The 56765-nt window shown below is 39.3% G+C and carries 69 protein-coding genes, 1 pseudogene and 2 other annotated features; of the genes and pseudogenes, 68 read left to right on the top strand and 2 right to left on the bottom strand.

All coding sequences use genetic code 11. The features are described from left to right. Positions 1-127: 127 nt before the first annotated feature. From ispF to AMS59_RS05575, 67 genes and pseudogenes are all read left to right on the top strand, one after another. The gene (gene ispF, locus AMS59_RS05900; protein WP_053482833.1) at positions 128-604 is read left to right on the top strand and encodes a 2-C-methyl-D-erythritol 2,4-cyclodiphosphate synthase; all 477 of its coding nucleotides are present in this window, start codon (positions 128-130) and stop codon (positions 602-604) included. Positions 605-695: 91 nt separating this feature from the next. Continuing rightward, a complete protein-coding gene (gltX, locus tag AMS59_RS05895) occupies positions 696-2156 on the top strand; it encodes a glutamate--tRNA ligase (RefSeq protein ID WP_053482832.1) in 1461 nt (486 codons plus the stop codon). 50 nt (positions 2157-2206) lie between these two features. Beyond that, positions 2207-2425: a binding site (T-box leader), on the top strand. 208 nt (positions 2426-2633) lie between these two features. Next, positions 2634-3272: a serine O-acetyltransferase EpsC gene (gene epsC / locus AMS59_RS05890; protein ID WP_082337411.1), complete on the top strand. Its 639-nt coding sequence runs from the start codon at positions 2634-2636 to the stop codon at positions 3270-3272. Then, positions 3269-4669, top strand: a complete 1401-nt coding sequence (gene cysS / locus AMS59_RS05885; protein WP_053482830.1) for a cysteine--tRNA ligase — start codon at positions 3269-3271, stop codon at positions 4667-4669. Before epsC ends, cysS begins: the two co-directional genes overlap by 4 nt. Beyond that, positions 4654-5094 carry a Mini-ribonuclease 3 gene (locus AMS59_RS05880; RefSeq protein WP_082337405.1) on the top strand — a complete coding sequence of 147 codons (441 nt, stop codon included), beginning with the start codon at positions 4654-4656 and terminating at the stop codon, positions 5092-5094. The genes cysS and AMS59_RS05880 overlap by 16 nt, the downstream gene beginning before the upstream one ends. Next, positions 5094-5846: a 23S rRNA (guanosine(2251)-2'-O)-methyltransferase RlmB gene (gene rlmB, locus AMS59_RS05875; protein WP_053482828.1), complete on the top strand. Its 753-nt coding sequence runs from the start codon at positions 5094-5096 to the stop codon at positions 5844-5846. Before AMS59_RS05880 ends, rlmB begins: the two co-directional genes overlap by 1 nt. 2 nt (positions 5847-5848) lie before the next feature. Next, on the top strand, positions 5849-6361 hold the full coding sequence (locus AMS59_RS05870) for an NYN domain-containing protein (RefSeq protein ID WP_053482959.1): 513 nt from the start codon (positions 5849-5851) through the stop codon (positions 6359-6361). A gap of 68 nt (positions 6362-6429) precedes the next feature. Then, entirely contained in the window at positions 6430-7077 is a 648-nt protein-coding gene (gene sigH / locus AMS59_RS05865; RefSeq protein ID WP_053482827.1) for an RNA polymerase sporulation sigma factor SigH, read from the top strand. 77 nt (positions 7078-7154) lie between these two features. Beyond that, positions 7155-7301 (top strand): 50S ribosomal protein L33, encoded by a 147-nt coding sequence (gene rpmG / locus AMS59_RS24085; protein ID WP_082337404.1) that lies wholly within the window; start codon positions 7155-7157, stop codon positions 7299-7301. Between the two features lie 48 nt (positions 7302-7349). Then, on the top strand, positions 7350-7535 hold the full coding sequence (gene secE / locus AMS59_RS05860; protein WP_053482826.1) for a preprotein translocase subunit SecE: 186 nt from the start codon (positions 7350-7352) through the stop codon (positions 7533-7535). Between the two features lie 505 nt (positions 7536-8040). Then, a complete protein-coding gene (gene nusG, locus AMS59_RS05855; protein ID WP_049662801.1) occupies positions 8041-8574 on the top strand; it encodes a transcription termination/antitermination protein NusG in 534 nt (177 codons plus the stop codon). A 225-nt stretch (positions 8575-8799) separates the two neighbouring features. After that, positions 8800-9225, top strand: a complete 426-nt coding sequence (rplK, locus tag AMS59_RS05850; protein ID WP_004233593.1) for a 50S ribosomal protein L11 — start codon at positions 8800-8802, stop codon at positions 9223-9225. Positions 9226-9344: 119 nt separating this feature from the next. Next, a complete protein-coding gene (gene rplA / locus AMS59_RS05845; RefSeq protein ID WP_053482825.1) occupies positions 9345-10043 on the top strand; it encodes a 50S ribosomal protein L1 in 699 nt (232 codons plus the stop codon). Between the two features lie 61 nt (positions 10044-10104). Next, positions 10105-10251, top strand: a sequence feature (ribosomal protein L10 leader region). Positions 10252-10283: 32 nt separating this feature from the next. Beyond that, positions 10284-10784: a 50S ribosomal protein L10 gene (gene rplJ, locus AMS59_RS05840; RefSeq protein WP_053482824.1), complete on the top strand. Its 501-nt coding sequence runs from the start codon at positions 10284-10286 to the stop codon at positions 10782-10784. Positions 10785-10856: 72 nt separating this feature from the next. After that, complete coding sequence (gene rplL / locus AMS59_RS05835; protein ID WP_053482823.1) at positions 10857-11216, top strand: 50S ribosomal protein L7/L12; 360 nt, start codon at positions 10857-10859, stop codon at positions 11214-11216. A gap of 76 nt (positions 11217-11292) precedes the next feature. Then, a complete protein-coding gene (locus AMS59_RS05830) occupies positions 11293-11895 on the top strand; it encodes a class I SAM-dependent methyltransferase (protein WP_053482822.1) in 603 nt (200 codons plus the stop codon). A 241-nt stretch (positions 11896-12136) separates the two neighbouring features. Next, complete coding sequence (gene rpoB / locus AMS59_RS05825; protein ID WP_199777674.1) at positions 12137-15712, top strand: DNA-directed RNA polymerase subunit beta; 3576 nt, start codon at positions 12137-12139, stop codon at positions 15710-15712. Between the two features lie 208 nt (positions 15713-15920). Continuing rightward, positions 15921-19607 carry a DNA-directed RNA polymerase subunit beta' gene (gene rpoC, locus AMS59_RS05820; RefSeq protein WP_053482820.1) on the top strand — a complete coding sequence of 1229 codons (3687 nt, stop codon included), beginning with the start codon at positions 15921-15923 and terminating at the stop codon, positions 19605-19607. A gap of 138 nt (positions 19608-19745) precedes the next feature. After that, positions 19746-19994, top strand: a complete 249-nt coding sequence (locus AMS59_RS05815) for a ribosomal L7Ae/L30e/S12e/Gadd45 family protein (RefSeq protein WP_053482819.1) — start codon at positions 19746-19748, stop codon at positions 19992-19994. Between the two features lie 98 nt (positions 19995-20092). Then, on the top strand, positions 20093-20512 hold the full coding sequence (rpsL, locus tag AMS59_RS05810) for a 30S ribosomal protein S12 (RefSeq protein ID WP_010860613.1): 420 nt from the start codon (positions 20093-20095) through the stop codon (positions 20510-20512). A 148-nt stretch (positions 20513-20660) separates the two neighbouring features. Next, complete coding sequence (gene rpsG, locus AMS59_RS05805; protein ID WP_036123710.1) at positions 20661-21131, top strand: 30S ribosomal protein S7; 471 nt, start codon at positions 20661-20663, stop codon at positions 21129-21131. A 42-nt stretch (positions 21132-21173) separates the two neighbouring features. Beyond that, a complete protein-coding gene (gene fusA, locus AMS59_RS05800) occupies positions 21174-23252 on the top strand; it encodes an elongation factor G (protein ID WP_053482818.1) in 2079 nt (692 codons plus the stop codon). A 139-nt stretch (positions 23253-23391) separates the two neighbouring features. Beyond that, a complete protein-coding gene (gene tuf, locus AMS59_RS05795; protein ID WP_053482817.1) occupies positions 23392-24579 on the top strand; it encodes an elongation factor Tu in 1188 nt (395 codons plus the stop codon). A gap of 203 nt (positions 24580-24782) precedes the next feature. Next, positions 24783-25466 carry a response regulator transcription factor gene (locus AMS59_RS05790; protein WP_053482958.1) on the top strand — a complete coding sequence of 228 codons (684 nt, stop codon included), beginning with the start codon at positions 24783-24785 and terminating at the stop codon, positions 25464-25466. Between the two features lie 6 nt (positions 25467-25472). Continuing rightward, positions 25473-26489, top strand: a complete 1017-nt coding sequence (locus AMS59_RS05785) for a HAMP domain-containing sensor histidine kinase (protein WP_053482957.1) — start codon at positions 25473-25475, stop codon at positions 26487-26489. A 96-nt stretch (positions 26490-26585) separates the two neighbouring features. Further along, the gene (locus AMS59_RS05780; protein ID WP_053482816.1) at positions 26586-27347 is read left to right on the top strand and encodes an ABC transporter ATP-binding protein; all 762 of its coding nucleotides are present in this window, start codon (positions 26586-26588) and stop codon (positions 27345-27347) included. Beyond that, positions 27337-29295: an FtsX-like permease family protein gene (locus AMS59_RS05775; protein WP_053482815.1), complete on the top strand. Its 1959-nt coding sequence runs from the start codon at positions 27337-27339 to the stop codon at positions 29293-29295. The genes AMS59_RS05780 and AMS59_RS05775 overlap by 11 nt, the downstream gene beginning before the upstream one ends. Positions 29296-29459: 164 nt before the next feature. After that, on the top strand, positions 29460-30776 hold the full coding sequence (locus tag AMS59_RS05770; RefSeq protein ID WP_053482814.1) for a Na+/H+ antiporter family protein: 1317 nt from the start codon (positions 29460-29462) through the stop codon (positions 30774-30776). Positions 30777-31147: 371 nt separating this feature from the next. After that, positions 31148-31456 carry a 30S ribosomal protein S10 gene (rpsJ, locus tag AMS59_RS05765; RefSeq protein ID WP_004233624.1) on the top strand — a complete coding sequence of 103 codons (309 nt, stop codon included), beginning with the start codon at positions 31148-31150 and terminating at the stop codon, positions 31454-31456. A gap of 45 nt (positions 31457-31501) precedes the next feature. After that, positions 31502-32131 carry a 50S ribosomal protein L3 gene (gene rplC, locus AMS59_RS05760; RefSeq protein WP_053482813.1) on the top strand — a complete coding sequence of 210 codons (630 nt, stop codon included), beginning with the start codon at positions 31502-31504 and terminating at the stop codon, positions 32129-32131. A gap of 26 nt (positions 32132-32157) precedes the next feature. Continuing rightward, on the top strand, positions 32158-32781 hold the full coding sequence (gene rplD, locus AMS59_RS05755; RefSeq protein ID WP_053482812.1) for a 50S ribosomal protein L4: 624 nt from the start codon (positions 32158-32160) through the stop codon (positions 32779-32781). Further along, positions 32781-33065, top strand: coding sequence for a 50S ribosomal protein L23 (gene rplW, locus AMS59_RS05750; RefSeq protein WP_053482811.1), 285 nt, complete (start codon positions 32781-32783; stop codon positions 33063-33065). Before rplD ends, rplW begins: the two co-directional genes overlap by 1 nt. A 47-nt stretch (positions 33066-33112) precedes the next feature. After that, positions 33113-33943 (top strand): 50S ribosomal protein L2, encoded by an 831-nt coding sequence (gene rplB / locus AMS59_RS05745; RefSeq protein ID WP_036124661.1) that lies wholly within the window; start codon positions 33113-33115, stop codon positions 33941-33943. Between the two features lie 60 nt (positions 33944-34003). Further along, positions 34004-34282, top strand: a complete 279-nt coding sequence (gene rpsS / locus AMS59_RS05740; protein ID WP_036151954.1) for a 30S ribosomal protein S19 — start codon at positions 34004-34006, stop codon at positions 34280-34282. 22 nt (positions 34283-34304) lie between these two features. Further along, positions 34305-34649, top strand: a complete 345-nt coding sequence (gene rplV / locus AMS59_RS05735; RefSeq protein ID WP_004233639.1) for a 50S ribosomal protein L22 — start codon at positions 34305-34307, stop codon at positions 34647-34649. 3 nt (positions 34650-34652) lie between these two features. After that, positions 34653-35306, top strand: coding sequence for a 30S ribosomal protein S3 (gene rpsC / locus AMS59_RS05730; RefSeq protein WP_049662850.1), 654 nt, complete (start codon positions 34653-34655; stop codon positions 35304-35306). Between the two features lies 1 nt (position 35307). Beyond that, entirely contained in the window at positions 35308-35742 is a 435-nt protein-coding gene (gene rplP, locus AMS59_RS05725; protein ID WP_010860599.1) for a 50S ribosomal protein L16, read from the top strand. Beyond that, positions 35732-35932, top strand: a complete 201-nt coding sequence (gene rpmC / locus AMS59_RS05720) for a 50S ribosomal protein L29 (protein WP_049662852.1) — start codon at positions 35732-35734, stop codon at positions 35930-35932. The genes rplP and rpmC overlap by 11 nt, the downstream gene beginning before the upstream one ends. 18 nt (positions 35933-35950) lie before the next feature. Continuing rightward, the gene (gene rpsQ, locus AMS59_RS05715; protein WP_053482810.1) at positions 35951-36214 is read left to right on the top strand and encodes a 30S ribosomal protein S17; all 264 of its coding nucleotides are present in this window, start codon (positions 35951-35953) and stop codon (positions 36212-36214) included. 43 nt (positions 36215-36257) lie between these two features. Beyond that, positions 36258-36626 (top strand): 50S ribosomal protein L14, encoded by a 369-nt coding sequence (gene rplN, locus AMS59_RS05710; RefSeq protein WP_004233650.1) that lies wholly within the window; start codon positions 36258-36260, stop codon positions 36624-36626. A gap of 35 nt (positions 36627-36661) precedes the next feature. Continuing rightward, the gene (gene rplX, locus AMS59_RS05705) at positions 36662-36970 is read left to right on the top strand and encodes a 50S ribosomal protein L24 (protein ID WP_053482809.1); all 309 of its coding nucleotides are present in this window, start codon (positions 36662-36664) and stop codon (positions 36968-36970) included. Between the two features lie 27 nt (positions 36971-36997). Next, entirely contained in the window at positions 36998-37537 is a 540-nt protein-coding gene (rplE, locus tag AMS59_RS05700) for a 50S ribosomal protein L5 (RefSeq protein WP_008181719.1), read from the top strand. Between the two features lie 21 nt (positions 37538-37558). Then, positions 37559-37744, top strand: a complete 186-nt coding sequence (locus tag AMS59_RS05695) for a type Z 30S ribosomal protein S14 (protein WP_004233656.1) — start codon at positions 37559-37561, stop codon at positions 37742-37744. A 29-nt stretch (positions 37745-37773) separates the two neighbouring features. Next, positions 37774-38172 (top strand): 30S ribosomal protein S8, encoded by a 399-nt coding sequence (rpsH, locus tag AMS59_RS05690; RefSeq protein ID WP_008181717.1) that lies wholly within the window; start codon positions 37774-37776, stop codon positions 38170-38172. Between the two features lie 30 nt (positions 38173-38202). Beyond that, on the top strand, positions 38203-38742 hold the full coding sequence (gene rplF / locus AMS59_RS05685; RefSeq protein WP_053482808.1) for a 50S ribosomal protein L6: 540 nt from the start codon (positions 38203-38205) through the stop codon (positions 38740-38742). Between the two features lie 32 nt (positions 38743-38774). Beyond that, positions 38775-39134 (top strand): 50S ribosomal protein L18, encoded by a 360-nt coding sequence (rplR, locus tag AMS59_RS05680; protein WP_082337402.1) that lies wholly within the window; start codon positions 38775-38777, stop codon positions 39132-39134. 21 nt (positions 39135-39155) lie between these two features. Next, positions 39156-39659, top strand: coding sequence for a 30S ribosomal protein S5 (gene rpsE / locus AMS59_RS05675; protein WP_053482806.1), 504 nt, complete (start codon positions 39156-39158; stop codon positions 39657-39659). Between the two features lie 13 nt (positions 39660-39672). Next, a complete protein-coding gene (gene rpmD / locus AMS59_RS05670) occupies positions 39673-39855 on the top strand; it encodes a 50S ribosomal protein L30 (protein ID WP_053482805.1) in 183 nt (60 codons plus the stop codon). A gap of 34 nt (positions 39856-39889) precedes the next feature. Further along, complete coding sequence (gene rplO, locus AMS59_RS05665) at positions 39890-40330, top strand: 50S ribosomal protein L15 (protein WP_010860592.1); 441 nt, start codon at positions 39890-39892, stop codon at positions 40328-40330. Next, positions 40330-41625, top strand: a complete 1296-nt coding sequence (gene secY, locus AMS59_RS05660) for a preprotein translocase subunit SecY (protein ID WP_053482804.1) — start codon at positions 40330-40332, stop codon at positions 41623-41625. Before rplO ends, secY begins: the two co-directional genes overlap by 1 nt. 70 nt (positions 41626-41695) lie before the next feature. Further along, on the top strand, positions 41696-42349 hold the full coding sequence (locus tag AMS59_RS05655) for an adenylate kinase (protein WP_053482803.1): 654 nt from the start codon (positions 41696-41698) through the stop codon (positions 42347-42349). A 248-nt stretch (positions 42350-42597) separates the two neighbouring features. After that, a pseudogene (locus AMS59_RS24880) lies at positions 42598-42675 on the top strand (type I methionyl aminopeptidase); the annotation flags it as partial. An 86-nt stretch (positions 42676-42761) separates the two neighbouring features. Further along, positions 42762-42980, top strand: coding sequence for a translation initiation factor IF-1 (gene infA / locus AMS59_RS05650; protein ID WP_004233690.1), 219 nt, complete (start codon positions 42762-42764; stop codon positions 42978-42980). Between the two features lie 37 nt (positions 42981-43017). Next, positions 43018-43131, top strand: coding sequence for a 50S ribosomal protein L36 (rpmJ, locus tag AMS59_RS05645; RefSeq protein WP_000868344.1), 114 nt, complete (start codon positions 43018-43020; stop codon positions 43129-43131). A gap of 24 nt (positions 43132-43155) precedes the next feature. Beyond that, on the top strand, positions 43156-43521 hold the full coding sequence (rpsM, locus tag AMS59_RS05640; RefSeq protein WP_053482802.1) for a 30S ribosomal protein S13: 366 nt from the start codon (positions 43156-43158) through the stop codon (positions 43519-43521). A gap of 25 nt (positions 43522-43546) precedes the next feature. Beyond that, the gene (gene rpsK / locus AMS59_RS05635) at positions 43547-43936 is read left to right on the top strand and encodes a 30S ribosomal protein S11 (protein WP_053482801.1); all 390 of its coding nucleotides are present in this window, start codon (positions 43547-43549) and stop codon (positions 43934-43936) included. Between the two features lie 139 nt (positions 43937-44075). Beyond that, entirely contained in the window at positions 44076-45020 is a 945-nt protein-coding gene (locus AMS59_RS05630; RefSeq protein ID WP_004233733.1) for a DNA-directed RNA polymerase subunit alpha, read from the top strand. Positions 45021-45076: 56 nt separating this feature from the next. After that, the gene (gene rplQ / locus AMS59_RS05625) at positions 45077-45457 is read left to right on the top strand and encodes a 50S ribosomal protein L17 (RefSeq protein WP_012296051.1); all 381 of its coding nucleotides are present in this window, start codon (positions 45077-45079) and stop codon (positions 45455-45457) included. A gap of 608 nt (positions 45458-46065) precedes the next feature. Beyond that, positions 46066-46911 (top strand): energy-coupling factor ABC transporter ATP-binding protein, encoded by an 846-nt coding sequence (locus AMS59_RS05620; protein WP_053482800.1) that lies wholly within the window; start codon positions 46066-46068, stop codon positions 46909-46911. Next, positions 46887-47759 (top strand): energy-coupling factor ABC transporter ATP-binding protein, encoded by an 873-nt coding sequence (locus tag AMS59_RS05615; RefSeq protein ID WP_053482799.1) that lies wholly within the window; start codon positions 46887-46889, stop codon positions 47757-47759. The genes AMS59_RS05620 and AMS59_RS05615 overlap by 25 nt, the downstream gene beginning before the upstream one ends. Next, the gene (locus AMS59_RS05610) at positions 47756-48553 is read left to right on the top strand and encodes an energy-coupling factor transporter transmembrane protein EcfT (RefSeq protein WP_053482798.1); all 798 of its coding nucleotides are present in this window, start codon (positions 47756-47758) and stop codon (positions 48551-48553) included. Before AMS59_RS05615 ends, AMS59_RS05610 begins: the two co-directional genes overlap by 4 nt. A gap of 14 nt (positions 48554-48567) precedes the next feature. After that, a complete protein-coding gene (gene truA / locus AMS59_RS05605) occupies positions 48568-49308 on the top strand; it encodes a tRNA pseudouridine(38-40) synthase TruA (RefSeq protein ID WP_053482797.1) in 741 nt (246 codons plus the stop codon). Positions 49309-49904: 596 nt separating this feature from the next. Beyond that, the gene (rplM, locus tag AMS59_RS05595; RefSeq protein WP_049662886.1) at positions 49905-50342 is read left to right on the top strand and encodes a 50S ribosomal protein L13; all 438 of its coding nucleotides are present in this window, start codon (positions 49905-49907) and stop codon (positions 50340-50342) included. Positions 50343-50367: 25 nt separating this feature from the next. After that, positions 50368-50760: a 30S ribosomal protein S9 gene (gene rpsI / locus AMS59_RS05590; protein WP_004233744.1), complete on the top strand. Its 393-nt coding sequence runs from the start codon at positions 50368-50370 to the stop codon at positions 50758-50760. 308 nt (positions 50761-51068) lie between these two features. Next, positions 51069-51941, top strand: a complete 873-nt coding sequence (locus AMS59_RS05585) for a DUF4822 domain-containing protein (RefSeq protein WP_234007699.1) — start codon at positions 51069-51071, stop codon at positions 51939-51941. A 180-nt stretch (positions 51942-52121) separates the two neighbouring features. Further along, positions 52122-52835, top strand: a complete 714-nt coding sequence (locus AMS59_RS05580; protein WP_053482794.1) for an N-acetylmuramoyl-L-alanine amidase — start codon at positions 52122-52124, stop codon at positions 52833-52835. 71 nt (positions 52836-52906) lie between these two features. Further along, entirely contained in the window at positions 52907-53962 is a 1056-nt protein-coding gene (locus AMS59_RS05575) for a P-loop NTPase (protein WP_053482793.1), read from the top strand. A gap of 56 nt (positions 53963-54018) precedes the next feature. Here the strand turns inward: AMS59_RS05575 and gerD are convergent, their stop codons facing one another. Beyond that, on the bottom strand, positions 54019-54618 hold the full coding sequence (gene gerD, locus AMS59_RS05570) for a spore germination lipoprotein GerD (RefSeq protein WP_053482792.1): 600 nt from the start codon (positions 54616-54618) through the stop codon (positions 54019-54021). Positions 54619-54771: 153 nt separating this feature from the next. Between gerD and AMS59_RS05565 the strand changes: the two genes are divergently transcribed. Continuing rightward, complete coding sequence (locus AMS59_RS05565) at positions 54772-55446, top strand: KinB-signaling pathway activation protein (protein WP_053482791.1); 675 nt, start codon at positions 54772-54774, stop codon at positions 55444-55446. Positions 55447-55672: 226 nt separating this feature from the next. On the opposite strand, the gene AMS59_RS05560 is transcribed toward AMS59_RS05565, so the two are convergent. Then, the gene (locus AMS59_RS05560) at positions 55673-56332 is read right to left on the bottom strand and encodes a hypothetical protein (protein WP_234007696.1); all 660 of its coding nucleotides are present in this window, start codon (positions 56330-56332) and stop codon (positions 55673-55675) included. Positions 56333-56765 lie beyond the last annotated feature (433 nt).

The raw sequence follows: 56765 nt of genomic DNA, 5'->3' as shown, positions 1-56765 counted from the left end.
GAAGGTGAATGAGGCTGCCTTATAAGCTGAATAGAAGCTTTTTAAGTCTGCATATTTTTGAGGTAAATGAGCTTCAGTTGGTGGACTTTATTATTTTATTTATCTTATTAGACAGTCTCAAAATCATATGTTTCGAGTGGGACAAGGATTTGATGTGCATGCATTTGAAGAAGGGCGTCCATTAATTATTGGTGGTATAACAATCCCTCATGAAAAAGGGTTAGTAGGGCATTCAGATGCAGATGTTTTATTACACACTGTAACAGATGCAGCGTTAGGGGCTATTGGCGAGGGAGATATCGGTCGTCATTTCCCAGATACAGATCCCGCGTTCAAGGATGCTGATTCAGCGAAGTTATTAGAGCATATTTGGAAGATTGTTGAGGATAAGGGCTATGTTTTAGGTAATGTGGATTGTACGATTATGGCACAACGTCCGAAAATGGCGCCATATATTGAACAAATGCAAAATCGAATTGCTGAATTGCTTCATGCAGAGCCTTCTCAAGTGAATGTTAAAGCAACAACAACGGAGCGTTTAGGTTTTACAGGTCGCGAGGAAGGGATTGCTGCGATGGCGACAATCCTATTGATGAAGAAATAAAAGCAGGCTCTCAGCGCTTTTATTTCCTGTAACAGAGTGGTAAAATGAACAAAGTCAATTTTTTGATCGAAAATTTAGGAGGCTTTTAATTATGGCGAAAGAAGTTCGTGTTCGTTACGCGCCATCCCCTACTGGTTTCTTACATATCGGTGGAGCGCGTACAGCGTTATTTAACTATTTATATGCAAAACATCATAACGGTAAATTCATCGTGCGTATTGAGGATACAGATATTGAGCGTAATGTAGAGGGCGGAGAAGCATCTCAGCTAGATAACTTAAAATGGTTAGGTATTGAGTATGATGAGTCGATCGATATTGGTGGACCATATGCACCTTATCGCCAAATGGAGCGTCTTGATATTTATAAAGAACACGCTGAAAAGCTATTAGAGCAAGGCTTAGCTTACAAATGCTTCTGTTCTTCTGAGAAATTAGAAGCGTCTCGTGAAGAACAAAAAGCACGAGGTGTTGCAGCTCCAACTTATGATGGTACTTGTCGCCATTTATCAGCAGAGGAAGTTGCGGCTAAAGAAGCTGCTGGTGAACAATATACAATTCGTATGCGTGTACCAGAAAATGTAACATATGAATTTGAAGATTTAGTACGTGGACAAGTAACATTTGAGTCAAAAGATATTGGTGACTGGGTTCTTGTTAAAGCAAACGGTATCCCAACGTATAACTATGCGGTAGTGCTAGATGATCACTTTATGGAAATTTCGCATGTATTCCGTGGTGAAGAGCATTTATCGAATACACCGAAACAAATGATGATTTTTGATGCATTTGGCTGGGAATATCCACGCTTTGGTCATATGACATTAATCATTAATGAAAACCGTAAAAAATTATCAAAACGTGATGAATCAATTATTCAATTCGTCACACAATATAAAGATTTAGGCTACCTACCTGAAGCGATGTTCAACTTCTTCGCTTTACTTGGCTGGTCGCCTGAAGGGGAAGAAGAGATTTTCTCAAAAGAAGAATTTATTAAACTCTTTGATGAAAAACGTCTTTCAAAATCACCATCTATGTTCGATAAGCAAAAGCTTACTTGGATGAATAACCAATACATTAAAAAATTATCTTCAGAAGAAGTAGTGGCATTATCTTTACCACACTTACAAAAAGCTGGTTTATTACCAGAAGAGTTAACGGAAGAAGAACGTGCATGGGCTACAGATTTAATCGCACTTTATCATGATCAAATGAGCTTTGGTGCTGAAATTGTAGAACTATCTCGCCTATTCTTTAACGATCATATTGAATATGATGAAGAAGCAAAAGCAGTTTTAGCTGGTGAGCAAGTACCTGAGGTAATGGCTGCATTTAAAGTACAGCTTGAAGGTTTAGAGGAATTTACGCCTGATACTGTCAAAGCGGCTATTAAAGCTGTTCAAAAAGAAACAGGTCACAAAGGTAAAAATCTATTTATGCCAATTCGTGTTGTAACGACGGGTGAAACGCACGGTCCAGAACTTCCGAACGCGATTTGCTTAATTGGTAAACAGAAAACAATTGATCGTGTAGAAAAATTTGCGCAATAAGTAGAAATTGATTGACAATTTGTTAGTTCGTTGTAAAATGGATTTACATTGAGAAAGCGTTGATAAGGAGAAGTAAGTGGCGCATGCTCTATAGAGAGGACCATCACCGGCTGAAAGTGGTCTGAGCCTAGGCAAAACTGAAATGCACCTTTGAGCATAAAGCTGAACAAATAGTAGGCTTTATCGATTCGTTCCCGTTACAGAACGTCCAGAGTGGAAGGCATTCGCCTTCAATCAGAGTGGAACCGCGCAAATTTAGCGTCTCTGTCATTCCTTTTTGGGATGATAGGGGCGCTTTTTTATTTTCTGGACATGTGACTTGAAGCGATGGATGCGCTAAGTTCTGCTCGACTAACTCTGTGGTGAAATCAACGTCAGCTAGAGTTTAAAGGCCAGGGATGCAGTTGATTTGTGTGGGGTTTTCAAAGGGTCAAGGCAGATCAAAATGAAAAGGGGGAGCTTTTTGTGTTTAAAAGAATGAAGGAAGATGTAGAAACAATTTTTGAGAATGATCCAGCAGCACGCAGTGTACTCGAAGTGATACTAACATACTCAGGTCTGCACGCTACTTGGGCACATCGAGTTGCCCATTGGTTCTTTAAAAAGCGTTTTTATTTTATAGCCCGTACCATTTCACAAATTAGTCGCTTCTTTACTGGAATTGAAATTCATCCTGGAGCGAAAATCGGTCGACGTTTCTTTATTGACCACGGGATGGGCGTTGTCATTGGTGAAACATGTGAGATTGGTGATAATGTAACGTTGTATCAAGGTGTAACTTTAGGTGGGACAGGAAAAGAAAAGGGAAAACGCCATCCGACTTTAGAGGATAATGTACTAGTTGCAACAGGTGCAAAAGTTTTAGGTTCTATTACAATTGGTGAAAATAGTAAAATTGGTGCAGGCTCAGTTGTTTTAAAAGAAGTGCCACCAAATGCTACAGTTGTCGGTATTCCTGGTAAAATAGTGATTAAGGATGGAGTCCGTTTAGAGAAAAAACTAGACCATCAAAATATTCCTGACCCTGTAGAAGAACGTTGTCAAGCTTTCGAGAAGCAGATTGCAGCATTGCATCAGGAAATCGAACGCTTACAAAAGGAGAGAGAAGCACAATGAGTATTCAAATTTTCAACTCATTAACACGACAAAAGGAAACTTTCGTACCGCTGGAAGAAGGCAAAGTAAAAATGTACGTTTGTGGCCCGACAGTTTATAACTATATTCATATCGGGAATTCACGACCTGTAATTGTTTACGATACAGTGCGTCGTTATTTTCAATACAAAGGCTATGATGTGAAATTTGTTTCAAATTTCACAGATGTGGACGACAAAATTATTAAGGCTGCAAACGAACTTGGAGAAGAAGTCCATGAATTAACGGAGCGCTTTATTGCCGCATATTTTGAAGATGTTACAGCGTTAGGCTGCAAGAAAGCAGATGTGCATCCACGCGTCACAGAGCATATGGATGATATCATTCAATTTATTCAAGTTTTAATCGATAAAGGCTATGCTTATGAGTCAGCTGGTGATGTTTATTATCGAACTCGTAAATTTAATGGTTATGGTAAATTATCTCATCAATCGGTGGATGATTTAAAAATTGGTGCTCGTATAGAAGCAGGCGAGAAAAAAGATGATGCGTTAGATTTCGCTCTATGGAAAGCTGTGAAGCCAGGCGAAATTTACTGGGAAAGTCCTTGGGGCAAAGGACGTCCAGGTTGGCATATTGAATGCTCAGTAATGGCGCGTGAGCATCTAGGAGATACTATTGATATTCATGCTGGTGGGCAAGATTTAACATTCCCGCATCATGAAAATGAAATTGCACAATCTGAGGCTCATAATGATAAAACATTTGCGCGTTATTGGATGCACAATGGGTATATTAATATTGATAATGAAAAAATGTCCAAATCCCTCGGTAATTTTATACTCGTTAATGATATTCGTAAACAAATTGACCCACAAGTTCTACGCTTCTTTATGCTTTCTGTGCATTATCGTCATCCGATTAACTTTGCAAAGGATTTAGTAGATGCAGCCGCAAATGGGTTAGAACGAATTCGTACTGCCTACAACAATGTGAAACATCGTTTAACAGCAACGGCGAGCTTAGGCGATCACTCAGAAGAATGGCTTGAAAAAATTGCTGAACAAAAAGCTCAATTTGAAGAAGCAATGGATGATGACTTTAATACAGCTAATGCTATTTCTGTATTATTTGAATTAGCACGTATCGCCAATATTTATTTAAATGAAACGAATACTGATGAAAAAGTATTATTGAGTTTTACTGAAACTTTTGAGGTGTTAGGTGACGTCTTAGGTATTGAATTCGCAAAAGAAGAAGAGTTATTAGACGAAGAAATTGAAGCACTTTTGCAGGAGCGTGTAGAAGCTCGTAAAAATCGTGATTTTGCTCGTTCAGATGAAATTCGTGACCATTTGCAAGCGCAAGGTATCATTTTAGAAGATACGCGACAAGGAACTAGATGGAAACGAGGGTAAGTAACTTGGATAAACTCCGCAACGAAGATGTTAAGCAATTGAATGCATTAGCGTTAGCCTATATGGGAGACGCAGTATTAGAACAAAAGATACGAGAGCATTTGCTACGTGCCGGCCGTGTCAAACCTAATACACTTCATAGAGAAGCGACACGTTACGTATCAGCGAAGGCGCAATCTATGATTGTACATCGAATGATGGATGAAGGCTTTTTAACAGAGGAGGAGTTGGCTGTGTTCCGTCGTGGACGCAATGCCAAATCCGGTTCTGTGCCAAAAAATACAGATGTTCAAACATACCGTAATAGCTCAGGCTTTGAGGCTGTGCTTGGTAGTTTATATTTATTAAATGAATTAGAACGCGTGTATGCAATCATTGCATACGCTATTCAAATAATCGAGGAATCGAAAGGAGTGTCGAATTAATGGCAGAGCAAAATGGTGAAATTATTGCCGGTAAAAACCCAGTGTTAGAAGCACTTCGTTCAGGCCGCGATATGAATAAAGTATGGATTGCAGAAGGTGTGAAAAAATCAGGGGTTAATGAACTTCTAGATTTAGCACGAGAACGTGGAGTCATCGTTCAATTTGTCCCGAAAAAAAAGGTGGATCAATTATCGGATGCCAATCACCAAGGAATAGTTGCCTCTGTTGCAGCATATAGATATGCAGAGCTAGAGGATTTATTTGCTGCGGCGGCAAAAAAACAAGAAGATCCATTCTTCTTGATTTTGGATGAGCTAGAGGACCCGCATAATCTAGGCTCTATTATGCGAACTGCTGATGCGATAGGTGCGCACGGCATTATTATTCCGAAGCGCCGTTCTGTGAGTTTAACAGCTGTAGTGGCAAAGGCATCAACTGGAGCGATTGAGCATGTACCTGTTGTGCGTGTAAATAACCTAGCGCAGACGGTGGATGAGCTAAAAGAACGAGGGGTATGGATTGCAGGTACAGATGCCAAAGGTTCTGCAGACTATCGTAAAATGGATGCAACATTGCCGCTTGCGATTATTATTGGTAGTGAAGGCAAAGGGATGGGCCGCTTATTAAAAGAGAAATGTGACTTTTTATATCATTTACCGATGGTTGGGCATGTCACATCATTAAATGCATCGGTAGCTGCTGCACTCTTAATGTACGAAGTGTATCGTAAACGTCAAGAAGCGAATGATTGACAATGAACGACATTTTGCTTGTTGATGGCTATAATATGATAGGAGCTTGGAAAGAGCTACGGCCATTACGAGATACGAATTTTGAAGATGCCCGTAGAAGATTGATTGAGCTTATGGCTGAGTATAAGGCCGCTATCGGATGGCGCGTAATTATAGTTTTTGACGCACATCTTGTACCGGGTGTGGAGCAAACTTATTTAGAAAATGATGTCGAAGTCATATATACACGGAAAAACGAAACAGCAGATGAACGTATTGAAAAAATGACACACGAACTAAAAGCTAGAAATGTACAGATTCACGTAGCAACCTCTGATATGGCAGAGCAAAATGTTATTTTTGGTAATGGTGCTCTGCGAAAATCGGCAAGAGAGCTAGAAATTGATATGGGTATTATCCAGCATAAAATTTCTCATGATGTGAAAAGAAAACAGGATAGCAAGCCGCCTTCTCGCATAGAGTTAAAGCCCGATGTTGCTTTGGCCTTCGAAAAATGGCGGCGTGGTTTGAAATGATTGATTGACGCATATTTTCCAATTCAGTTATACTGTTCCTAATTATCTGTTGTGGCTGAGGTGATACCATGTTTAAAAATAGTATTGTACAAGTGACACAAGATTTTGAACGATTCAATGATGAAGAACTTATTGAAATGGTGCATCAAGGTAATACAGATGCGTTGGATTATTTAATTACGAAATACCGTTTGTTAGTGAGAGCGAAGGCTAGATCTTATTTTTTAATTGGTGCAGATAAGGAAGACATTGTCCAGGAGGGCATGATTGGTTTATATAAAGCCATTCGCGATTTTAAGGGAGATAAGCTTGCTTCTTTTCGAGCTTTTGCTGAACTATGTATTACAAGACAGATTATTACGGCTATTAAAACAGCTACAAGACAAAAGCATATACCACTAAATTCTTACGTGTCTTTGGACAAGCCTATTTTTGATGAGGAGTCAGATCGTACATTAATGGATGTGTTAACCGGTGCTATTATGGATGATCCGGAAGAATTAATGATTCATAGAGAAGAATTTGACTACTTAGAAGAAAAGATGGGTGAGATTTTAAGTGAATTGGAGCTACAAGTGTTAGCTCTATACTTAGATGGACAGTCTTATCATGAAATTTCCGCGAAATTAGATCGTCATGTGAAGTCTATTGACAATGCTTTACAACGAGTAAAGCGTAAATTAGAGCGACATTTAGTTCTTGAAGAAATGTCTTAGCGGTTGTATGCCTTTATTGACATTGACAAATATAGGTGTTAGTCTGGAAAAAGACAAAGTGCCGAAAAGGTGATTATATGGCAAAAAAAGTCGTTCTAAATTGCGAAAAATGCGGATCGAGAAATTATACGTTTCCAGCTAAGGGAGATTCAACCGTACGCCTCGAATTAAAGAAATTTTGCTCGCATTGCAATGAACATACAGTGCATAAACAAACGCTATAAAATGATTTGTAAATAGACAGAAATGATTGATTCGGAGGTTAGGCTAGAATGGGCAAGATTAAAGGCTTTTTCAGCAATGTAATGTCGGAAATGCGCAAAACAAGCTGGCCAAAAAGTAAAGAACTGACGAAATATACGGTTGTTGTAATTTCAACTGTTGTAATTATGGCTTTATTTTTTGTGTTAGTAGACTTAGGCATTTCATCATTATTCCGCTGGTATTTAGATCTATAATTTAGTAAATAGCATGTTAATACTTCTGAAATAGCCCGTCATTACAATAAACGGGTTTTTTCGTTTGTTTTATGAAGTAAACAGCAGTAAAATATTCTCAATATGTGTAAGTATGCTACTAGGAATAGTATGAGGGTAGCGATAGATGACTATGCTAGATTTGGTATATATCATCGGGCTTTCGCTAGCTATTAGCGGAAGCTATGTTTTTCTAATAAGCAGTTTGTGAAAAGAGTAAAGAATGCGCTTAGCATATCGTGATTCATTTTCACTTTTATCATCATTCAGTAGAAGATTCCTGCTTCTAAAAGTGGTAGGTTGAATGCAAATGCAGTTCCTTATTGGTAGGTGTCCAAACACCGACTGAATGAAGATAAAGCCGCTGGCAGATGTCACGGATTTTGGAAGGAACCAATTGTGCAAGCACAATACAAAATCCAGACACAATTACGCCAAGGCGTAATTGATTTAGTAAGGGAGGGACGGACGAGAAGTCCTAGTAGTTATGGAGAAAAATTGGTATGTTGTTCATACGTATTCAGGATATGAGAACCGTGTAAAAGCAAACCTAGAGAAACGTGTAGAAACAATGGGTATGCAAGATAAGATTTTCCGTGTTATCGTACCTGAACATGAAGAAACAGAAATGAAGGATGGGAAAAAGCGTACTATGATGCGTAAAGTTTTCCCAGGTTATGTTTTAGTAGAGCTAATTATGACAGATGATTCGTGGTATGTTGTACGTAATACGCCAGGTGTAACTGGCTTTATCGGTTCATCTGGTGGTGGTGCAAAGCCAACACCTTTGTTACCTGAAGAAGCGGATCGTCTACTTCAGCAAATGGGAATGACTGATAAAATTGTCGAGATTGATATTTCTGTTGGAGAAGCAGTAGAAGTATTAGAAGGGCCTTTTGCTCACTTCCAAGGACGTGTTGAAGAAATTGATACTGAAAAAGGAAAAGTGAAAGTTTCTGTCGATATGTTTGGTCGCGAAACTATTATGGAACTAGATTTTGAGCAAATACAAAAAATGTAGTTCTGTAACTAAGGTGACATATGTCTAAGACGTATGTCGCAGATTTTAATAATTACTACTTGCTTAAAAAAATTAAAAGTGGTATCATTTCTAGGTCAGATTGTCATACTTTGGTTTGACATCTGTATTGATAATTTTAATGTTATCGGCACTTAGCTGACAGACAGATATTGAGTGGGAGGGGCAACCCAATTACCACATCACGGACTTAAGGAGGTGTGTCTCGTGGCTAAAAAAGTTATTAAAGTTGTTAAACTTCAAATCCCTGCTGGTAAAGCAAACCCAGCACCACCGGTTGGTCCTGCATTAGGTCAAGCGGGTGTGAACATCATGGGATTCTGTAAAGAATTCAATGCGCGTACTGCAGACCAAGCTGGTCTTATTATTCCAGTTGAAATTTCAGTATTCGAGGATCGTTCATTCACTTTCATTACAAAAACTCCACCTGCAGCAGTACTACTTAAAGTAGCAGCTGGTATCCAATCTGGATCTGGTGAACCAAATCGTAAAAAAGTGGCAACGGTTAAACGTGATAAAGTTCGCGAAATCGCTGAAACTAAAATGCCAGACCTTAACGCTGCTTCAGTAGAAGCTGCTATGTTAATGGTTGAAGGTACTGCACGAAGCATGGGTATTGTTATCGAAGACTAATCCCATTACTTGATGATGTATTTGTTTTTTGGAAGGTTGCGGAGTTTCTTTGTGAACGCGCAACCTTTATTCGTGGGAGGTAAAATCCGCTATAACCACAATCAAGGAGGAATTATATAATGGCTAAAAAAGGTAAAAAACTGCAAGATGCAGCAAAATTAATCGACCGTAACACACTATACGGCGCTCAAGAAGCAATCGAACTTGCTCAAAAAACTAGCACAGTGAACTTCGACGCTACTGTAGAAGTTGCTTTCCGTCTAGGAATCGATACTCGTAAAAACGACCAACAAATCCGTGGTGCAGTAGTGTTACCAAACGGTACTGGTAAAACTCAACGCGTATTAGTATTCGCTAAAGGTGAAAAACTTAAAGAAGCAGAAGCAGCTGGTGCTGACTATGTAGGCGATGCAGAATACATCCAAAAAATCCAACAAGGTTGGTTCGATTTCGATGTAATCGTTGCAACTCCTGACATGATGGGTGAAGTTGGTAAACTTGGTCGTGTATTAGGACCTAAAGGTTTAATGCCAAACCCTAAAACTGGTACAGTTACTTTCGATGTAACAAAAGCTATCGCGGAAATTAAAGCTGGTAAAGTAGAATACCGTGCTGATAAAGCTGGTATCATCCACGCACCTATCGGTAAAGTTTCTTTCTCTACAGAAAATTTAGTAGAAAACTTCTTAACTGTATTTGATGTAGTGCAAAAAGCAAAACCTGCTGCTGCTAAAGGTACTTACATGAAGTCTGTAAACGTTACAACTACAATGGGTCCAGCTCTTAAAGTTGACGCTTCAAGTGTAGTAGTAAAATAATTAAAGTTTTTATATAAATCTGTTGACGGCGCTGTCTATCTATGATAAGATGGTTGCTGTTGTGAATCATCCATTTGTACCGTAGACAGTAGGAGTGACTTGTCACTTAATGATCCTACCGAGGACAGCGGAATTCGGATTCTTATTTTAAAGATGATGACTTTCAGCCTCTGTGTCTATTTGACCCAGAGGCTTTTCTTTTGTCGGTATAAATGACCCATTCTAATAGGAGGTGTCATCATGAGCAAAGTTATCGAAAACAAACAAGCACAAGTTCAAGAGATTACTGAGAAATTCCAAAATGCTGCTTCTGTAGTAGTTGTGGATTACCGTGGTCTTAACGTTGCGCAAGTAACTGAACTTCGTAAACAACTTCGTGAAGCTGGCGTTGAGTTCAAAGTTTATAAAAACACTTTAACGCGTCGTGCTACTGAAGCTGTTGGTCTTGAAGGAATCAATGACGTATTAGTTGGTCCTAACGCAATTGCGTTCTCAAATGAAGATGTTGTAGCTCCTGCTAAAATCATCAACGAGTTCGCTAAGAAAAATGAAGCTTTAGAAATTAAAGCAGGTATTATTGAAGGTACAATCTCTTCTGTTGAAGATGTTAAAGCACTTGCAGAACTTCCATCACGCGATGGTCTTCTTTCTATGCTTTTATCTGTACTTCAAGCTCCAGTGCGCAACTTCGCACTTGCAACAAAAGCTGTTGCAGAACAAAAAGAAGAACAAGGCGCGTAATTTCGTACGCACTATAACTTCTGCGGCATGATCCGCAACAATAAAACATTATCCATTTAGGAGGAAATTATAATGAACAAAGAGCAAATCTTAGAAGCTATCAAAGCTATGACAGTTCTTGAATTAAACGATTTAGTAAAAGCTATCGAAGAAGAATTCGGTGTAACAGCTGCTGCTCCTGTAGCAGTAGTAGGTGCTGCTGCTGGCGCTGCTGAAGAAAAAACTGAGTTTGACGTAGTATTAGCATCAGCTGGTGCTGAAAAAATTAAAGTAATCAAAGTGGTTCGTGAAATCACTGGTTTAGGTCTTAAAGAAGCTAAAGAAGTAGTAGATAACGCTCCTAAAGCTCTTAAAGAAGGCGTTTCTAAAGATGAAGCTGATCAAATCAAAGCTAAACTTGAAGAAGTTGGCGCATCTGTAGAAGTTAAGTAATCTCGCGTTACTTTTAAACAAAAGGAAAGCTCGTCATTGTGGCGAGCTTTTTTCTTCATTCTGAGGAGGCGTGAAAATGTCAGATCACTATTATACGAGTAAGCCTCAAACTGAGAGTAAACCTCGTCACTGGACATTTAAGTTGTTAGGGCATATGTTTTCCTTTGAAACGGATGCAGGTGTATTTAGTAAAAGCGAAGTAGATTTTGGATCCCGTGTTTTAATAGATGCTTTTCAAATGCCTGATATTGATGGTGCGATTTTTGATGTGGGGTGTGGGTACGGGCCGATCGGATTATCGATTGCCAAAACAAACCCAGACCGTACCGTTTTTATGATGGATATCAATGAACGTGCTGTTGCGCTCTCGCAAAAAAATGCGCAAATAAACGGTGTTCAAAATGTACGGATATTTGTGAGTGACGGACTATCGATGGTTGACAATGATGTAAACGCCGCAGCTATTTTAACCAATCCTCCAATTCGCGCAGGAAAGGAAACAATTTTCCGCTTTTACGATGGAGCTTATGATCAGTTAGTGTCATCTGGTGAGCTGTGGGTAGTAATACAGAAGAAGCAGGGTGCACCATCAACGGTAAGTTACTTAGAAGAAAAATTTTCCAAAGTCGATGTTGTGGAGAAGAAAAAAGGGTACTGGATAGTACGTGCGAAAAAATAAGTGAAATATGCATAAATTATTGACTTGACAAATCGGCTATGATAATATGATACAATGCAAAAATATTATTTTGAGGTCGTATGCCCTTTTGTATATGATTGTTATAATGTGGGTATACTTGCCAAGATAAGTTTAGTTAACCGAAAATGAGATCTTTTTGAAGACTCGTTTTCTTTTTGTCTTTCGAAATCATACACTATTTGTATGATTTTGCAAAGACCTAATATCGCTTTATTGAGGGGTGAATGAGTTGACAGGTCAACTAGTTCAGTATGGACAACACCGCCAGCGTAGAAGCTTTGCGCGTATTAACGAGGTGCTTGAGCTTCCAAATCTGATTGAGATTCAAACGGCGTCTTACGAGTGGTTCCTTGAAGAAGGTTTACGTGAAATGTTCCGTGACATTTCGCCGATCGAGGACTTTACAGGTAATCTTTCATTAGAATTCATCGATTATTCGTTAGGAGATCCTAAGTATGATGTCGATGAGTGTAAAGAGCGAGATGTTACTTACGCAGCTCCATTACGTGTGAAAGTACGTCTTTACAACAAAGAAACAGACGAAGTGAAGGAACAGGATGTCTTCATGGGTGACTTCCCATTAATGACAGAGACAGGTACGTTCATTATCAATGGTGCTGAACGCGTTATCGTTTCACAATTAGTTCGTTCACCAAGTGTGTATTTTCATGATAAAACTGATAAAAACGGTAAGAAAGGTTTCGGAGCGACAGTTATTCCGAACCGTGGTGCATGGTTAGAATATGAAACTGACGCGAAAGATGTAGTGTATGTGCGTATTGACCGTACTCGTAAGCTACCAGTAACTGTGTTACTTCGTGCGTTAGGTTTCGGTTCAGACCAAGAAATTATCGATATTATCGGTGACAATGAATATTTACGTAATACGTTAGAAAAGGATAACTCTGAAAGTACTGAAAAAGCACTTTTAGAAATCTATGAACGTTTACGTCCAGGTGAGCCACCAACAGTTGAAAGTGCGAAGAGTTTATTATACTCTCGTTTCTTTGATGCAAAACGCTATGATTTAGCGAATGTTGGTCGCTATAAAATGAATAAAAAGCTTCATATCAAAAATCGTTTATTTAACCAAACGATTGCTGAAACGCTTGTAGACCCAGAGACAGGCGAAATTTTAGTAGAGAAGGGTACAGTTCTTGACCGTCGTACTTTAGATAAAATCTTACCGTATCTAGAAGATACATCAAAAGGTATCGGTTACCGCACTTTATCACAAGTAGGTGGAGTGCTTGAAGATGACGTAACAATCCAGTCTATTAAAATTTATGCACCGAAAGATGAAGCGCAAAAAGAAATCAATATTATTAGTAATGCGTACATCGATGAAGAAGTGAAGAATGTTACGCCTGCTGACGTATTATCTTCAGTAAGTTATTTCTTTAACTTACTTTACCAAGTAGGGGCAACAGATGATATTGACCATTTAGGTAACCGTCGTCTACGCTCTGTTGGTGAGCTTTTACAAAATCAATTCCGTATCGGTTTATCTCGTATGGAACGTGTAGTACGTGAGCGTATGTCTATTAACGATACAGCTGCGATCGTACCACAGCAATTAATTAATATTCGTCCGGTAATTGCGTCAATTAAAGAGTTCTTTGGTAGCTCTCAATTATCACAATTCATGGACCAAACAAACCCATTGGCAGAGTTAACGCATAAGCGTCGTCTATCTGCATTAGGACCTGGTGGTTTAACACGTGAGCGTGCTGGTTTCGAAGTACGTGACGTTCACTATTCTCACTATGGTCGTATGTGTCCAATCGAGACACCAGAGGGTCCAAACATTGGTTTAATCAACTCATTATCTTCATTTGCCAAAGTAAATAAATTCGGATTCATTGAAACACCTTATCGTCGTATTGACCATGAAACAGGTCAAGTAACGGATCAAATTGATTACTTAACAGCTGATGAAGAAGATAACTACTATGTAGCACAAGCGAACTCACTATTAAATCCTGATGGTACATTTGCTAAAGACGAAGTAGTAGGTCGTTTCCGTGGGGATAATACAGTATTTAACAAATCGCAAATGGACTACATGGACGTATCTCCTAAACAAGTAGTGTCAGCTGCGACTGCATGTATCCCGTTCTTAGAAAACGATGACTCGAACCGTGCACTTATGGGTGCCAACATGCAACGTCAAGCAGTTCCTCTTCTTAACCCAGAAGCACCATTCGTTGGTACTGGTATGGAACACGTTGATGCGCGTGACTCAGGTGCGGCTGTAGTAGCAAAATATGATGGTATTGTTGAGCATGTTGAAGCTCGCTCTATCCATGTTCGCCGCATTGAAGTCGTAGACGGTAAAGAGGTTAAAGGCGATTTAACAAAATATAAATTACAAAAATTCATTCGTTCTAACCAAGGTACTTCATACAACCAACGTCCACTTGTAAAAGTTGGCGAACGTGTGAAACCTCGTGACATTTTAGCAGATGGTCCATCTATGGAAAATGGTGAACTTGCTCTTGGTCGTAACGTACTTGTTGCGTTCATGACTTGGAACGGCTTTAACTATGAGGATGCTGTTATCATGAGCGAGCGCCTAGTAAAAGACGATGTTTATACATCTGTTCATATTGAAGAATATGAATCAGAATCTCGTGATACAAAATTAGGACCTGAAGAAATCACTCGTGATATTCCAAACGTTGGGGAAGATGCGCTTCGTAACTTAGACGAACGTGGTATCATCCGCATCGGTGCAGAAGTTCGTGATGGTGACATTCTTGTAGGTAAAGTAACACCTAAAGGAGTTACAGAATTAACTGCTGAAGAACGCCTATTACATGCTATCTTCGGTGAAAAAGCTCGTGAAGTTCGTGATACTTCATTACGTGTACCACATGGTGCTGGCGGTATTATTCTTGATGTTAAAGTATTTAACCGTGAAGATGGCGATGAGTTGCCACCAGGTGTTAACCAATTAGTTCGTGCTTACATTGTTCAAAAACGTAAAATCCGCGTAGGGGACAAAATGGCCGGACGTCATGGTAACAAAGGGGTTATCTCTCGTATCTTACCGGAAGAGGATATGCCATTCATGCCAGACGGAACTCCTGTCGATATCATGTTAAACCCACTTGGCGTACCTTCTCGTATGAACATCGGACAAGTTTTAGAGCTACACTTAGGTATGGCTTCTCGTTACTTAGGCGTTCATATGGCAACTCCAGTATTTGATGGTGCCAACGAGGAAGATGTTTGGGAAACAATGGAAGAAGCAGGTATGAACCGTGATGGTAAAACAATCCTGTATGATGGACGTTCAGGTGAACCATTTGATAACCGCGTATCAGTAGGTATTATGTACATGATCAAACTTGCTCACATGGTTGATGATAAACTTCACGCACGTTCAACTGGTCCTTACTCACTTGTTACTCAACAGCCACTTGGTGGTAAAGCACAGTTCGGTGGACAACGTTTTGGTGAGATGGAGGTATGGGCACTTGAAGCATACGGTGCTGCTTACACACTTCAAGAAATCTTAACAGTTAAATCCGACGACGTTGTTGGTCGTGTGAAAACATACGAAGCAATCGTTAAAGGTGAAAGTGTACCAGAGCCAGGCGTTCCTGAATCATTCAAAGTATTGATTAAAGAACTTCAATCTCTTGGTATGGATGTGAAGATGTTAACGGTCAATGATGAAGAGGTAGAGCTTCGCGACTTAGACGAGGAAGATGATCTTCAACCAGCTGATGCTCTTAACATTGCACCACAGCAAGATAAAGAAGAAGAGCCAGTAGAGTCTTTTGAATAATGGAAAACGTTAGTTCACATTTTTGTGAGCACGGTCAAAGTTATTTTTCAAATTAGTCGGGCAGGATTTAACGCCCTGTCCGACTTTTTTCTTTCAATAAATCATTCTATTTTTAATCTTTTGCCAAAGAGAAATAATACTTGCAAACGATTATCGAGCTGCGTAAAAGAGTCTTTATAAAGACCTATACTAGAGGGAGGTAGGCTCCTTGATAGACGTTAATGAATTTGAATATATGAAAATCGGTTTAGCTTCTCCTGACAAGATTCGTTCTTGGTCATACGGTGAAGTCAAAAAACCTGAAACAATCAACTATCGTACTTTAAAACCAGAAAAAGATGGTTTATTCTGTGAGCGTATTTTCGGTCCAACTAAGGACTGGGAGTGTCATTGTGGTAAATACAAACGTGTACGTTATAAAGGCGTAGTTTGTGATCGTTGTGGTGTTGAAGTAACGCGCGCTAAAGTTCGTCGTGAACGTATGGGCCACATCGAATTAGCAGCACCAGTATCTCATATCTGGTATTTCAAAGGTATTCCTAGCCGTATGGGTCTTATTTTAGATATGTCCCCACGTGCACTAGAAGAAGTAATTTACTTTGCATCTTACGTTGTAATCGAGCCAGGTGCTACAAACTTAGACAGTAAGCAACTTCTTTCTGAAAAAGAGTACCGTGCATATCGCGAAAAATTCGGCAACACATTCGAAGCATCTATGGGCGCGGAAGCAATTAAGAAATTACTAGGCAAAATTGATCTTGAAGATGAAACGCATTCTTTAAAAGAAGAGTTGAAATCAGCACAAGGTCAACGTCGTACACGTGCCATTAAACGTCTTGAAGTTGTTGAATCATTCCGTAACTCAGGTAACTCTCCTGAATGGATGATTTTAGATGTACTACCGGTTATTCCACCAGAGCTTCGTCCGATGGTGCAATTAGACGGTGGACGTTTTGCAACTTCTGACTTAAACGATTTATATCGTCGTGTAATCAACCGTAATAACCGTTTAAAACGTTTACTAGACCTTGGTGCTCCAAGTATCATCGTACAAAACGAAAAACGTATGTTACAAGAAGCTGTTGATGCATTAATCGATAACGGTCGTCGTGGTCGTCCTGTAACAGGTCCTGGTAACCGTCCGTTAAAATCACTTTCACATATGCTGAAAGGTAAACAAGGTCGTTTCCGTCAAAACTTACTTGGTAAACGTGTTGACTATTCTGGTCGTTCGGTTATCGTAGTAGGTCCAAACTTAAAAATGTACCAATGCGGTCTGCCAAAAGAAATGGCAATTGAGTTATTCAAGCCTTTCGTAATGAAAGAGTTAGTAGAACGCGGCCTTGCTCATAATATTAAATCTGCTAAACGTAAAATCGAGCGTTTAAACAACGACGTATGGGACGTTTTAGAAGACGTAATTCGTGAGCATCCAGTATTACTAAACCGTGCACCTACGCTTCACCGTCTTGGTATTCAAGCATTTGAACCAACACTAGTTGAGGGTCGTGCTATTCGTCTTCACCCATTAGTATGTACAGCTTATAACGCTGACTTCGATGGTGACCAAATGGCGGTTCACGTACCATTATCAGCGGAAGCACAAGCAGAAGCTCGTCTTCTAATGCTTGCTGCACAAAATATCCTGAACCCGAAAGACGGTAAACCAGTTGTAACACCATCTCAAGATATGGTATTGGGTAACTACTACTTAACACTTGAGCGTGAAGCAGCTCGCGGCGAAGGAACAATTTTCTATGGACCAAACGAAGTATTAATTGCATATGATACAGGTAATGTTCACTTGCATACTCGTATTGCGATTAAAGCAAGTTCGTTAAATAACCCAACATTTACTGAGGAACAAAATAATATGTTCCTATTAACGACTGTTGGTAAAGTAATCTTTAACGAAATCTTGCCGAAATCATTCCCATACATTAATGAGCCAACTGATTTCAACTTAGAACAAGAAACACCAGACAAATACTTTGTTAAGTTAACAATTGATGAAGAAACGTTAAAAGAGCTTGAGGCAGATGCTGCTTATAATGGACTTGATGAAAAAGGTAAGGTTGAAGCACAACGCACAGCTGTACTGCGCAAACACTTTGCATCAGTACCAGTTGTAAACCCATTCCGTAAAAAATTCTTAGGTAATATCATTGCTGAAGTGTTTAAACGTTTCCACATCACTGAAACATCTAAAATGCTTGACCGCATGAAGAACCTAGGATTCAAATATTCAACACGTGCTGGTATTACTGTAGGTGTATCTGACATCGTCGTATTACCAGACAAAGGCGAAATTTTAGCGGTAGCTCAAGAAAAAGTAGATAAAGTTCAAGCGCAATTCCGTCGTGGTTTCATCACGGAAGATGAGCGTTATGATCGCGTTATCTCAAGCTGGAGTGCTGCGAAAGATGAAATTCAATCGAAGCTGATGAAGTCGCTTGAGAAAACAAACCCAATCTTTATGATGTCTGACTCAGGTGCCCGTGGTAACGCATCTAACTTTACACAGTTAGCTGGTATGCGTGGTCTGATGGCCAACCCGGCTGGTCGTATCATCGAACTTCCAATTAAATCTTCATTCCGTGAAGGTTTAACGGTATTAGAGTACTTCATCTCAACTCACGGTGCTCGTAAAGGTCTTGCCGATACAGCCCTAAAAACTGCCGATTCAGGTTACTTAACACGTCGTCTTGTTGACGTTGCACAAGATGTTATCGTTCGTGAGGATGACTGTGGAACTGACCGTGGTTTAACAATTGGTGCGTTGATGGAAGGCACAGAGTTAATTGAAGCGTTAGATGAACGTATTATCGGTCGTCATACGAAGAAAACAATTATGCATCCAGAAACAGGTGAAGTTATCTTGGCAAAAGATGGCTTAATCGATCAAGATATCGCTCGTGCGGTTATCGAGGCTGGTATCGAGGAAGTAACAATCCGTTCAGCATTCACTTGTAATACAAAACATGGTGTATGTAAAAAATGTTACGGCATGAACTTAGCAACAGGTGAAGAGGTTGAAGTTGGAGAAGCAGTTGGTATTATTGCGGCTCAATCAATCGGTGAACCAGGTACACAATTAACAATGCGTACATTCCATACAGGTGGGGTTGCCGGGGATGATATTACACAAGGTCTTCCACGTATCCAAGAGATTTTTGAAGCACGTAATCCTAAAGGTCAATCAGTTATTTCTGATATCGCAGGTACTGTTTCAGACATCACTGAAATCCGTGAAGGTCTAAAAGAGATTACAATTGAAGGTGAAGTAGAAACGCGTAAATACGCAGCACCTTACAATGCTCGTCTAAAAGTACAAGAAGGCGACTTTGTAGAACGTGGTCAAGTATTAACAGAAGGTTCTATCGATCCAAAACAATTATTAAAAGTTAAAGACGTTTCAACAGTTCAAGAATACCTGTTAAAAGAAGTACAAAAAGTATACCGTATGCAAGGGGTAGAAATTGGAGACAAACATATCGAGGTAATGGTTCGCCAAATGCTTCGTAAAGTACGTGTAATCGAAGCTGGTGATACAGAATTATTACCAGGCTCATTACTAGATATTCACCAATTCTCAGAAGCAAATGCAGATGCTGTGCTAAATGGCAAAAACCCTGCAACTTGTCGTCCTGTAATCCTAGGTATTACAAAAGCGTCTCTTGAAACAGAATCATTCTTATCCGCTGCATCATTCCAAGAAACAACTCGTGTGTTAACGGATGCTGCTATTAAAGGAAAACGTGATGAACTTCTTGGTCTGAAGGAAAACGTAATTATCGGTAAACTTGTTCCTGCAGGTACTGGTATGCAACGTTACCGTCAAATCCGTATTGAAAAAGATGAGCTTGACACAGAAGACCTAGTTTCTGCTGAATAATCATTAAAATAAGTGCCGAAGAGATGTGTTTTTATCATCTCTTCGGGCTTTTTAAAGATATTAGTTGACAGTCGAAATTGGTAATGATAATATATTGAAGGTTGATAGTTAACTATCTGTACTTCGGAGGATATGAAAATGTCTTATGATAGAGTAAGGGATAGTCAAACAATCATAGGTACAAAGCAAGCAGTAAAAGCAATGCGAGCCGGTTCAGTGAAAGAACTTTTTGTGGCACTCGATACAGACAATTGGGTAACCGATTCGGCCATATCTTTCGCGAGAGAAATCGGTATACCAGTTATTCTTGTTGAGTCGAAAAAGGAACTGGGCAAGGCCTGTGGAATCCACGTTGGAGCTGCAGTAGTTGCGATTACTGTAGAGTAGTTTTTGTGTATTAAACACAAAGACTTTGTTTTTACCCAAAAAATGAACCACCTGGATGTGTGGTATTAACATTGAATAAATGAAGGGAGGAAATACCGATGCCTACAATTAACCAATTAGTACGTAAGCCTCGTCAATCAAAAATCACGAAATCAAAATCACCAGCGTTAAACAAAGGATATAACTCATTTAAAAAATCTTTAACTGATGTTAAATCTCCACAAAAACGCGGAGTTTGTACTCGTGTAGGTACAATGACACCTCGTAAACCAAACTCAGCGTTACGTAAATACGCTCGTGTACGTTTAACTAACCAAATCGAGGTTACAGCTTATATCCCAGGTGAAGGCCACAACTTACAAGAGCACAGTGTTGTTCTTATCCGTGGCGGACGCGTAAAAGACTTAGCGGGTGTTCGTTACCATATCGTACGTGGAGCTCTTGATACAGCTGGTGTAAACGGTCGTTTACAATCACGTTCTAAATACGGAACAAAACGCCCTAAAGAAAAAAAATAATTTAACATTATTGAGCGTTGCTTAATAATGGGCCTAAGTAGTTGTCGCAAATTTTTAATCGCGCTAGCAGATTGGAAATTTGCGCGACAAATATGGCAAAACAATTCTTATAAAATAAATCGATAACTATTCGAAAGGAGGAAAACACATGCCTCGTAAAGGTCCTGTTTCCAAACGTGACGTGTTACCAGATCCAATTTATAGTTCAAAACTAGTAACTCGTTTAATTAATAAAATGATGGTTGATGGTAAAAGAGGTACTTCTCAAAAGATTTTATACGGTGCGTTCGAACTTGTTAAAGAACGTTCTGGTGAAAATCCAATTGAAGTATTCGAAGCTGCTCTAAATAACGTAATGCCAGTTCTTGAAGTACGCGCTCGCCGTGTTGGTGGTTCTAACTACCAAGTGCCAGTTGAAGTACGTCCAGAACGTCGTACAACTTTAGGTCTTCGTTACCTAGTTAACTATGCTCGTCTTCGTGGTGAAAAAACTATGGAAGAGCGTTTAGCTAACGAAATCCTTGATGCTTCTAACAACACTGGTGCATCAGTTAAAAAGCGTGAAGATATGCACAAAATGGCAGAAGCGAACAAAGCATTCGCTCACTACCGTTGGTAATCTAAACATCGCATAAGCCCAATATGGAAGGAGAAATACCTTATGAAACGCGAATTCTCTCTAGAGAATACTCGTAATATTGGGATCATGGCTCACATTGATGCTGGTAAAACAACAACTACTGAGCGTATCCTTTATTACACAGGTAAGATTCACAAAATCGGTGAAACTCACGAAGGCGCTTCTCAAATGGACTGGATGGAACAAGAGCAAGAACGTGGTATCACAATCACTTCTGCTGCGACAACAGCTCAATGGAACGGCAACCGTGTAAACATCATCGATACTCCTGGACACGTAGACTTCACTGTAGAAGTTGAACGTTCACTACGCGTACTTGATGGTGCTGTAACAGTTCTTGATGCTCAATCTGGTGTTGAACCTCAAACTGAAACAGTATGGCGTCAAGCTACAACTTACGGTGTTCCACGTATCGTGTTCATTAACAAAATGGATAAAACAGGTGCAGACTTCCTATATTCTGTAGGTACTCTACATGAACGTTTACAAGCAAACGCTCACCCTATCCAATTACCTATCGGAGCTGAAGATCAGTTCTCAGCAATCATTGACTTAGTTGAAATGAAAGCTACTTTCTACGGCGACGAAAAAGGTACAGCAGTGACTCAAGGCGAAATCCCTGAAGAACACCGCGCACAAGCTGAAGAATACCGTGAAAAATTAATCGATGCTGTTGCAAGTGTTGATGAAGAAATCATGGAGAAATATTTAGAAGGCGAAGAAATTTCTGTTGCTGAACTTAAAGCGGCTATCCGTCGTGCTACAATCGCAGTAGAATTTTACCCAGTAATCTGTGGTACAGCATTCAAACACAAAGGCGTACGCCCAATGTTAGATGCAGTTATCGATTACTTACCATCTCCAGTAGATGTACCAGCAATCAAAGGTACTAATGTTGATGGTGACGAAGAATTAGAACGTCATTCTTCAGATGAAGAGCCATTCTCAGCTCTTGCATTCAAAGTTATGACTGACCCATTCGTAGGTAAATTAACTTTCTTCCGTGTGTACTCTGGAACATTAGATTCAGGTTCATACGTACAAAACTCTTCTAAAGGTAAACGTGAGCGTGTAGGTCGTATCCTACAAATGCACGCAAACTCTCGTGAAGAGATTTCAAAAGTATTTGCTGGGGACATCGCAGCAGCAGTAGGTCTTAAAGATACTACTACTGGTGATACTTTATGTGACGAGAAAAACCTAGTTATTCTTGAATCAATGGAGTTCCCTGAGCCAGTAATTTCTCTTTCTGTAGAACCAAAGTCAAAAGCTGACCAAGATAAAATGGGTCAAGCTTTACAAAAACTTCAAGAAGAGGATCCAACTTTCCGTGCTCACACTGACACAGAAACTGGTCAAACAATCATCTCAGGTATGGGTGAGCTTCACCTTGATATCTTAGTTGACCGTATGCGCCGTGAATTTAAAGTAGAAGCTAACGTAGGTGCTCCAATGGTATCTTACCGTGAAACATTCCGTAGCTCTGCAAAAGTTCAAGGTAAATTCACTCGCCAATCTGGTGGTCGTGGACAATATGGTGACGTAACGATTGAGTTCTCTCCAAACGAAGAAGGTAAAGGCTTTGAATTCGAAAACGCTATCGTTGGTGGTGTAGTACCTCGTGAATACATTCCTGCTGTAGAAGCTGGTCTTCGTGACTCTCTTGACCGCGGTGTAGTAGCTGGTTACCCACTAATCGACATTAAAGCGAAATTAGTATTCGGTTCTTACCATGACGTTGACTCGAATGAGATGGCGTTCAAAATTGCTGCATCTATGGCTCTTAAAGAAGCTGCTAAACAATGTGATGCAGTTATCTTAGAACCAATGATGAAAGTAGAAGTTGTAATTCCAGAAGAATACCTTGGTGATATCATGGGTAACATTACTTCTCGTCGCGGACGCGTTGAGGGTATGGAAGCTCGCGGTAACTCTCAAGTTGTTCGTGCAATGGTTCCTTTATCGGAAATGTTTGGTTATGCAACAACTCTTCGTTCAGCAACACAAGGTCGTGGTGTATTCTCAATGACATTCGATCATTATGAAGAAGTACCAAAATCAATTGCTGCTGAAATCGTTAAAAAAAATAAAGGTGAATAATTGAATTTTCATCTTGCATAAAGTATAACTAATTTGTAAGCTATGATTGTGGGATGGTGGATGGGCCCGTTCGCCATCAGCAATCATTCTATAAATTTTTAAAAAATATAAACATATAATTTTGAGGAGGCAATCTCTAATGGCTAAAGAAAAATTCGACCGTTCAAAAACGCATGCTAACATTGGTACAATCGGACACGTTGACCATGGTAAAACAACTTTAACTGCTGCAATCGCAACAGTTCTTTCTAAAAAAATGGGTGGAGAAGCTAAATCATACGCTGATATCGATAACGCTCCAGAAGAAAAAGAGCGTGGTATCACAATCAATACTTCTCACGTAGAATACGAAACTGATACTCGTCACTATGCACACGTTGACTGCCCAGGACACGCTGACTATGTTAAAAACATGATCACTGGTGCTGCTCAAATGGACGGCGGTATCTTAGTAGTATCTGCTGCTGACGGCCCAATGCCACAAACTCGTGAACACATCCTTTTATCTCGTCAAGTAGGTGTTCCATACTTAGTAGTATTCATGAACAAATGTGATATGGTAGACGACGAAGAATTATTAGAATTAGTAGAAATGGAAATCCGTGACCTACTTTCTGAATATGACTTCCCAGGTGACGATCTTCCTGTAATCAAAGGTTCTGCTCTTAAAGCTCTTGAAGGTGAAGCAGAATGGGAAGAAAAAATCATCGAATTAATGGACGCTGTAGATTCTTACATCCCAACTCCAGAACGTCAAACTGACAAACCATTCATGATGCCAATCGAGGACGTATTCTCTATCACTGGTCGTGGTACAGTTGCAACTGGTCGTGTTGAACGTGGCCAAGTTAAAGTTGGTGACGTTGTTGAAATCATCGGTATCACTGAAGAAGCTAAATCTACAACTGTAACTGGTGTAGAAATGTTCCGTAAATTATTAGACTACGCTGAAGCTGGTGACAACATCGGTGCATTACTTCGTGGTGTAGCTCGTGAAGAAATCCAACGTGGTCAAGTATTAGCTAAACCAGGCTCAATCACTCCACACACTAACTTCAAAGCTGAAGTTTATGTTTTATCAAAAGAAGAGGGTGGCCGTCATACTCCATTCTTCTCTAACTACCGTCCTCAGTTCTACTTCCGTACAACTGACGTAACAGGTATCTGTAACTTACCAGAAGGCGTTGAAATGGTAATGCCTGGCGATAACATCGAAATGACAGTAGAACTTATCGCTCCAATCGCTCTTGAAGAAGGTACTAAATTCTCTATCCGTGAGGGTGGCCGTACTGTAGGCGCTGGCGTAGTTGCTTCTATCCAAAAATAATTTTAGCGCAAGCTAATTTTTCTAACCAATCTGTAGGGACGCTTACAGATTGGTTTTTTTTTATGTTAAAATAAGAAAAGAGTTATGGATAATCCAACCTTAATTAGATTATTTTATGTATACATAATAGGTGAAATACCAAGAAAGCAGAATTATCCCAACACGATAATAGTGAGAAAAGAAAGGAGAATTTGCAAATGGAGATGAAAATATTGCTGATTGAAGATGATCCTTCAATTTTCGAAATGATTCAGACACGTTTTGCACAATGGTCGCTTCAAGTTGTAGGTCCTAAAGATTTTCAAAAGGTGATGGATGATTTTATTGAACAAAAGCCACAGCTTGTATTGATTGACATCCAGCTGCCATCCTTTGATGGCTTTCATTGGTGTCGTGAAATACGTCATATCTCAAAGGTGCCAATTCTCTTTCTATCTTCCCGAGACCACCCAATGGATATGGTAATGGCAATGCAAATGGGTGCGGATGACTTTGTACAAAAGCCTTTTCATATGGAAGTTTTACTGGCAAAGGTACAAGCTATTTTACGCCGTTCATATGATTATATAGAAGAATCAATGGATGTCACAAGGTTTAATGGTGCAGTTATTGACTATGCACGCAGTGAGATTATGTATGAGGGTAACCTTGCTTCTTTAACTAAAAATGAACTCTTTATTTTACGTATTTTAGTGGAGAAGGCCGATCAAATAGTTTCTAGAGATGATTTAATGAGAAGGCTATGGGATGATGAGCGCTTTGTTAATGATAATACATTGTCGGTAAATGTTAATCGATTACGTACGAAGCTTGAGGATATAGGTTTACAAGAAGTAATTTCAACTAAAAAGGGACTTGGTTATATGGCTGTAACACAAGGGGCGTGAGTGACAATGCTAATTTTATATGTAAGAGAACGCCTCGCATGGATAGGTTTTTTCGTTTTTATCACCGTTATGATCAATGTTTTATTTTCTTTAGACGCTGGATTAGAGGGAATATCTATTTGGTATATGAATATTAGCGTGCTTATTAGTTTTACGATCTTTCTTATTTGGCGATATGTAGTAGAAGTAGGGCAACTAAGAGATTTCCTGGGAAATGTAGAAAGCCAACTAGATGATGTACATAGTGAAAAATTGGCTTTATCACCTTTTCAAACGGCATACCTGACGAAAATTGACGATGTTTTTTATGATAAGAATACAGAGTTAAATCAAGCTAAGGTACAGCTACAAGAATATTCAGATGGGCTCCTAGCTTGGGTTCATGAAGTAAAGGCACCTTTGACTGCAATTAATTTAATGCTGGATCACATAGAAGATTTGACACTACGTCGTAAATTAGAGACTGAGTGGCTAAGACTACATTTATTGGTTGATCAGCAGCTACACCAAACACGTTTAGCTTCTATTGAAAAAGATAATTATCTGACAGAGATCGAGCTAAAGACTGTGGTCTATAAGGAGATAAGAGCTATGCAGGCATGGTGTATTGAAAAAAGTATCGGTTTCGATGTTGAAGAGTTAACAGGGGCAGTAATGACGGATGGAAAATGGCTAGCCTTTATAATCCGACAGATTCTGTCCAATGCCATTAAATATAGTCCTGCAAATTCAGAGGTATTGATTTTTACGGAAATAGATGCAACTGGAGCGACACTATTACATATAAAAGATACAGGTATTGGTATTCGTAAGGAGGATCTACCTCGAATTTTTCATAAATCGTATACTGGGACAGCCGGAAGAGAGTCTGCACAATCAACAGGTATGGGTTTATACTTAGCACATAATGTGGCGCAGAAAATCGGCGTTCGTATTACTGTCCAATCCAGTGTTGGAGAAGGCTCGATATTTACATTACGTTTTCCATTACAAAATGAATTTGTGAAACTAAAAGGTAGATGACGAAATTGTCACCTACCTTTTTATATTGTCATGTAAAACACACGAATCAGTGAAGAAGACAGGGTACACTTGAACTAAAGGAAGGGGCGATTACAAGTGGCAGTTTTAATTGGTCGTAAAGTAAAAAAAGTATATGGCAAAAAATCAACAGCTCAAGAGGTTTTAAAGGGCATTGATTTAGAAGTAAATCAAGGTGAATTTGTTGGCATTATGGGACCTTCAGGCTCTGGGAAGACAACACTTTTAAATGTTTTGTGTTCAATTGACTTTGCAACAGAAGGTGTTATTGAAATAAATGGTCAAAACTTACGTGGTATGAAGGAGAAGGCATTAGCTAATTTCCGCCGCGAACAATTAGGATTCATATTCCAAGATTATAATTTATTAGATACATTAACGGTAAAAGAAAATATTCTACTACCATTAGCTATTGGTAGGCTACCAAAGGCTGTTGCAGAGAGTCGTGTAAAAGAGCTTACACACTTATTAGGGATTCCCGAGATTTTAAATAAATACCCAAACGAAATATCAGGTGGTCAAAAGCAACGTACTTCAGCAGCTCGTGCACTAATTACAAATCCATCGCTTGTTTTCGCTGATGAACCTACAGGTGCACTTGATTCAAAATCAGCCACTGCACTTTTAAAAAATCTACAAAGTATTAATGAATCAAAAAAAGCAACGATTATGATGGTTACGCATGATGCAGTAGCAGCGAGCTTTTGTACGCGTGTTTTATTTTTGAAGGACGGACTCATTTATAGTGAGCTATATAAAGGAGATAAAACAAGACAGGCTTTTTTCCAAGAGATCATGCATACGCAAAGTGTGCTAGGCGGTGACGGCTATGAGTCTTAGTAAGCTCGTGTTACGTAGCATGAAGAAAAATATGAAGCATTATTATTTATATTTCTTCGCACTTATTTTTAGTGTTACTTTATATTTTTCTTTTGTGACATTGCAAAATAATGCTGAAGTGCTCGATACAGTAGAGCAGAGCGGTACGGCCACAGCGGGTTTTAAAGCGGCAACATATATGCTGTACTTTATTATCTTGTTTTTTGTACTTTATGCAAACCATCTATTTATGAAGCGTCGCAGTAAGGAAATAGGCTTGTATCAGCTAATAGGGATGACAAAGGGTCTTATCGTACGCTTATTAGCGGTAGAAAGTATCCTCTTATTTGTAGGAGCAATCGTTTTAGGTATGCTTGCAGGGTTCTTTAGTTCGCGCGTATTTGCAATGATTTTACTGCGGGTACTCGAAAAAGAGGCACTTGTGACGATGACATTTAGTACAGAGGCATTGCAGCAGTCTATCGTAGTATTTGCCATTCTACTAGTCATTGTACTTGTGCAAATGGCTTGGATGATTTACCGCGTATCATTACTATCATTATTCAGTGCTGCAAAGCAAGCTGATGAGCGCGTAAAGCGTTTCAACCCATTACAAATGGTTATTGGTTTTTTAGGACTTGTATTTATTGCATATGGCTACTATGCATCAACGAAGCTTTTCGATATTAACTCTCAGGATAATTTAATGCTTAATATGATTGTTATTTTAGCAACTACCATTGGCGGAACGTTCCTTGTTTTCCGTTTCTCTGTAGCATTTATTATGAATTCAATTCGTCTTAAGAAAAATGGACATTTAACTGTCCGTGATGTATTAGCATTAACACCGATTATGCATCGTATGAAGAGTAATGCGAAATCCTTAACACTTATTACGGTTTTAACGGGTTTTTCACTTGGGGTTACAACTTTAGCATATATTTCGTATTATTCATCAGAATCGTCGGCATATAGTCAAGTACCCGGAGATTATGTATTACTTGAAGATAAGGGCCAGGAATTTTTAAAGAAGCTAGAAGAAAATAATATTGCTTTTGATAAAAGAGATTTCCGATTACAGAGTGTTTCAGCTTCGTTTACACAATTATTATCTGAAAGTCAGCAAAATAAGGATAATCCCCTTTTTGGTTTAGAAGGAATCATTTATACAATTCCACTTTCTGATTATCAACAAATAGTTCCTGAAGCTTCCGTTTCGGATAATGATGTTATATTAACAAACTACGGTGGTTATATGGCAGAGATGTTCCCACTTGAAAAGGATCGTGATGTAGTTGTCACTCCTGGAGGTCCAGAGGTAACTAAAGAAGAAACGCTTCATGTCAAAGATGTTCAACATGAAAGTATTATAAGTGGTGCCGTGACTTCAGGGCCTGGGGGACCAATTTTCGTAGTTCCAGATGCATTGTTTGAAAAACTAGCTGCTCATGATGTACCTGATATGTGGCATAAACAAACTACTATTAATATAAAGAATAAAAGTGATTTAGCTCTAGCAGAGAAATTATATATGCAAACAAATGGAGAGAAATATATAGAGTCCTATGAGGAAGAACGTAAGGAGAATATCGAAACATTAGGAATAACGATATTTACCGCAGCATTTTTAGGCTTAGCATTTTTAATGACAACAGGCAGTATTTTATACTTTAAGCAAATGTCTGAGGCTGAAGAGGAGCGAGGTTCTTATACGATCTTAAGAAAGATTGGCTTCGCTGAAAAAGATATTATGAAAGGTATCTATATGAAACAAGCGTTTAATTTTGGTGTTCCATTAATAATAGGGCTGCTCCATAGTTACTTTGCTGTAAAGTCAGGTTGGTTTTTATTCGGCTCAGAGTTAACTGCACCATTATGGATTGCTATGAGCTGCTATATAGCGTTATACGCTATCTTCGCTATACTTTCCGTTGGCTATTATAAAAAAGTCATTCGTGAATCATTATAATAGGAAGAAATCTAAAACAGTATGATTATTTAAGATCATACTGTTTTTTTGTCGTTTAAATTGGGAAGATTATTATAGGGGTATAAAAATATCTTGACTTTCAATTATTAGACGGTTAAAGTTTAACGTGTTAGTAATCTAGTGTACGAAAGTGAAGTGTTGAAATGAACGCAGTAATTGTGGCAGTAGCTGTCATGTTAATATTAAGCTTGCTCCGTATCAATGTTGTTCTTTCTCTAGTATTGGGGGCCTTTGCAGGAGGTCTAACAAGCGGCATGGGTATTGAAGCAACTGTAAAATCATTTACAGAAGGATTAGGAGCAGGCGCAACGATTGCTTTAAGTTATGGCTTGCTTGGTGGTTTTGCTATCGCTATTTCAAAAACAGGAATTCCAGAATTAATGATTGCAGGGATTCTGAAAATATTAAATAAAAACGGTACAAGTAATCGAAAAGGTTTAGTAAAGGTTTTAATCTTTTTACTAATCTTTATGATGTCTATTTTCTCACAAAACTTAATTCCAATTCATATAGCCTTTATCCCATTATTGATACCTCCAATCTTAAAGGTATTAAATATGCTAGAGGTTGACCGACGAATTATTGCAACATTAATTGCTGTTGGTTTAGTAGGTACATATAGTTTTGTTCCTGCTGGCTTCGGAGCTATATTCCAAGATATCGTTTCTACTCAAGTAACTAAGGCAGGTATGGAGGCATCTTCACGGGATGTGCCAGTAGCGATGGCTATACCCGTTCTGGGGATGTTAATTGGATTATGTGTAGCCTTTTTCGTTTACCGAAAGCCTCGACAATATCAAAACAATGATGTGGAGACAGAGTCTTTAAATGTTCATGTTAGTAAGTTTGTTATTGTTTCTACGACTGTGGCTTTAATTGTCTCTCTATGTGCACAAATTTATACTGATTCGATGATTGTAGGTGCTTTTGCAGGTATTATGATTATGTATTTTACTGGTGCACTTAATTGGAAAGAGGCAGATGAGATTCTTTCTGAGGGAATGAAGATGATGGCCTTTATTGGCTTTGTTATGATCGCTGCAAATGGCTTTGCTTCTGTTATTAACGCCACAGGTCATATAGATAGCTTAATTAATGGTTCGATAAACATTCTTCAAGGGAATACGAGTCTAGCTATATTTATTATGTTGGTCATTGGTTTAATTGTGACGATGGGGATCGGTTCATCCTTTGCGACAGTACCTATCATCGCGACCTTATTTGTTCCGCTTGCACAAGAGTTAGGAATGAGTCCGTTGGCGATTATTTGTCTAATAGGTACAGCAGGTGCTTTAGGTGATGCAGGCTCTCCTGCTTCTGATTCTACTCTTGGACCAACTGCGGGTTTAAATGTAGATGGACAGCATAATCACATTTGGGATACATGTGTGCCAACGTTTATTTTTATTAACATCCCACTTATTATATTTGGTTGGGTTGCATGTGTGTTCTTCTTATAAAGTAATAGTAAGAGCGGTTTCTAAATAGTAGAGACTGCTTTTTTTACATGTTGGCACCGCTTAATTGTTAGAAATGTCCGAAAACGTTGATATAACAACCTTATGTGTTGCAAAGTGCATTGAAATTTTATATACTAATAAACGGCTTAGATAAGCGAGAAATATTAGTAGTATAAGAATATCTGCAACATTTAAAAGAATTTAGCGAAAAGACTTGCTTATTCTTTTTTTATTGTGTATAATGTTGAATGTTGGTCTTTGACTGCGATGAAACGAGAGGTTGCCGACACACCCGGCCGCTTTGCCATGGCGGTGTGTGGGAGAATTTTCGTGGAGAATGTCTAGAAAATAGGCGAGAAGGAGGGAAAATAATGGCAAAACAAAAGATTCGTATTCGTTTAAAAGCGTATGATCACCGTATTTTAGATCAGTCTGCTGAAAAAATTGTGGAAACTGCAAAACGTTCAGGTGCAAGTGTATCAGGTCCGATTCCACTTCCAACTGAGAAGTCTGTGTACACAATTCTTCGTGCTGTTCACAAGTACAAAGATTCTCGTGAACAATTCGAAATGCGTACGCATAAACGTCTGATCGATATCGTTAACCCAACACCACAAACTGTTGATGCGTTAATGAAACTTGATTTACCATCTGGCGTTGATATCGAAATCAAACTTTAATGGTAAAAAATATAACTTTTTTAAAACTTACAGGAGGTGTGACAAATGGCTAAAGGAATCTTAGGTAGAAAAATTGGTATGACACAAGTTTTCGCTGAAAACGGCGATTTAATTCCGGTAACAGTTATCGAAGCTACTCCAAACGTAGTACTTCAAAAGAAAACTGCTGAAACAGACGGCTACGAAGCGATCCAAGTTGGTTTCGAAGACAAGCGTGTTAAGCTTTCTAACAAACCAGAACAAGGTCACGTAGCAAAAGCGAACACTGCTCCTAAGCGCTTCATTCGTGAATTCCGCAACGTAAACGTGGGAGAATACGAAGTTGGTCAAGAAGTCAAAGTAGAAATTTTCGCAGAAGGCGATGTAATTGATGTAACAGGTGTTACTAAAGGTAAAGGTTTCCAAGGTGTAATTAAACGCCATGGTCAATCTCGTGGTCCTATGGCCCACGGTTCTCGTTACCACCGTCGTCCTGGTTCAATGGGTCCAGTTGCTCCGAACCGCGTATTTAAACAAAAGAAATTACCTGGTCAAATGGGTGGCACTGTAGTTACAATCCAAAACTTAGAAATCGTGAAAGTTGATGCGGAACGTAACTTACTACTTGTTAAAGGTAATGTTCCTGGTTCTAAAAAAGCTCTAGTTACAGTTAAAACTGCAATTAAAGCTAAGTAATCACCTAAGGAAAGGAGGAAACAGGAATGACAAAAGTATCTGTACTTAGTCAAACAGGTGCTTCAGTTGGTGAAATCGAATTAAACGATGCGATTTTTGGAATCGAGCCAAATGAAGCAGTATTATTCGACGCTGTAGTAGCACAACGCGCTTCTCTTCGTCAAGGTAATCACAAGGTTAAAAACCGTTCTGAAGTTGCTGGTGGTGGTCGTAAGCCATGGCGTCAAAAAGGAACTGGTCGTGCTCGTCAAGGTTCTATCCGTTCTCCACAATGGCGCGGTGGTGGTATCGTATTCGGTCCAACTCCACGTAGCTACTCTTACAAATTACCTAAAAAAGTTCGTCGCTTAGCTCTTAAATCTGCTTTATCAGCTAAAGTAGTAGAACAGAACTTCTTAGTTCTTGATGCTCTTTCACTAGCAGCACCAAAAACAAAAGAATTCACAAAAATCCTTAAAGATCTTTCTTTAGAGAAAAAATCTTTATTCGTAACTGCTGACCTAGATGAAAACGTAGCATTATCTGCTCGTAACATCCCTGGTGTAACAGTTTTAACTGCAAATGGAATCAACGTTCTTGATCTATTAGGTCATGATAAAGTTGTATTCACAAAATCTGCGGTAGAAAAAGTTGAGGAGGTGCTTGGATAATGGAAGCACGTGATATTTTAAAACGTCCAGTCATTACTGAGCGTTCTTCAGAACTTATGGCAGAGAAAAAGTATACTTTCGAAGTAGACACTCGCGCTAACAAAACTCAAGTAAAAGACGCTGTAGAAGAAATCTTTGGTGTAACAGTTGAGAAAGTAAACGTTCTTAACTACAAAGGTAAATTCAAACGCGTTGGCCGTTACGGTGGTTACACTAACAAACGTCGTAAAGCGATTGTTAAATTAACTGCTGATAGCAAAGAAATCGAATTATTCGAAATGTAATCCTTTATGGATTTATGATTTGAACACTCAAGAAGGAGGGAAACACAATGGCGATTAAAAAGTATAAACCTACCTCTAATGGTCGTCGTAATATGACGTCTTTAGACTTTGCGGAAATTACAACAAACAAGCCTGAGAAATCATTGCTTGAACCAACTAAACGCAAAGCTGGTCGTAACAACCAAGGTAAAATCACTGTTCGTCATCATGGTGGTGGTCATAAGAAGCAATACCGTGTTATCGATTTCAAACGTGTAAAAGATGGCATTCCGGCTAAAGTTGCTACTATCGAATATGATCCAAACCGTTCTGCGAATATCGCATTAATCAACTACGCTGATGGAGCAAAAGCTTACATCTTAGCACCAAAAGGTCTAGAGGTTGGTCAAACAATCGTATCTGGTCCAGATGCTGATATTAAAGTAGGTAACGCATTACCATTAGCAAACATTCCAATGGGTACTACAATCCATAACATCGAGTTAAAACCTGGTAAAGGTGGACAATTAGTACGTTCTGCTGGTACTTCTGCTCAAGTACTTGGTCGTGAAGACAAATACGTAATCGTTCGTCTACAATCTGGTGAAGTACGTTTAGTGTTAGCTACTTGCCGCGCTACAATCGGTCAAGTTGGTAACGAACAACACGAACTAGTACACATCGGTAAAGCAGGTCGTAGCCGTTGGTTAGGTAAACGCCCAGAAGTTCGTGGTTCTGTAATGAACCCTAACGATCACCCACACGGCGGTGGTGAAGGACGTTCTCCAATCGGACGTAAATCACCAATGACTCCTTGGGGTAAACCAGCACTTGGTTACAAAACTCGCAAGAAGAAAAACAAATCGGATAAATTCATCATCCGTAGTCGTAAAAAATAAAGTGGTTAAACTACGGTTCTATGTGAGAGCCGTGGTGGAATCACGGAGGGAGGTTCCTACATGGGTCGCAGCTTGAAAAAAGGACCTTTTGTTGATGACCACTTAATGAAAAAAGTGGAAGCACAAGAGGCTTCTGAGAAAAAACAAGTTATTAAAACTTGGTCTCGCCGTTCTACAATCTTCCCGAACTTCATCGGTTTAACGATTGCTGTTTATGATGGACGTAAACACGTTCCTGTATACGTAACAGAAGATATGGTTGGCCATAAACTTGGTGAGTTCGCACCGACACGTGCTTACAAAGGTCACGGTGCAGACGACAAGAAAACAAGACGCTAATTTTGAGAGGAGGTAAATCCTAATGACACAAGCTAAAGCTATCGCTCGTACTGTTCGCATTGCTCCTCGTAAAGTACGTCTAGTTGTAGACTTAATTCGAGGCAAGCAAGTTGGTGAGGCAGTTGCAATTTTACGTCATACTCCAAAAGCGGCGTCTCCAGTCGTTGAAAAAGTATTAAAATCTGCAGTTGCTAACGCTGAACACAACTACGATCTTGACATCAACTCTTTAGTAGTTTCTGAAGTTTTCGTTGATGAAGGTCCAACATTAAAACGTTTCCGTCCACGTGCACAAGGACGTGCAAGCGCAATTAACAAACGCACAAGCCACATTACTCTTGTGGTATCTGAGAAGAAGGAGGGCTAATCCGTGGGTCAAAAAGTACATCCAATAGGACTGCGCGTTGGTATTATTCGTGACTGGGAGTCAAAATGGTACGCTGAAAAAGACTATGCAACTCTACTTCACGAAGACATCAAAGTGCGTAAATATATTGAAACGGCTCTTAAAGACGCTTCTGTTTCTAAAGTAGAAATCGAGCGCGCTGCAAACCGTGTAAACATTACAATTCACACTGCGAAACCAGGTATGGTAATCGGTAAAGGTGGTTCTGAAGTTGAAAATCTTCGTAAATACCTTAGCGATTTAACTGGTAAACGTGTACACATCAACATTATCGAAATTAAACGTGCTGATCTTGACGCTCGTCTAGTAGCTGAAAATATCGCTCGTCAATTAGAAAACCGTGTATCATTCCGTCGTGCGCAAAAGCAAGCGATCCAACGCACAATTCGTGCTGGTGCAAAAGGAATTAAAACACAAGTATCTGGTCGTTTAGGTGGCGCTGATATCGCGCGTGCTGAACACTATAGTGAAGGAACTGTTCCACTTCATACTCTACGTGCTGACATCGACTATGCACACGCAGAAGCTGACACTACTTACGGTAAATTAGGCGTTAAAGTATGGATCTACCGTGGAGAAGTTCTTCCTACGAAGAAATCTGTGGAAGGAGGCAAATAATATGTTATTGCCTAAACGCGTAAAATACCGTCGTGAACACCGCGGAAACATGCGTGGCGAAGCGAAAGGCGGTAAAGAAGTATCTTTCGGCGAATGGGGCTTACAAGCTCAAACAGCTAGCTGGATTACTAACCGTCAAATCGAATCTGCACGTATCGCGATGACTCGTTACATGAAACGTGGCGGTAAAGTTTGGATTAAAATCTTCCCACATAAACCTTACACTAAAAAACCTCTAGAAGTCCGCATGGGTTCTGGTAAAGGTTCTCCTGAAGGTTGGGTAGCAGTAGTAAAACCAGGAAAAGTAATGTTCGAAATCGCTGGTGTATCTGAAGAGATCGCACGTGAAGCACTTCGTTTAGCATCACATAAGCTTCCTGTTAAATGTAAGATCGTAAAACGTCAAGAAACTGGTGGTGAATCTAATGAAAGCTAATGAAATCCGTGACCTTGCCACTTCTGAATTAGAGTTAAAAGTGAAATCACTGAAAGAAGAGCTTTTCAACCTTCGCTTCCAATTGGCGACTGGTCAATTAGAAAACACAGCTCGTATTCGTGAAGTGCGTAAAGCAATCGCGCGTATGAAAACTGTTATTCGTGAAAGAGAAATCAGTGCAAATAACTGATAAAGGAGGTTTTCAAGTATGACTGAGCGTAATCAACGCAAAGTTTACACGGGCCGCGTTGTTTCAGATAAAATGGACAAAACAATTTCTGTTTTAGTTGAAACTCACAAAAAGCACAAGCTTTATGGTAAACGTGTAAAATACTCTAAAAAGTTTAAGGCTCATGATGAGTTAAACACAGCGAAAATCGGTGATATCGTACGTATCATGGAAACTCGCCCGCTATCAGCTACTAAACGTTTCCGTCTAGTTGAAGTTGTAGAAAAAGCGGTTATTATTTAATAACTATTTCGGAACAACCAATTTCCGAAGGGAGGTAACCTAAGTGATCCAACAAGAAAGTCGTATGAAAGTTGCTGACAACTCAGGTGCACGTGAAGTTCTTACAATTAAAGTCCTTGGTGGCTCTGGCCGTAAAACTGCTAACATCGGTGATATCGTTGTTTGTACAGTTAAGAAAGCAACACCAGGTGGCGTTGTTAAGAAGGGTGACGTTGTTAAAGCTGTTATCGTTCGTACTAAATCAGGCGTACGTCGTAAAGATGGTACGTACATCAAATTTGATGAAAATGCTTGTGTAATTATTCGTGATGATAAATCACCACGCGGAACTCGTATTTTCGGACCTGTTGCACGTGAATTACGTGACAGCAACTTCATGAAAATCGTTTCTCTAGCTCCAGAAGTTCTTTAATTTCATGACAGTGCCAATCAAGGAGGTGCGACAGCATGCATGTAAAAAAAGGTGACAAGGTTAAGGTTATCACTGGTAAGGATAAAGGCAAAGAAGGCGTTATTCTTGCTGCTTACCCTAAACAAGATCGCGTTCTTGTTGAAGGTGTGAACATCGTGAAAAAACACGTTAAACCTAACCAATTGAATCCACAAGGTGGTATTGTAAGCCAAGAGGCTGCAATTCACGTTTCGAACGTAATGCTAATCGATCCTAAATCTGGCGAGCCGACTCGTGTAGGTTATAAAATCGAAAACGGTAAAAAAGTTCGTGTTGCAAAAAAATCAGGTGCAGTAATCGACTAATTTCTATAAAAGAAGGGAGGTACACAAATGAGCCGCCTAAAAGAAAAATATTTAAATGAAGTTTCTCCTGCTCTTATGAGCAAGTTTGGATATAAATCAGTTATGCAATTGCCGAAAGTTGACAAAATCGTTATCAACATGGGTGTTGGTGATGCAGTTCAAAACTCAAAAGCATTAGATGCAGCTGTAGAAGAATTAACAATTATCACTGGTCAAAAACCAGTTGTAACTAAAGCGAAAAAATCGATCGCAGGTTTCCGTCTACGTGAAGGTATGCCTATCGGTGCTAAAGTTACATTACGCGGTGAGCGTATGTATGAATTCTTGGATAAATTAATCTCAATTTCACTACCACGTGTACGTGACTTCCGTGGTGTTTCTAAAAAAGCATTCGATGGTCGCGGTAACTACACTTTAGGTGTTAAAGAGCAATTAATTTTCCCAGAAATCGATTACGATAAAGTTTCAAAAGTACGCGGTATGGACATCGTGATCGTAACGACAGCGAATTCTGATGAAGAAGCTCGCGAGTTATTGACACAATTCGGTATGCCGTTCCAAAAGTAATTAAACAAGGAGGGCGAAAACGTGGCTAAAAAATCTATGATCGTTAAACAACAACGTAAGCAAAAGTTTAAAGTGCAAGAATATACACGTTGTGAACGCTGTGGCCGTCCACACTCTGTATATCGTAAATTTAAACTTTGCCGTATTTGTTTCCGAGAACTTGCATATAAGGGACAAATTCCTGGCGTGAAAAAAGCCAGCTGGTAATCCCCTAATTTGGGAAGGAGGTAAATGTAATGACAATGACTGATCCGATTGCAGATATGCTTACTCGCATTCGTAATGCGAACATGGTTCGTCACGAGAAGTTAGAAGTACCAGCTTCCAACGTGAAAAAAGAAATCGCTGAAATTTTAAAGCGTGAAGGTTTCGTACGTGACGTAGAATACGTGGAAGACAACAAGCAAGGTATTATCCGTATCTTCTTAAAATACGGTAAAGATAACGAGCGCGTTATCACTGGCTTAAAACGTATTTCTAAACCTGGTCTACGAGTATATGCTAAAACAAATGAAGTGCCTAAAGTACTGAACGGTCTTGGTATCGCTTTAGTGTCAACTTCACAAGGTTTATTAACAGATAAAGAAGCTCGCGCTAAACAAGTTGGCGGCGAAGTTCTAGCATACGTTTGGTAATTAGCAATAAATGAATGGAGGTGCAACTAAATGTCTCGTGTAGGTAAAAAAATTATCGAGGTACCAGCTAACGTAACTGTTACTGTTGCAGCTGACAACTCAGTTACCGTTAAAGGTCCTAAAGGCGAACTTGTTCGTTCTTTCCACCAAGATATGAAAATTGAGCAAGAAGGTAACGTAATTACTGTATCTCGTCCTTCTGACTCAAAAGAACACCGCACAAACCACGGTACAACTCGTGCGCTATTAGCGAACATGGTTACTGGTGTTTCTGCAGGTTTCGAAAAATCATTAGAACTTATCGGTGTCGGTTACCGTGCGCAATTACAAGGTAAAAAACTTGTTCTTAACGTAGGTTATTCACATCCAGTTGAGTTCACACCTGAAGATGGTCTAGAAGTTGAAGTTCCTTCAAACACTAAAATCATCGTTAAAGGTATTAGCAAAGAACGTGTTGGTGCTCTTGCATCTAACATCCGTGACGTGCGTCCACCAGAGCCTTACAAAGGTAAAGGTATCCGTTATGAAGGCGAATATGTTCGTCGTAAAGAAGGTAAAACAGGTAAATAATGCTGCTTAAGCATTAGAAAGGAGTGACCCTTGTGATTACGAAACAAGATAAAAATCAGGTTCGTAAAAAACGTCATGCACGCGTACGTTCTAAAATTTCGGGTACTGCTGAGCGTCCACGCTTAAACGTATTCCGTTCAAACAAGAACGTCTACGCTCAACTAATCGATGACGTAGCAGGCGTAACAATTGTTAGCGCATCTTCTCAAGAAAAAGGTTTTGAAGGTGTTGGTAGCAATGTTGATGCTGCAACTAAAGTCGGTGAAACAATCGCAAAACGCGCTACGGAAAAAAATATTACTGCTATAGTATTTGACCGTGGTGGTTACTTATATCATGGACGCGTAAAAGCTTTGGCTGAAGCTGCACGTGAGAACGGTTTAGAATTTTAATAAAAAGGAGGGACACATTTCATGAGTCGAATTGACGCAAACAAACTTGGAGAACTTGAAGAACGCGTAGTTACTATTAACCGTGTTGCTAAAGTTGTTAAAGGTGGACGTCGCTTCCGCTTCACAGCATTAGTTGTAGTTGGCGATAAAAACGGTCATGTAGGTTTCGGTACTGGTAAAGCTCAAGAGGTGCCAGATGCTATCCGTAAAGCTGTTGAAGATGCGAAGAAAAACTTAATCGAAGTGCCACGCGTAGGTGGAACAACTCCACACTTAGTGCAAGGTCGCTTTGGTGCAGGAGAAATCCTAATTAAACCTGCTGCTCCTGGTACAGGGGTTATCGCTGGTGGTCCAGTACGTGCCGTACTAGAACTTGCTGGTATTACTGATATTCTTTCAAAATCACTTGGAACTAACACACCAATCAATATGGTGCGTGCAACAATTCAAGGTTTAACTGAATTAAAACGCGTAGAGGACGTAGCTAAATTACGTGGTAAATCAGTGGAAGAAATATTAGGATAAGGGGGGAAAGATAATGGCTAACAAATTAGAAATCACCCTTACAAAATCTGTGATTGGTTCTAAACCTGCGCAACGTAAAACAATCGAAGCTCTAGGTTTACGCAAATTACACCAAACTGTTGAGAAAGCTGACAATGCAGCAACTCGCGGTATGATTGATGTAGTAGCTCACTTAGTTACTGTAAAAGAAAACTAATTTTTAATTAACGAACAAGGAGGTGCCATCCAATATGAAACTTCATGAGTTAAAACCAGCAGAAGGTTCCCGTAAAGTACGTAACCGCGTAGGTCGCGGTATCGGTTCTGGTAACGGTAAAACTGCAGGTAGAGGTCATAAAGGTCAAAACTCTCGTTCTGGCGGCGGTGTACGCCCAGGATTCGAAGGTGGTCAAAACCCTTTATTCCGTCGTTTACCGAAACGCGGCTTTACTAACATTAACCGTAAAGAGTACGCGATCGTTAATCTTGATACATTAAACCGTTTTGAAGATGGTGCAGAGGTAACAACTGCATTATTACTTGAAACAGGTTTAGTGAGCAATGAAAAAGCTGGAATTAAAGTTCTTGGAAACGGAACTCTTAACAAAAAGCTTACAGTAAAAGCTCATAAATTCTCAGCTTCGGCTAAAGAAGCAATTGAAAATGCCGGCGGAACTACTGAGGTGATTTAATGTTTCAGACGATCTCTAACTTTATGCGTGTTCGAGATATACGAAATAAAATCATTTTTACTCTTTTAATGTTAATCGTTTTCCGTATTGGTACGTTCGTACCAGTACCAAACGTTGACGCTAATGTATTAAAGGCAACTGATGAGTTCAATCTCGTTGGTTTCCTGAATACTTTTGGCGGTGGTGCTTTGAAAAATTTCTCTATCTTTGCGATGGGAATTATGCCTTACATCACTGCTTCAATCATTGTTCAGTTATTGCAAATGGACGTAGTACCGAAATTTGCTGAGTGGGCAAAGCAAGGTGAAGTCGGAAGACGAAAACTTGCTCAATTTACTCGTTACTTTACAATTATTCTTGCCTTTATCCAATCATTTGCAATGTCATTTGGTTTTAATAGAATGTATGGCGGATCATTGATTAAAGAAGAGGGAATTTTAACATATGTTACAATTTCCATTGTATTAACAGCGGGTACAGCATTCCTAGTATGGCTTGCTGAACAAATTACTGCACATGGCGTTGGCAATGGTATTTCAATTGTAATTTTCGCAGGTATTACTGCGGCATTACCGAATGCCATTAACCAAATCTATGCACAGCAAATCGAGGGTGCTGGTGATAAACTATTTATCAATCTAGTAATTCTCGGATTGCTTGTTTTAGTTATGCTTGCAGTTGTTGTTGGAGTTATCTACGTGCAACAAGCACTACGTAAAATTCCAATTCAATATGCAAAACGAGTTACTGGACGCAACCAACAAGCAGGTGCTCAACAAACGCATTTACCGTTAAAAGTAAATGCTGCAGGGGTTATTCCGGTAATCTTTGCATCTGCGTTTCTGACAACACCACGTGTATTAGCTCCATTCTTTGGTGATGGTCCTGTATCAACATTCATTGAACACACGTTTAATTACACTAATCCTGTTGGGATGATTATTTACATTGTATTGATCATCGCGTTCACATATTTCTATGCATTCGTACAAGTGAATCCAGAAAATGTGGCAGATAACTTGAAAAAGCAAGGTGCTTACATTCCGGGTATTCGTCCGGGTGAAAGTACTCAAACGTATTTAACAAGCGTGTTATATCGTCTGACATTTGTCGGTGCGATTTTCTTAACTGTTATTGCAGTAATGCCGATGATTATCATGAACTTTATGAATCTACCTGCTACAGTGCAGATCGGTGGTACTAGTATTATTATCGTAGTCGGCGTAGCGCTCGAAACGATGAAACAGCTAGAATCTCAACTTGTTAAACGTCACTACAAAGGCTTTATGAAGTAATGTTGGTTTTTAGGGAACGTTCTATCGTTTCCTGAAATCAGCAAACCTTTTGTGGGGGGAATATTTCCGTATGAATATCGTTTTAATGGGTCTGCCAGGTGCTGGTAAAGGTACTCAGGCAGATAAAATTGTTGAGAAGTACGCGATTCCTCATATTTCTACAGGCGATATGTTCCGTGCTGCTATTAAAGATGGTACAGAACTAGGCTTGCAGGCTAAATCGTTTATGGATCAAGGTGCTCTAGTACCGGATGAAGTAACGATTGGTATTGTTCGTGAACGACTTGCTAAACCTGATTGTGAAAAGGGCTTCTTATTAGATGGGTTCCCACGTACTGTTCCTCAAGCTGAAGCTTTAGACAGCATCCTTGCTGATCTTGGTAAAGCTATTGAACATACAATTAACATCCAAGTTGAAAAAGATGAGCTAGTTGCTCGTCTATCAGGTCGTCGTATTTGTAAAACTTGTGGTACATCTTATCATCTTATTTTCAATCCTCCAGCTGAGGAAGGAAAATGTGATAAAGATGGTGGCGAGCTTTATACACGTGCGGACGATAATCCTGAAACGGTTGCAAACCGTCTGGAAGTAAATATGAACCAAGCACAACCTTTACTGAACTACTATGAAGTAAAAGGTGTGTTAACAAATATAGATGGACAGCAAGATATTAACAAAGTGTTTGCTGATCTTGATGCTCTATTACAGGGCAGCCGCAGCTGATACCCGGCTCCGGGCGCAGAATACTGCTTCCGCGGGAGGCATGCGGGAGCAACAACGAAACATAATTTTTTGAGAGTTGCAAAAGCATATTGTGCCCGGTATATATTTCTTTTAAAAAGTGCAACATTACTTTTGAAAGAGTATAATGGGTTTCGTGGAAGCATCTGTGTAACGGGTATGAATATCTCATCCAAGACATTCCGGTATTCGTGTAAACATCGGAGTTTCAGTGCCCTTAATGGTTCTGTATATTCCGTGGATTGTGTGAAGCGAAACCAGACGAGCGTCTTTCAAACATCTCTCATACAATCCAAACATATGTTGAAACGAGGTTGCTTCTATAGTTGCAGCAGATATCCGTTTGATGTAACGATGAGAACTTTAATTTGCATATAGAGAGGAGACAGAGTAGATGGCGAAAGATGATGTAATTGAAGTCGAAGGAACAGTTGTTGAGACTTTGCCAAACGCGATGTTTAAGGTAGAATTAGAAAATGGACATGTGATTTTAGCACACGTATCTGGAAAGATTCGTATGCACTTTATCCGCATTCTACCTGGAGATAAGGTTACTATCGAGTTATCTCCTTATGATTTAACTCGCGGTCGTATCACATACCGTTTTAAATAATCTTTTGCGCTCCGGACTACTAAGGAGGTTAGGTTAGATGAAAGTGAGACCATCTGTGAAACCGATCTGCGAAAAATGTAAAGTAATTCGCCGACGCGGTAAAGTAATGGTAATCTGTGAAAATCCTAAACACAAACAAAAACAAGGATAATTCTAAAGGAGGTGCACAACGTACATGGCACGTATTGCTGGTGTTGACATTCCTCGCGACAAACGCGTGGTAATTTCATTAACTTACATTTACGGTATTGGTAAAACTACAGCTCAGAAAGTATTAGCTGACGCAGGTATTTCAGAAGATACACGCGTACGCGACTTAACTGAAGATGAGTTAAACAAAATCCGTGAACAATTAGACACATACAAACTTGAAGGTGACTTACGTCGCGAAACTTCATTAAATATTAAACGTCTGATGGAAATCGGTTCATTCCGTGGTATCCGTCACCGTCGTGGTTTACCTGTTCGTGGTCAAAATACGAAGAACAATGCGCGTACGCGTAAAGGTCCTCGTAAAACAGTTGCGAACAAGAAAAAATAATCAGTAAAGGAGGTTCCTTCTTAACATGGCTCGTAAACAACAAACTCGTAAACGTCGTGTGAAAAAGAATATCGAATCTGGTATTGCACACATTCGTTCTACATTCAACAATACAATCGTAACGATTACAGATATGCAAGGTAACGCTGTATCTTGGTCAAGTGCTGGTGCTCTTGGTTTCCGTGGTTCACGTAAATCTACACCATTCGCTGCTCAAATGGCTGCAGAAACTGCTGCTAAAGCATCCCTTGAACATGGTCTGAAAACGTTGGAAGTAACTGTTAAAGGTCCTGGTGCAGGTCGTGAAGCTGCAATTCGTGCACTTCAAGCTGCTGGTTTAGATGTAACTGCTATTAAAGACGTTACTCCAGTTCCTCATAATGGTTGCCGCCCACCAAAACGTCGTCGCGTGTAATGGGTGCGTCTCATATTGTATGAGAACATCATTTTTTGTACAGACTGTCTTGTGCAGATAATAAACGATACGTCAATGACGATCGAATCTATGATGGAAAGAACCTATACATTCGATGTTTTGAAGGAGGGTAAATAAAATGATCGAAATTGAAAAACCAAAGATTGAAACGGTGGAGATCAGCGAAGATTCCAAATATGGAAAGTTTGTTGTAGAACCGCTTGAACGCGGATATGGAAACACTTTGGGTAATTCTTTACGTCGTATCCTTCTGTCTTCATTACCAGGAGCTGCTGTCACTTCAATTCAAATTGACGGTGTTCTTCACGAATTCTCAACTGTAGAAGGCGTTGTAGAGGATGTAGCTTCAATTATTTTGAACGTGAAAAAACTAGCTCTTAAAATCTACTCTGACGAAGAAAAAGTTATTGAGATTGATGTAAAAGGCGATGGAACAGTTACAGCTGCTGACATTACACATGACAGTGATGTAGAAATTTTAAACCCGGATCTATATATTGCAACAATCGCTAAAAACGGTCATTTACGTATGCGTATGTACGCACAACGCGGCCGTGGTTACACTCCTGCTGATCAAAACAAACGTGAGGATCTTCCTATCGGCGTGATCCCGATCGACTCTATTTACACTCCAGTATCACGCGTCAATTTCCAAGTGGAAAATACTCGTGTAGGTCAGTCTTCTGACTACGATAAACTTTCTCTTGATGTGTGGACAGATGGTAGCATCGGTCCGAAAGAGGCGATTTCGCTCGGAGCAAAAATTTTAACCGAGCATCTAAACATCTTCGTTGGCATGACAGATGAGGCACAAACTGCTGAAATCATGGTCGAAAAAGAAGAAGATCAAAAAGAAAAAGTTTTAGAGATGACTATCGAAGAACTTGATCTTTCTGTTCGTTCTTATAACTGCTTAAAACGCGCTGGTATTAACACAGTACTAGAACTTGCGAATAAGTCAGAAGACGATATGATGAAAGTTCGTAACCTTGGACGTAAGTCACTAGAAGAAGTAAAAGCGAAGTTAGAAGAGCTTGGTTTAGGATTACGCAAAGAAGACTAAGCGATTTAAACAAAACTTATAGGATCAGATATTTTTTATAAAGGAGGGAAACATCCATGGGTTACAGAAAACTTGGTCGTACAAGTTCTCAACGTAAAGCGATGTTACGTGACTTAGCTACTGATTTAATCATCAACGAGCGTATCGAAACTACTGAGGCTCGCGCTAAAGAAGTACGTAAAGCTGTTGAAAAAATGATTACTTTAGGTAAGCGCGGAGATTTACACGCACGCCGTCAAGCTGCTGCATTCATCCGTCGTGAACTAGTAACAACTACTGATGCAGAAGGTAACGAAACAACATCATTTGCACTTCAAAAGTTATTTGATGATGTTGCACCACGTTATGCAGAACGTCAAGGTGGTTACACTCGTATTCTTAAAGTAGGTCCTCGTCGTGGTGACGGTGCACCTGTTGTTGTGATTGAATTAGTTTAACTTCTTGAAAGAAGTTAAAGCCTCCGGCGGATGTCACGGAATCACAAAGGATTTCTTTGTGCAGGCACAAAGCCGATTCCGGACGCTATTATGCCGAGGCATAATTGATTCATAAGAGAAGACAAGTGGTGAAGAGGGTGGAATCACCACCCTCTTTCTTTATAAAACGATTTATACGACAAATAATTAAGCTGAGCGTTATGATGAGCGGACACTGTTGTGTGGCGTCTCGTTTAGCTCTCCGCACCTCATTCAGAGGGAACAAGGGCTTGAGCACCCGTGTTTCTTGAAAATGTAACGACTAGCGCATTTCTATCGAATGAGGTGCGCGCTTTTTTATTTTTTAGGGAAGTATGGTAGCGCCAATTTAATGGTGCTTTTTTTTATAGACTGGTTTTTAGAATGGCAGTCACCGGAATGTTTGGGGCCCTTCACTCCATTATTTGATGTATCCTATAAATTATAGTTAGTGCTATTTGTTTTTAAAAAATAAATAAAAAGTGATTTTAGCACTTTTCTTTTATCGACATAATGATTGTAGTAGAATTCATACATAAAAAAGTGTAAGTTAGTTAGTAGAGCTGAGCATGTAGAGAGGAGTTCTAGAAATGCCAGAAATTTTATCATTAAATAATGTGACATTTTCATATACACCTGAAGAAAAAGAAAGTCGTAATGCTGTTGAAAATGTAAGCTTTGCTGTTCAGGAAGGGGAGTGGATTGCCATTGTAGGCCATAACGGCTCTGGTAAATCCACCATTGCAAAGCTTATGAATGGATTGCTTTACCCACAACAAGGTGATGTACGTATATTACGTGAACCATTAAATGAAGAAAACCTATGGGCAAGCCGCTCACAGATGGGCATGGTTTTTCAAAATCCAGACAATCAATTTGTTGGAGCGACAGTGCAGGATGATGTTGCTTTTGCTCTTGAAAATAACGGAGTACCCTATGAAGAGATGGTAGAACGTGTACATGCAGCACTCAAACAAGTACAAATGGACGATTTTTTAGATCATGAGCCTCATCACTTATCAGGTGGGCAAAAGCAGCGTGTTGCTATCGCAGGTGCACTTGCATTGAAACCAAAGCTCCTTATTCTAGATGAAGCAACGTCTATGCTAGATCCACAGGGACGTGCAGAGGTATTACAAACTGTACAAGCCTTACGTGCTGAAACAGGGTTAACGGTAATATCCATTACACATGATTTAGAGGAAGCAATGCTTGCAGATCGTGTTCTCTTTATGAATGATGGAAAAAAATTTGCTGAGGGTACACCTGCTGAAATTTTTGCACTTGGGGACAAGCTAGTTGAGTTTGGACTAGACTTACCATTTGCCATGAAGTTATCAAAGCTATTGCAAAAGGAAGGTGTTCCGCTAATGGGACAACATATGACAGAAGAAGAGCTGGTGAATGATTTATGGACATCAAACTTCGACAAGTAAGCTACGCCTATTCCCAGGGTACGCCTTTTGAAAAACGTGCATTATTCGATGTAGATTTTGAAATCCCTTCACATACGTATCAGGCGATAATTGGGCATACTGGCTCTGGTAAGTCGACTATTCTTCAGCATTTTAATGCACTTCTAAAACCAACTTCAGGGGAAGTACATATAGGAGATCGCATTGTTGTAGCTGGAAAAAAGGCGAAGGATTTAAAGGCTGTACGTCAAAAGGTTGGTATTGTGTTTCAATTCCCGGAGCATCAGTTGTTTGAAGAAACTGTATTAAAGGATATTATGTTTGGTCCTATGAACTTTGGTGTATCGGAGCAAGAGGCCGAAGCGCGAGCAAGAGAACTTGTAGGCTTAGTAGGTTTACCAGAGAACGTACTTGAAAAATCACCTTTTGATTTATCAGGTGGACAAATGCGCAGAGTGGCCATTGCTGGTGTATTAGCGATGGAACCTGAAGTTATTGTATTAGATGAACCAACTGCAGGGCTTGATCCACGCGGTCAGAAAGAGATTATGGATATGTTTTATAAGCTACATCAGGAACGTGGTTTAACGACGATTCTCGTTACGCATAGTATGGAGGACGCAGCTCGTTATGCAGACAATATCGTTATCATGCATGAAGGGAAAAATGTATTACGTGGTATACCACAAGAAATTTTCAAAGATGTGGAGACATTAAAGAATCTTCGCTTAGAACCACCTCGTATCGTACGCTTTCAACAAAAAATCGAAAAAATGATAAATACACCCTTCTCAAAGATATGCTTAACCGAAGAAGAGCTAGCAACTGAAATTGCTCGAGTGTTAAGAGAGGAGCGTGCAGAATCATGATGGAGAAAATGATATTTGGGCGCTTCCTACCAGGGAATTCTCCCGTCCATAAGCTCGATCCACGATCAAAGCTTATCTTTGTGTTTGCTTTCATTATTATTGTTTTTTTAGCAAACAACACAGTGACATATGCCCTGCTATTGGCATTTACCTTACTCGTTGTGCTAGTGTCACGTATTCGCCTATATTTTTTAATTAATGGTCTAAAGCCAGTACTCTTTTTAATGGCCTTTACTTTCCTCCTTCATATTTTTATGACGAGGGAAGGAGCTGTAGTTTTTGAATGGAAGTTTATCACGATTTATGAAGAAGGTATCCGACAAGGGATATTTATTTCGATACGTTTTCTAGTTCTAGTGTTTATGACATCTATTTTAACGCTTACAACGTCACCAATTTCTATTACGGATGGCATTGAAGTACTGCTAAATCCATTAAAAGCAGTGAAAGTGCCTGTGCATGAGTTAGCCCTAATGATGTCTATATCATTGCGCTTTATTCCAACGTTAATGGATGAAACAGATAAAATTATGAAAGCACAAATGGCACGTGGTTCGGACTTATCTTCTGGACCGATAAAAGATCGTATCAAAGCGGTTGTACCATTACTAGTGCCTCTCTTTGTAAGTGCTTTTAAACGAGCCGAGGATTTAGCAACAGCTATGGAAGTAAGAGGTTACCGCGGAGGCGAAGGGCGCACAAGATATCGCAAGCTAAAGTGGGATATGAGTGATACATTTGCACTCGTGTTATTAGTAGCAATGGCCGTTATACTATTCTTCTATAGAAGTTAAAAGGAGTAAGCTTTATGCGACGATTAAAAGCAATTATTAGTTATGATGGAACGCAATTTTCTGGCTATCAAGTACAGCCTGGGGAGAGGACAGTACAGGCGGAGCTTGAACGTGTTCTAGCCATTATGCATAAAGGGGAAAAGGTAAAGGTAACAGCGAGTGGACGTACAGATGCAAGAGTGCATGCAACAGGCCAAACATTGCATTTTGATTCACCACTCGCGATTCCAGTAGATAAATACATGAAGGCATTAAATGTTCAACTACCAAGAGATATTCGAGTAATGTCGATGGAAGAAGTAGCTGCTGATTTTCATGCTCGCTACAGTGTAACAGGAAAGCGATACCGATATATATGGTCATGTGAGCCTGTACAAAGTCCATTCCGCAGACAGTATACTGTAGAGACAAATGGTGTGAAACCAAATGTTGAGGCAATGCAGGAGGCAGCAAAGGCTATTATCGGTACCCATGATTTTTCATGCTTTTGTGCAGCCAATACAAGTGTCAAAGATAAGGTGCGCACAGTAACTTCATTACAATTTGAATGGTCTGGCGAGGAGCTTCATATGGTGATTGAAGGAAATGGCTTCTTATATAATATGGTACGTATTATCGCAGGCACACTGTGGGAAGTTGGTATAGGACGTCGTGACATTGACAACGTGGAGTTGGTCGTTAAATCTATGAACCGTGATCAAGCAGGCAAAACTGCTCCACCACAAGGTCTATATCTTGAGAAAGTATTCTATTAAATGGCTTATCCCAAGTTGGGCTGCCATTTTGTATAACGTATATCATGAGGATAAGTTGATTGGAGTGGAGACTGGGCGACTCCTTGGGGATCAGCGGTAGAGGAACGAAGGCTAAAATCATCACATCCTGTGATAACGCCTTCGTGACCAACATCGTGTTGGCCCGAGACCCTGCAGCGAAGCGAAGCGGCTCATCAGACGCCCCCAGGAAGCTTTGCTCTGTGCGAAAGCGTAGTGCTAACGTAGCGGCAGCAAATGTTTTATCTGTGCGAAAGCGAAGCGACAGCAACAACAAAGCGCCCAGTCGGAACGGAAATCAACAACTCGTTTTGGTGATGAGCCATTATAATGTTATAAAATTTTTGACACGAAATAACATTATATTTGAAAAATGAAGGCTAATAAAAGCCCTAATTTAACCAATAAATGAATCTGAACAACTTCTCCAGGTGTTTATTGAAATTGCTTGACTTTAAAAGTCATTCATTATATGATAACAGATGGTATTTTCATTACCACCACAAATAAGCCCCGAAAACTTATAGTGTAGTTTAATGAAAAATAACGGTAATCGAATCGATTAGGAGGATATATACATGCGTACAACATTCATGGCTAAAGGTCACGAAGTAGACCGTAAATGGCTAGTAGTTGATGCAGAAGGCCAAACTCTTGGACGTTTAGCTTCTGAAGTAGCTGCTATCTTACGTGGTAAACATAAACCAACATTCACACCAAACGTTGACACAGGTGATCACGTAATCATCATCAACGCTGACAAAATCCATTTAACTGGTAACAAATTAGAGGGTAAACTTTACCGTCACCATACTCAATTTGCGGGTGGTTTAAAAACTCGTACTGCTGGTGAAATGTTAGACAAGTACCCAACAAGAATGATCGAATTAGCAATTAAAGGGATGCTTCCTAAAAACTCTTTAGGTCGCAAAATGTTCACTAAACTTAACGTTTACACTGGAACAGAGCATCCACATGCTGCACAAAAACCAGAAGCATACGAGCTTCGCGGATAATATAAATTAAGAGGAGGATATTACTTTGGCACAAGTTCAATACATCGGCACTGGTCGCCGTAAAAGCTCTGTAGCTCGCGTACGTCTAGTACCAGGTACAGGTAAAATTGTTATCAACAAACGTGAAATCGAAGAATACGTACCATTCGCTGCATTACGTGAAGTAATTAAGCAACCATTAGTAGCTACTGAAACTACAGGAAGCTATGATATCCACGTAAACGTTAACGGTGGTGGATACACTGGTCAAGCTGGTGCAGTACGTCACGGTATCGCTCGTGCTCTACTTCAAGTAGACCCAGATTTCCGTGCTGCATTAAAATCTGCTGGATTACTTACTCGTGATTCACGCATGAAAGAACGTAAAAAACCAGGTCTACGCGGCGCTCGTCGTGCACCTCAGTTCTCAAAACGTTAATATCGTTGTTATATCAACGTTTTCAAGCCCTTTCTCGAATTTTCGAGAGAGGGTTTTTTTTTTGTGGAAAAGGCTATGCTTGGATCTTTAGACTTACTAGCTCAAGTACTTCAAGATATCTTGAAGCACTGTTGTTGTCTTGAATATTAATAGCAATTGTGATGTGTATTTTATATAGAAATGGCTGATACTACTTTCAGGTTGTTTATTCTGAAAATGGAGGTCAATATATGAAAAAGCTATTAATATTATCACTTGCAGCAGTGGCACTTCTTGGTGCATGTCATAATAAAACGAACGTAAAAAATATGGAGGAAGTAAAAACAGGAAATAACGCTGATCAAAGACAGGTAGAAATAACTGAAGGTCAAGCGAATGCCAAGATTCTTAGTAGTACAGATTGGCAAGCTACAAAAGTTTACGATAAAAATAATAAAGACTTAACAGCAGAGAATTCAAAATTAATGGGACTTGCGAAATATGACGGTGATTCAGGACGCTATGAATTTTTCGATTCTAAAACAGCTGCAAGCATCGACGATAAAGGGACTTTCTTTATTACGAATGATGGAAAGCATAGAATATTGATTTCAGAAACGAAAAATTATCAAGCAATTGTGGAGATTACTAACCTAAAAAATAATATGTTTACTTATAAACAAATGGGGAAAGATGCAAACGGGAAAGATGTAGAAGTATTCGTTGAGCATATCCCTTATAAAGAAAAAAATCTAACATTTACGGCACCAGATAAAACGTTAAAAGAATCTACAGGCCCTATTGTTCAGGACGTGGATGGAGATAAAATTTTAGCTGGTACACTTTGGCAAGGAACGGTTGTATTAGATATAAACAAAAATGATGTAACACAATATAATACAAATTTTATTAGCATTGCAAAATATGATGATCGTACGAATAAATATGAATTTTTCGATCCTAAAACAGGCAAAAGCCGCGGTGACTATGGATACTTTAATGTGATCGATGGAAATAAATTAAGAGTTCATGTTTCAATTGGCGATAATAAATATGGGGCTGTGCTTGAAATTACTGAGCTAAATAAAAAGAAATTCACGTATAAAAGAACGGGTAAAGATAAAGACGGTAAAGATATAACAGTATTTGTTGAACATGAACCTTATACAGGTAAGTTTAAACCAGAATTCACACTAAAATAAAAACTTAACGGCTTTAGTCCTTGTATTATTAATGGATTAAAGCCGTTTTAGCCTGACTAAAAAAGTATCTTCTACAACAAAAAACTCTCAATCAATTTTAATACATGAGAGTTTTTTTACTTTCAGGCATAGTTCAATCACTAACTTCGTACACTGAATGTAAAAGGGTGGTGGATATGGGTGAAGCGCTGGCTTGCACTAGGAGTAATTATGCTAATGAGTATAGTGGTCGTGGCATATGAAACGAATGCTTCGAACCGTAACTTCTTCTTACCGGACCCACTTGGTGGCATAAAAATTGTCATTGATGCGGGACACGGTGGTCTGGATGGAGGTGCTTCAAAGGGCGAAGTAATTGAAAAGGATATTACACTTGCAATTGCTCAGCATGTGGAGAAGCAATTAAAGAAAAAAGGCGCAACGGTTGTCATGACTCGAACAAAAGATGGAGATGTTATTGATGAGCACGCGTCGTCAGAAAAGTTTGGAACATTGAGAGAGCGAAAAAAGCAGGACATCTTTTTAAGAAAAGACATAGTAGAAAAAGAAAAACCGGATATTTTTATAACAATTCATGCAAATGCCATTCCTGAAACAAAATGGCGTGGAGCACAGGTGTTTTATCATCAAGAAGGACATGCTGAAAGTGAATTATTAGCAAAGAGTATTCAAGATTCTATTCGCACTAATTTGAAAAATACGGACCGAGAAGCAATGTCTATAAAACAAATATATTTACTGAAAAAAGCTGAGGTACCTGCTGCACTAGTAGAAACAGGGTTTATAAGTAATGATGAGGAACGCGCACTATTAACTGATAAGAAATACCAAGAAAAAATGGGAGATGCCATTGTTGAAGGTATAGAAGAGTATTTATTAGCTAAAATCGAATAGAGCAACTACACAACGTAAATCAAGTCATTATGATATACTAACATTGAGATAATATAAGGGGAGTGTTCGTCGTGATAACTGAACAACAAGTACGAGAAATACTAGGACAACTACAAGATCCATTTTTACATAAATCATTCGCAGAAACAGACGGTATTACAAACGTAACAGTAAAAGAAGAGAAGAATCATGTCAGTGTAAAAATTGCGATTGCTAAAACAAATACACCTGAACAATTACAGCTACAAATGAAAATTGTTGAAGTTTTGAAAGAAGCGGGTGCAAATACGGTTGGAATTCGTTTCGAAGAGCTGTCAGCAGAAAAACTACAGAGCTTCCGTGGCGTAGCAACTGAGGCTGAGGCACAAGATATTTTATCTCCACTTAGCACAGTACAAGTTATTTCAATTGCCTCTGGTAAAGGCGGTGTAGGGAAATCTACAGTATCAGTTAACTTAGCTGTTGCATTAGCGCGTCTAGGTAAGAAGGTTGGTTTAATCGATGCTGATATTTATGGGTTCAGTGTGCCTGATATGATGGGTGTTACAGATATGCCCAAAGTAGTAGACAATCGAATTTTCCCTGTTGATCGTTTAGGTGTGAAAATGATTTCAATGGGCTTCTTCGTTGAAAATAATGCACCAATTGTATGGCGTGGACCAATGTTAGGTAAAGTGTTAGATCAGTTCTTCCGTGATGTAGAATGGGGTGAACTAGACTATCTACTATTGGATTTACCACCAGGTACAGGTGACGTTGCATTAGATATTCACCAGATGCTTCCTTCATCAAAAGAAATTGTCGTAACAACACCGCACCCAACGGCAGCGTTCGTTGCAGCTCGTGCAGGTGCGATGGCTTTACAAACAGACCATGAAATTTTAGGTGTTATTGAAAACATGGCATGGTATGAATCGAAATCAGGTGACCGTGAATTCGTATTCGGTCAAGGTGGAGGTCCAAAGTTAGCAGAAGAACTACGTACAGAGCTACTTGGTCAAATTCCTCTTGGTCAGCCTGACTGGTCAGAAGAAGATTTTGCACCTTCTGTTTATGCTGAAAAACACACAACAGGACAAATTTATTTAGACATCGCGACAAACATCATCAATAAATTAAATAAGTAATAAAAACGGATTTCCTCGAACCATGGAGGAAATCCGTTTTTGCATATTTCAAGTTGTTACTCAGAGCCTTTTTTCTCATTACCTTTACCACCGCCACCAGCTTCTTTTTTACCGCCGCCAGCTTTACCTGTCTCGCCGCCACTCTTCTTAATAAGCTCCTGCCATTTTGATTGCATAAGCGGACTTTCAATCGTTTCCTTGACGATTTCCTCCGTTTGTTTTCTCATATTGGAGGATTTTAGAATAGTCTCCAACTGCTTTTGCATATCGGGCTGGCCAAAGAAAGCTTCCATATCTTTTTGGAAAGAGGGGTCCTTTATTAATTCTTTCATAATATCCTGTTGTTGCTTCTGCATACTTTTAGCTACAGTTTCCTTAAACTTTGGATCTTCGAATGTTTTCTTCCAAAAATCTTCGGCTTCTTTGGAAAGTAAGGTAGCTTCGGTAGCTTTCTTCACTTCATCATGCTCCAAAACCAATAATTCACGGAAATTTGGTTCCTCTAAAAGCTTTCGCAACGCCTTTTTGCCATCCTCGGTTTGTAGAGAGTCGATCATTATTTTTTTTATTTCATCATAGGACATAGTAGAGGCTTTATCTTGTGAACAGGCGGAAAGAAAAAGCATTAGAATTAGTAATAAGAAAAATTTTCGCATCAATCATCAGTCCTTTCTATAAATAGACTCTTTCAATTATTGTTCACATTTATGATGACTTTATGTATTGGTTACGATGAGAAATAGCTTTTTTAACAATGCATTGTTAAAATAAGTACAGATACATATTGAGAAATTGGGGGACTTTTAGTTGTGACGATACGAAATTGGGCAAAGTTTTTCTTCTTTGCAATGCTCGTTGGTGGCGCAGTCAACGGAATTTGCAGTTTATTTATTCGATGGGACTTCTTCCAACCATATATAACAAACGGTCACTGGGGTGAATTTTTGGCTGGGCTTTTATGGATGGTTTTTTTAGGATTCACAATGAGTGTTATTGCACAAGCAGGTTTTTTTGCTTATTTAACGCTTCATCAAGTGGGAGTTAATATTTTTAGAACACTTACATTATGGAATTGGGTACAGCTATTATTAATTGCTATTACTATTTTTGATATTATATTCTTCCGCTTTATACCAGGTATAAAAGATGGACAAAGCTGGTTGTTCTATGTAGGTTTGTTAATTGTATTGCTATTAGGTGCTATAGTAACAGCCATTCAAAAAGTAAAATTAACAGGAAAGAAACATGTTTTCATTTCAGCTTTATTTTTTATGATTGTCGTTACAACACTGGAATGGACAATTGCATTAATGGGTCGCGATGAAAATATTAACGAGTATGTTGCACTTTTACTTTTCCCACTACTCGCTGTAAATGCTTTTCAATTATTAGTATTACCAAAATATAATGCAAAATCCGAAGAAGATCGTCAAAAATTAGAAGCACGCCGCAAAGCACGTCGTGAACAAGCTAAAAACGCATAACAAATAAAAAGAAGTTGCCTCTATTAGTTGGAGGCAACTTCTTTTTATCCCGCATTAACGGGCAGTATTTACCGAAAGTGAAGCGTCAGGTACAAGACTCCTACCGCAAAATTTAGCGTAAGTAAAGAAGATAGGTGGGAGATCAACTGCCCGTAAAAGCCCGATTGGTGAAGACTAATAATCAGTAGGGATGAAGAAAACAACCCCTACTGATTAAAGTTTCACTTTATGGTGATTTTTTAGTTTGAACTTTATAGCCGAATATATTTTCTTCAATCGACATAAATTTATTTTGTTGTAGAAATGTATTCAGCTCTTTAAGCGAGATTTTATTATTTTGGTGTAAAGACATAAAAACAAAATCTCCTTTTTGTAATTTAGGTGTTTTTTCACCTTTCCAGATTATAGAGGGAGAAAGTATATTCATCTGCTGTTGAAATAAGTTATTTTGTAAATCCTGCGAATATTGGTGATTTCGTGTTGCAAACCAAAGTGGTGTTTCTTGAAAATGCTTTTCGTAAGTATTAATATCTTTTTGAACGACGGCAAGATCAATTGGCTTATCCACTAAATCCTCAGGCCCTAATAATCCTGTAGGTAGTTTTCGTTCTTGAATGACTTTTATGTGCTCGGGTGAACGTTCAATCCATGCAGCATCTAATAAAAGAAGCGGATAAGGTTCTTTTACAGTTTTAAGCCAATCCAACAGGGTTTCATCAGAGAAAGAAATTTCGACAATAAGTGATGTACCATAATGTCCTTTTGTTACAACTGCTGGAGCATCAGCGATGTTAAATACAGAAATCATAGTAGAATTTATCGGCTTTATAAAGACAAACAGTATTACGATAAAAATCAGTGAAATCAACGTTTTACGAACCATCATAACAACCTCGTTTCTATATTTTTAACTTCTTTCAGCAAGTTTTTTCGTAGCGAAAGCAAAGCGTCAGCTACAGAAGTTTCCCACTTCTATAGGTGGTGAGATGAATGCGGTTTTAAGCTACTTTTCAACGGGTATCCAAACACCGTAGAGGAACTCAGTCTAAGAACGCCACGTCCTGTGGCAACGACTGAGTGACCAACATCGTGTTGGCCTAAAGCCTCCGGATGCAATTATGCCGAGGCATAATTGATATGAAAAAATAAAGCTCTTAAAAAAACTTATGATTTAGTGTTGACTTTCATGATTAATCGATGTTATTATGTATAAGTCGCCAAGAGGTGACGCAGTAAACGAAAAAATGAACCTTGAAAACTGAACAAGCAAAACGTAATCAATAAAGTTTTTAGTAACTAACCTTTAGTTGGTGAACGAA

This window comes from Lysinibacillus sp. FJAT-14745 (assembly GCF_001275675.1).
GTDB lineage: Bacteria > Bacillota > Bacilli > Bacillales_A > Planococcaceae > Lysinibacillus.
Note: the sequence above shows the minus strand (reverse complement) of the source record. Positions and strands in the feature narration are given on the sequence as shown.

Bases quoted from the DNA above. Each gene is read 5' to 3' on its own strand.
- AMS59_RS05610 (WP_053482798.1), top strand. From the start codon at position 47,756: ATGATGGAGAAAATGATATTTGGGCGCTTCCTACCAGGGAATTCTCCC.
- rplB (WP_036124661.1), top strand. From the start codon at position 33,113: ATGGCGATTAAAAAGTATAAACCTACCTCTAATGGTCGTCGTAATATG.
- rplE (WP_008181719.1), top strand. From the start codon at position 36,998: ATGAGCCGCCTAAAAGAAAAATATTTAAATGAAGTTTCTCCTGCTCTT.
- rplW (WP_053482811.1), top strand. From the start codon at position 32,781: ATGGAAGCACGTGATATTTTAAAACGTCCAGTCATTACTGAGCGTTCT.
- nusG (WP_049662801.1), top strand. From the start codon at position 8,041: ATGGAGAAAAATTGGTATGTTGTTCATACGTATTCAGGATATGAGAAC.
- rpsG (WP_036123710.1), top strand. From the start codon at position 20,661: ATGCCTCGTAAAGGTCCTGTTTCCAAACGTGACGTGTTACCAGATCCA.
- rplA (WP_053482825.1), top strand. From the start codon at position 9,345: ATGGCTAAAAAAGGTAAAAAACTGCAAGATGCAGCAAAATTAATCGAC.
- AMS59_RS05630 (WP_004233733.1), top strand. From the start codon at position 44,076: ATGATCGAAATTGAAAAACCAAAGATTGAAACGGTGGAGATCAGCGAA.
- rpmJ (WP_000868344.1), top strand. From the start codon at position 43,018: ATGAAAGTGAGACCATCTGTGAAACCGATCTGCGAAAAATGTAAAGTA.
- secE (WP_053482826.1), top strand. From the start codon at position 7,350: ATGGGCAAGATTAAAGGCTTTTTCAGCAATGTAATGTCGGAAATGCGC.
- AMS59_RS05620 (WP_053482800.1), top strand. From the start codon at position 46,066: ATGCCAGAAATTTTATCATTAAATAATGTGACATTTTCATATACACCT.
- rplL (WP_053482823.1), top strand. From the start codon at position 10,857: ATGAACAAAGAGCAAATCTTAGAAGCTATCAAAGCTATGACAGTTCTT.
- gerD (WP_053482792.1), bottom strand. From the start codon at position 54,618: ATGCGAAAATTTTTCTTATTACTAATTCTAATGCTTTTTCTTTCCGCC.
- AMS59_RS05830 (WP_053482822.1), top strand. From the start codon at position 11,293: ATGTCAGATCACTATTATACGAGTAAGCCTCAAACTGAGAGTAAACCT.
- AMS59_RS05785 (WP_053482957.1), top strand. From the start codon at position 25,473: ATGCTAATTTTATATGTAAGAGAACGCCTCGCATGGATAGGTTTTTTC.
- AMS59_RS05655 (WP_053482803.1), top strand. From the start codon at position 41,696: ATGAATATCGTTTTAATGGGTCTGCCAGGTGCTGGTAAAGGTACTCAG.
- rpsL (WP_010860613.1), top strand. From the start codon at position 20,093: ATGCCTACAATTAACCAATTAGTACGTAAGCCTCGTCAATCAAAAATC.
- rpmC (WP_049662852.1), top strand. From the start codon at position 35,732: ATGAAAGCTAATGAAATCCGTGACCTTGCCACTTCTGAATTAGAGTTA.
- rpsJ (WP_004233624.1), top strand. From the start codon at position 31,148: ATGGCAAAACAAAAGATTCGTATTCGTTTAAAAGCGTATGATCACCGT.
- rpsK (WP_053482801.1), top strand. From the start codon at position 43,547: ATGGCTCGTAAACAACAAACTCGTAAACGTCGTGTGAAAAAGAATATC.
- rlmB (WP_053482828.1), top strand. From the start codon at position 5,094: ATGGCAGAGCAAAATGGTGAAATTATTGCCGGTAAAAACCCAGTGTTA.
- rpsM (WP_053482802.1), top strand. From the start codon at position 43,156: ATGGCACGTATTGCTGGTGTTGACATTCCTCGCGACAAACGCGTGGTA.
- AMS59_RS05615 (WP_053482799.1), top strand. From the start codon at position 46,887: ATGGACATCAAACTTCGACAAGTAAGCTACGCCTATTCCCAGGGTACG.
- rplO (WP_010860592.1), top strand. From the start codon at position 39,890: ATGAAACTTCATGAGTTAAAACCAGCAGAAGGTTCCCGTAAAGTACGT.
- truA (WP_053482797.1), top strand. From the start codon at position 48,568: ATGCGACGATTAAAAGCAATTATTAGTTATGATGGAACGCAATTTTCT.
- rplC (WP_053482813.1), top strand. From the start codon at position 31,502: ATGGCTAAAGGAATCTTAGGTAGAAAAATTGGTATGACACAAGTTTTC.
- rpsH (WP_008181717.1), top strand. From the start codon at position 37,774: ATGACAATGACTGATCCGATTGCAGATATGCTTACTCGCATTCGTAAT.
- AMS59_RS05815 (WP_053482819.1), top strand. From the start codon at position 19,746: ATGTCTTATGATAGAGTAAGGGATAGTCAAACAATCATAGGTACAAAG.
- rpsE (WP_053482806.1), top strand. From the start codon at position 39,156: ATGAGTCGAATTGACGCAAACAAACTTGGAGAACTTGAAGAACGCGTA.
- rplV (WP_004233639.1), top strand. From the start codon at position 34,305: ATGACACAAGCTAAAGCTATCGCTCGTACTGTTCGCATTGCTCCTCGT.
- AMS59_RS05770 (WP_053482814.1), top strand. From the start codon at position 29,460: ATGAACGCAGTAATTGTGGCAGTAGCTGTCATGTTAATATTAAGCTTG.
- infA (WP_004233690.1), top strand. From the start codon at position 42,762: ATGGCGAAAGATGATGTAATTGAAGTCGAAGGAACAGTTGTTGAGACT.
- AMS59_RS05775 (WP_053482815.1), top strand. From the start codon at position 27,337: ATGAGTCTTAGTAAGCTCGTGTTACGTAGCATGAAGAAAAATATGAAG.
- fusA (WP_053482818.1), top strand. From the start codon at position 21,174: ATGAAACGCGAATTCTCTCTAGAGAATACTCGTAATATTGGGATCATG.
- rplX (WP_053482809.1), top strand. From the start codon at position 36,662: ATGCATGTAAAAAAAGGTGACAAGGTTAAGGTTATCACTGGTAAGGAT.
- cysS (WP_053482830.1), top strand. From the start codon at position 3,269: ATGAGTATTCAAATTTTCAACTCATTAACACGACAAAAGGAAACTTTC.
- AMS59_RS05880 (WP_082337405.1), top strand. From the start codon at position 4,654: ATGGAAACGAGGGTAAGTAACTTGGATAAACTCCGCAACGAAGATGTT.
- rpmG (WP_082337404.1), top strand. From the start codon at position 7,155: ATGGCAAAAAAAGTCGTTCTAAATTGCGAAAAATGCGGATCGAGAAAT.
- rplD (WP_053482812.1), top strand. From the start codon at position 32,158: ATGACAAAAGTATCTGTACTTAGTCAAACAGGTGCTTCAGTTGGTGAA.
- secY (WP_053482804.1), top strand. From the start codon at position 40,330: ATGTTTCAGACGATCTCTAACTTTATGCGTGTTCGAGATATACGAAAT.
- rpsQ (WP_053482810.1), top strand. From the start codon at position 35,951: ATGACTGAGCGTAATCAACGCAAAGTTTACACGGGCCGCGTTGTTTCA.
- rpmD (WP_053482805.1), top strand. From the start codon at position 39,673: ATGGCTAACAAATTAGAAATCACCCTTACAAAATCTGTGATTGGTTCT.
- rplJ (WP_053482824.1), top strand. From the start codon at position 10,284: ATGAGCAAAGTTATCGAAAACAAACAAGCACAAGTTCAAGAGATTACT.
- AMS59_RS05870 (WP_053482959.1), top strand. From the start codon at position 5,849: ATGAACGACATTTTGCTTGTTGATGGCTATAATATGATAGGAGCTTGG.
- rpsS (WP_036151954.1), top strand. From the start codon at position 34,004: ATGGGTCGCAGCTTGAAAAAAGGACCTTTTGTTGATGACCACTTAATG.
- AMS59_RS05560 (WP_234007696.1), bottom strand. From the start codon at position 56,332: ATGATGGTTCGTAAAACGTTGATTTCACTGATTTTTATCGTAATACTG.
- rplP (WP_010860599.1), top strand. From the start codon at position 35,308: ATGTTATTGCCTAAACGCGTAAAATACCGTCGTGAACACCGCGGAAAC.
- tuf (WP_053482817.1), top strand. From the start codon at position 23,392: ATGGCTAAAGAAAAATTCGACCGTTCAAAAACGCATGCTAACATTGGT.
- rplM (WP_049662886.1), top strand. From the start codon at position 49,905: ATGCGTACAACATTCATGGCTAAAGGTCACGAAGTAGACCGTAAATGG.
- AMS59_RS05585 (WP_234007699.1), top strand. From the start codon at position 51,069: ATGGAGGAAGTAAAAACAGGAAATAACGCTGATCAAAGACAGGTAGAA.
- epsC (WP_082337411.1), top strand. From the start codon at position 2,634: ATGAAGGAAGATGTAGAAACAATTTTTGAGAATGATCCAGCAGCACGC.
- AMS59_RS05790 (WP_053482958.1), top strand. From the start codon at position 24,783: ATGAAAATATTGCTGATTGAAGATGATCCTTCAATTTTCGAAATGATT.
- ispF (WP_053482833.1), top strand. From the start codon at position 128: ATGTTTCGAGTGGGACAAGGATTTGATGTGCATGCATTTGAAGAAGGG.
- rplQ (WP_012296051.1), top strand. From the start codon at position 45,077: ATGGGTTACAGAAAACTTGGTCGTACAAGTTCTCAACGTAAAGCGATG.
- rplF (WP_053482808.1), top strand. From the start codon at position 38,203: ATGTCTCGTGTAGGTAAAAAAATTATCGAGGTACCAGCTAACGTAACT.
- gltX (WP_053482832.1), top strand. From the start codon at position 696: ATGGCGAAAGAAGTTCGTGTTCGTTACGCGCCATCCCCTACTGGTTTC.
- sigH (WP_053482827.1), top strand. From the start codon at position 6,430: ATGTTTAAAAATAGTATTGTACAAGTGACACAAGATTTTGAACGATTC.